Here is a 57,671-nt window from a genome sequence, read left to right as displayed (position 1 = left end):
TTCTCATTAATTAATCCTTCTCTCGTGATCCTTTTACAGAAATTTCAGCCGATAATTGCAATATCACTGGCCGCAATTATTTTAAAAGAGAAAATGAGAAAAGACTTTATTATTTGGGCCGCAATTTGTTTAGCCGGTGGACTTCTCATTTCTTATGAAGATATAGCTAGTGGACTGAGAAGTGTAGACTTTGATAGAAGTCTATTTGATCAAAAATTTCTTCTTGGTTATGCTCTTACTTTTCTTGCTGTATTTAGTTGGGGTTGCTCAACTGTCTTTGGAAAGAAGCTCACAACATGTGGATTTAAAGAGAAAGAAATAATGGCCGGTAGGTTTTTTATGGGCTTCATATGTTTGATTCCAATACTATTAACTGGTGATATTCAAATGGATATGGATGTTAATATCTGGGGTCAGATTATTGCAATGGTAGTCATTTCAGGGCTATTGGGAATGTTTGTTTACTATAAAGGTTTAACACTTGTTTCCGCTAGAGTAGGCGCCCTCGCTGAGATGTTCTTTCCATTTTGCGCAGTTATTGTGAATTGGATCTTTCTAAATCAGGCCCTCACTTTTCAACAGATTATGGGTGGGGTATTATTACTTATCGGTTCAACTGTGATACAATTAAAACACTATTGATATAATTTTGGAGATATAAAATGAGTACAAAGGTTCAACTACCGACAACTCTAAAAGGCAAAACAATTCTTGTTGCAGGTGCAGCTGGATTTGTTCCATCAACTCTTTGCGAGTTTTATTTAAACCTTGATGCTAAAGTCATCGGTCTTGATAACTTCATCACTGGAAGTAAGTCAAATATTGAATTATTAGAGAAATATGAAAACTTCACTTTTCATGAATGTAATATTTATGAGCAGCTACCTGACTTTACAGGTGTTGATATTGACTACGTTTTCTCTCTGGCCTCTCCTGCATCTCCAATTGATTTTGGATTAATTCCAATGGAAATAATGAGAGTAAATAGTGAAGGAACTCTAGCTCTTCTTGAGTTATCTCTAGAAAAGAAAGCTAGATTCTTAGAAGCGTCTACAAGTGAAGTTTATGGTGACCCTGAAATTCACCCTCAAACAGAAGACTATGTAGGTCATGTAAACACTCTTGGTCCAAGAGGGTGTTACGATGAGTCAAAGAGATTTGCTGAAGCAATGACTATGAGCTTTCATAGAAAATTTGGATTAGACACTCGTATTATTCGTATCTTCAATACTTATGGTCCAAGAATGAGACCTAATGATGGAAGAGTTATTCCAAACTTTATTAACCAAGCTATGAGAAATGAAGATATCACTGTTTATGGTGATGGTAGTCAGACAAGATCATTTTGCTTCGTTACTGACTTAGTAGATGCTATTCACACTGTTATGTTCTCAGATGATCCAACTCCATTTAACTGTGGTAACCCAGATGAGTACACTATATTAGATACTGCTAAGTTTATCATTGAAGCTTTAGGTTCAAAGTCTAAGATCGTATTCTTAGATCTTCCTAAAGATGATCCTAAGAGAAGACGCCCAGATTTAACGAAGTTACAAAGTGTGAGTGATTTCTCACCAAAAGTTACTTTTGAAGAAGGGATCAGAAGAACTACTGAGTTCTTTAAATCTATATAGGTGTAACTTGAATATAGCTCTTAGTTGTGACGATTTACTAATCAGAGATCATTATACTGAAATAGTAGAGACCTTAGGCATGGTCTATGAAGACTCTACTATTTATACTCTTGTTCATAAAGAAAAGGCCATGCTTGGTACTATCGAACTAAGAAAGATACGTTCAACTTATCTATCTCATAAAATTAAAGATAGAGAGCACTTAGCTAAGAATTCTTTTTTAATTCCAAATGCCGCTTCCAATCTTTTTATTCCTTGTTCTGTTGATTTAATTATTAATATTTCAAATGGTATGTCTAGCGGTATTAGAAAGTGTGAAAATACTAAACTTATTACTTACTTCTATGATCACTATTATTTAAATAGAAAAGATAAAGTCTTAAGAGAAAAGATATTCAAATCATACATTACAAAGTGGTCTAAAGCAGCACTTTGTATGAGTGATGAAATTTGGGTTCCAAATGAAAGCGTGAAAAAATACGTTGAAACTTTCTATGAAGGACCAGTTAGTATTGTCGCACCTCCTTTTAATATTTCTGATTATCCTCTTACTCCAAAAGAGGGCAAAGAGTTTGATTATTACGCTATTAATGCCAAGGGCGTTGATGAGAATTGTGCAAATGAACTTATTAGTTTTTTAGATCAGTATAATATGAAATATGTTTTCTTTGGAGAGGATGCTCATTTAGATGAGATAAAGCTAGGAGAGGAAGATCCTAGATTTATGGGTGTTAGATGTTCTGGAGAACTTGCTCCTATGTTAGGAAATGCAAGGGCCCTTATTGATATATCAGAAACGGCTTTCCCTGAAGATATTTTAAAAGCACTATCAAGTGGTAGACCTGTTATTGCAAAAGATAGTGAGCTCTTTAAAAGCTATCTAGGAGAGTTTGGTTTAATTTGGACTAACGGTAGTTCATCTGAATTAATTGATGCAATTAAGGATATGAATAATCTTTATCATACATATGATAGAAGAAAGCTCTATAATATTGCTACAAACTTCCATGACATAAAATTTAAGTCTGACGTAAAGAGAAGAGTTGATCATATATTAAGTAATGATCATGTCCATAATGGAGCAGACTGCTGTAACTAATTAAGGATTTTTATGAAGTTAATGTTAATCCTCCTTCTTTTTTCTCTACCTACATTTGCAGATACTATCGAAACAATTAAGAAAAGAGGCCATTTAAACTGTGGTGTTAGTGAAGGTCTAAATGGCTTTTCAACTCCAAATGAAAAAGGGGAATGGAGTGGTTTTGATGTGGATATCTGTAAGGCAGTAGCTGCAGCTCTATTTGGCAATACATCCAAAGTAAAATATTTTCCAATCTCTTTAAAAGATAGATTTAGCTCTCTTAATGAAAAAAGAATTGATCTACTAAGTAGAAATACTTCTAAGAATTTCTCTAGAGATGTCACTCATAATATTGAATTTGCTCCTGTTGTTTATTTTGATACTCAAGGTGTTTTAGTTAGAAAAAACAGTCGGATAAAAAGTATTTTAGATTTAGATAATAAGAAGATTTGCGTCAAAAATAATACGACAACTCAAGAAAATTTAATAGATTACTTTAAGTTACATAAGATGAGACTAAGACAAGTTCGCTTTGATAATAATGATCAATTGTTTTTAGCCTTCTTAAAGAAGAGGTGTGTTGCAGTTACTTCGGATGTTACAACTTTAACTTCTGAAAGAAATCAGTTTTCATCCCCTGAATCTTTCAGATTATTGAAAAAGAGAATTGAGAAAGAACCCCTTGCCCCGGCCCTTTTGGCCGGAGACAAGAGGTGGAAAGACCTTGTTTCTTGGACAATCTATTCATTAATATGGGCCGAGGAGTTAGGTATTAACTCTTCTAATATTTCAGCTATGAGAAAGAGTCCTGATCCTAGAGTAAAGAGATTCTTTGGTGAGTCTTTTAACTTTGAGAAAATTCTAGGCGTATCAAATGATTGGACTGGAGAAGTTATCTCTAAAGTCGGTAACTATGGTGAGATTTTCAGTAGAAACTTAGGTGGTAAGAGTTCTTTGAAACTTGATAGGGGGTTAAATTCTCTCTGGAAAAATGGCGGGCTTCTTTATTCTCCTCCGATGAAATAATCTAATGAATCAAAGTGTATTCAAATTCGATAAAGAGGTTCATTCATTTAATAATGGAGAGATTCTTTATTATCCAAATTTCTTTTCATCTGATTATTTACCACTGTTAAAAGAAGAGTTGCACTGGAGAAGTGATAAGATAAGTATGTTCGGTAAGACCCATCCTATACCAAGGCTTCAGTGCTGGTATGGTGATGAGAATATTTCTTATGAGTATTCCAATATTCAAATAGAGCACAACTCATGGAATGTCTCACTTATTAAGATTAAGAAAATGATCGAAGCCGAGATCAGTGAAAGCTTTAATGGAATGCTTGGAAACTATTACAGAAATGGAGAAGATTACGTCTCTTGGCATAGTGACGATGAAGTGTCGCTAGGTGAAAGGCCAACTATTGCCTGTGCTAGCTTTGGAGTTTCAAGGGTCTTTTCTTTTAGAAATAAAATATCCAAAGAAAAATTCTCTCTAAACTTAGAGGATAGAAGCCTACTCGTTATGCTACCTCCAACTCAGAAAGACTGGGAGCATCAAATTAATAAGAGTAAATCTATAACTGGTGAGAGAATAAGTTTAACTTTTCGTTTTGTTCACCAATAATTCTTGATTAGCCTAGACAACTCTTATACATTATTTATGTCTTCATGGAGAAAGCAATGAGTAAGTATAATATCAAAATTGCCTCAAATTTATCAGGTGTTGGAACTCATACCTTAAGAGCTTGGGAAAAGCGCTACCTTGCTGTTGTCCCTGCTAGAAGTAGTTCTGGTCGTCGTTTATATAGCGATAGTGATATTGAGAAGCTACAGCTCTTAAGTGAACTTTGCTCTCTTGGAAATAGTATTGGCTCAATCGCTAATAAAGACTCACTTGAGTTAAAAGAGATGTTAGAGAGACTTGGAAAAGTTAAGCAGAATATTCGTCCAGTAAAGTATAAGGCGAGTAGTACTGCTGAAGTCACTCAATCTCTAAAATTACTTTTAGAGGCTATTGAAAATTATCAGATTGAAGTTTTATCAAAAGAGATTGGCTCACTTAAAAAGTCACTTAATACTCGTGATTTAGCACTTAAAGTACTCTCTCCACTTTTATCTGAACTAAGGCATAAGGTTGAGCAAGGAAACTTATCTATTGCACAGGAGCATGCTTTACTTTCTATGGTGAAGTTTCATGTGGGAGATATAATATATGAGAGCTACGAGTGTAAGAATAAAAATCCTAGTCTTATCTCTATTGCCTCACCAAGTGGAGAACTAGACGAGTTTGATATTATTTTATTCTCTCTTCTATGTTCACATTACGGTGTTAAATTCTTCTATTTAGGAGCGAATTTACCGCTGACTCCATTAATAGATGCTACTAATTCATTTGAAGCAAATATTTTATTACTCTCAATCAAAAGTAATTCTTCTCAAAGCTATATTGAAGAGCTCTATAGAAAAATTGGAGCAGATAGGGAGCTATGGGTGAGTGGTGTAGATAATATTAAAAACAGCTCCGTTTTAAACGAAACTAAGTTTAGAGCAATTTCGGATCTCTTTCATTTAGATAATTGTCTAAAGGAGCTTGGACAAGGCTAATCTTCCCACTGCCTTGAACTCCAATTGAATAGTTGATGAGGCCTATAAGAAGCCTTGTAGGCCATAGATGGATTAGATTCAATATAGTAACCTAAGTAGTAATAGTCGTAGTTGTTTTCTTTAGCATAATTTATCTCAGTTAATGCGCCAAAGTGACCAAGACTCCTAGCAGAGTGTTCAGGATTGAATGCAAAATAAACACTACTTATGCCACTGGCTCCCTCATCTAATATTCCCCAAGCAATGATGACTCCATTTAGTGAGTAAGATAAAATAAAGCTTGAGCAGGACTTGGTGAAGAAGCCTTCAGTAAATTCATTGCGATCTTCTGAAGTATTCTTTGAGGTATTAAATCTTTTGTTGTGCTGAATATATATTTGATAATATTCTTCTCTAAAGCTTAGGGGCTCTTTTGATATTACGATATCTTCATTTTTCTTTAATATCTTTCTTTGCTTTTTATTAAAGTTAATTTCGTTAACTAATACTCTCAAAGGTAAACACTGTTTACAGTTTGAGCAGTTAGGTCTGAAGTAGTATCTCCCAAACTTTCTCCAGCCATTTTCTAAGATGATATCTAGTTCACTTTTGTCTAACTCTGTAGCAAAAAAATATTCCTGAGTAAACTCTTGCCCCTTTATATAAGGGCAGTTTGTAGGGGGGGAAAGAGTTGGTTGACTTAGCAAGTACATAATTTAATAAACTCTTTTTATCTAACTTAGATAACTAATGAACTTTATATGATTTGCTCATTTTATAGAAAATAATACTAATAACTTATTTTAAGACTACCGTTATATTAAAACGAATATGATCTTAAATAAAGGGCCTATGAACCAAACTTCTTTAATCACTTATTTATTACCAATCGCTTTTCTTACCTCCTGCATTGGACAGTCTGAGTTAGATGATTATGAAGCGGGACAGTGCTTTAAAGAGACAAGAACAAATTACGCAAGCTATGCTAAACAAAATGAAAGAATCTATAGAATAGAAGAAATTGTTGATAGATCCTTTAAGGTTTCTCTTTGGTATGGAAGAAGTTGGTTGTACCAAGGTAAGAAGAAATCGAATTACTTCTCAAATAGATCTAGTCTTGTTTATGAAGAAACAAATTGTCCAGGAACAAGAAAGAATGCTGCTATAACTGATAAGATTAAATCAATAAACGTTAAGTAGATAATTTCTTTAAATACTCTATAAATTGATTAAAAGACTTTTCAAGTGGACGATAGAGTTCATCACCTTCGAATTCTTTAAGCGTCATCACAACGGCTTCAAGGGTGCTTAGGCCACCACTCTTCTGCTTTCTGACTTCAGCATATGGAGAGTCTGACTCTAGCTCTAAGCACATATGAGTAATATCTTTTAAGTAAGTATTCAGTTGTAGAATCTTGTAAGCTTTCTTCCAAGTTCCGTCGATAAAAATAAAATGCTTTTTGTTATCTGTTTCTTGCTTGTTTGCAAAGTCTTTTAGCCTAATCGAATTTTCACTTGGAAATACTAGGATGTTTTCTACATTGGGAAGTATGATATCTACTTGGTTAAACTCTTCCCCGTCAAATAAGCGAATATTACTAAGAGAGAGTAGTAGAAGCTGAGCAGTTCCTTTTAAACTTTTTATTTCACTAGGATGGCGTAAGATCGTTACTGGAGTCTTATTAAGAGTGGTTGTTGTATATTTACAAATACATCCTCTAAGTGCTCTAGTACATACTTCACAATATTCTCTACTCATTTTTTACCTTAATCTCCCAAATCTTAAGCTAGGCGTATTTTTCTTTAATGTCTAGAATCTCATTCTTTCTTACATGATCATATCTTATTGCTAAAATTAGTATATTCAATTAGTTAACTACTTTTGTATAAGTGGTATTAATAGTTCTTACATTGACTTTAAGTATTACTACTGATATTCTAAATATCTTTGATTGAGTTATGTTCTACAGAACGAAAAGAACTCTCAAAGGAATAAGGTTCTAGCAAGGAGTGTTTATGAGCTTAAGAGAAAGAATGAGACTGGAAGAAATAGAAGGTGAATCATTACTAAGAAAACCACAATGGTTTGTTAAAGAAGAAGAAATTGAAGTTGAGTCAACTCAAGCGCCTGAAGAAGTATTAAGCGAAGACATAAAAGTTAAACTATAAATCTCTGAAGGTGTGACTCTATTTTAATTTAGATTTTACACAGTTTGTAAGCTTCTTATCATTCCATTGGTAAGAATCTTCACAAGCACTAAGTATATTCGCAGTATAAGACTCACAGCTCATTGAGCTTTTAAATCTCGGGTCTTTTCTTTTTTCCATACAGAAGAATTTAATATTTTGATCTACTTCAATCTTTTGCTCTTCTGGGTTTGTAGGAATAATTATCTTCTTTGGAGCTACAATTTTTTTAGGTGCAGTCTTCTTTCTCGGTTTGCTAGGAGAGTAGTAGCGTCTAGGTCTAGTGTTAGAAACCTTTCCCTTCTTTGTTCTTTCCCAGTTTTGGAGTCGAAGCTGTCTATATCTCTCTAAGGCATTCTCTCGTTCAATTTCTTCAAAGCTTCTGACTGTCTCTTTTGAGTATTGCTTTGGAGTATCCTTCATTTTTACGGAAGTACAAGCTGTAAGAGCTAAAGCAGAAACTAATATGGCAATATTTTTAAAAGTCATGGATAGTATTTATCAAGTCTGGTTGATCAATAAAAGGATTTCTATTATTTTGAAATTCATATATCTTTTGATTTCTAACTCTTTCTTCTTCATCAACAGGATCTTCTTGATTCCAGTTTCTTAAGTAGTTCTCTTGTAACTCACCAATTGGCATTTTAAATCTTACTGAAAAGTAAAACATTGCTCGCGCTACATTTCCTTTATGATTTGTTGGAGGCTCAAAGGCCGTGATATTCGTTCCAATTGCATTTCCTCTACTAGAGGCCGTACAGTTGTTATTGATTGCTCGACCATTAACCTCTGCAAATATGTTATTACTTCTTGAGCTATTTGCCCTATTGTTTACCGGGTATAGGTGATGAAGGTCTGTTTTTTGAAGAGATTTACTTAGGTTAGGGTTAAACTTACTTTGAGGCCAGGTGTGCTCACAGTTCATCACTGATGCTGAAGGTATTTTACCTGGGCCAATTCCTTGATTCTCTCCATAGTCTTTTTCGCAGTACAGATCTTTTACTGTATAGCTTCCTCTATAATCTCTCTTTAGATGTAAGTTTCCAAAAAGCTCAATGCGGGCTTCCTTATATGAAATTGTCCTTACCTGAGAGTAACAAATCTGATCTTTTTGACATTTTTCAGTAAGGAGATCTTTATTATCTGTTTTGATGTGAATGTAGCTTAATACTTTAAAAAGCTCTTCTTTAACTTCAGAAGAATTTAGCTCTCCGCTCTCAATACTTTCTATTAAAGAAGCAGGGTAGTAATCGTAGTCTTTTAAAAGAGCAAAAGAGTTGATACTAAATAAAAATGTCGAGCAAATAGCTATTCTAATTAAACTCATTATCCATCCTTGGATTAAAGGTTAAATTAAGTCTAACAAAGCTTTCTCTTATGGCCAAGAAATTATCGTATTTTTTTCTTACATTTCTTTCCATTTGCACTAATTCATTCAGCTGTTATCATTTAATGATCCGATATTTATAGAAAAAGGAATAGCTATGGCATTTAATAGTCGAATTACTGGTGTTGGTTCTTACGTTCCACCAAAAATTTATAAGAATAGTGATCTTGAAGAAATGATGGATACTTCTAATGAATGGATAATTCAAAGAACTGGTATAGAGCAAAGACATTGGGTTGATGAGAATACTTGTACTTCGGACCTTGCTCTTGAAGCTTCGAATATTGCTATTGCTGATGCAGGTCTACAGGCTTCAGATATTGATATGATCGTATTTGCAACACTAAGTCCTGATCACGACTTCCCTGGAACTGGATGTTTTCTACAAACGAAGTTAGGAATTCCTAACATTACTGTTTTTGACATTAGACAGCAGTGTACAGGTTTTTTATATGGTCTAAGTTTGGCTGATAAATTTGTGCAGTCTGGTGGACATAAGAACGTACTTGTTGTTGGAGCTGAAGTCCACTCTAAAGGGCTTGATAAAACTCCTGCTGGACGATCTGTGTCTGTTCTATTTGGTGATGGAGCCGGTGCAGTGGTTGTATCTAGAACTGAAGTAAAAGATAAGTCTAAAGATTCTCACATCATGACAACAAACCTCCATGCAGATGGAACATTTGCAAAAGAGTTATGGGTTCCTGCTCCTGGTACTGATGTTGGTGCAGATAGAATTAGTCACGCTCTTTTAGATGAAGGGCTACACTTTCCTGAGATGAATGGAAAAACTGTTTTTGTCCATGCCGTAAAGAGAATGGCCGAAACATTAACTCAATCATGTATTGAAATGGGTGTTAAGATTGAAGATATTGATCTCTTCCTATTTCACCAAGCTAATCTACGAATAAATTCAAAAGTGGCAGAAGTTCTAAACATTCCAGAAGAAAAAATATTTAATACTATTCAAAAATATGGAAATACGACTGCTGCTACGATTCCTCTTGGTATGCATGATGCCATTAAAGAAGGTAAATTGAAGGAAGGAATGTTAGTTGCTAGTGCCGCTTTTGGAAGTGGTTTTACTTGGGCCTCTAGTCTTTGGAGATACTAAGAAATTAGTGAACCTCTTCTTATGAAGAGGTTCTTGATCTTTTATAAGCTTTTTTCTTCTGCGTAATCAAATATATACTGTCTAAATTCTAGAATATTCTTGTGATTTAATAATGTAATGACATTATTAGTTGATGGGATAATGTCATAGATTAAGTTTTCCATTGAAAACTGAATTGTCTGCATCCCTATATAAAGATTTGTAAAAAAATCTATATCACCTTTTTGCCAATACTGAATTAGCTCTGCAACATCTTGATGGTTATCACAACAAGGACAACCTGGGCATAGACCTTTATTTTCAATAAAGCTTAAATGATACTGTGTTTGCTCAGCAATCATTCTCTCTCTATCTTCTGAGTCATCTGCAAATCTGTCAATCAGTGGAATTGCTACATCATTATTTTTCTTTATTGTGATTAATAATTCTTCGTAGAAAGTTGCATAGAGCGAAGTAAAGATACAATCTTCCATAAGGAAATAGAATAACTCTTCTTGTCCATTTGCTGAGGCCTTTAAGTTATCATAGGCCTTAAGTGCTAGAGTGTACGGAAAATCTGGACTACCTTCTAACTCGTGAAAATAAGTAGCAAGAGAAACCGGAGATGATTCAACTTCAGTATTCTTTTTTGAATCTTTAAAAAATCTTTCAATCATTGACATGTGTACTATCCTTGTTACGCATACAATAAACTTATTTTAGTTTATTTTTCGGAAATTATCCAAAAAATAAATAAATATTAAATAACCTATCGGGTATTATTAATCGTTTAATAGATTTTAATAATACTAGGCAATTCTATCTCCTGTTATGGTGCAGGGTTTGAGTAAATTTGATGTACTTGATTTATTTGATCAAGTGCTTCTGTACTTAACTCGTAGTTAATAGAATCAATATTCTCTTTTAATTGTTCCATATTAGTTGCACCAATTATATTAGAAGATAAAAATGATCTTGAGTTTACAAAAGATAGCGCTAAGGTTGCTAGAGATATACCAAGGTCTTTAGCTATTTTTGCATACATCTTTGTAGCTTCAACAGCTTGAACATTTGAATACCTACTATAGTGAGGCCATTTTGTTATCCTTGCACCTTCAGGCATCTGTCCATTTAGATACTTACCTGAGAGAACACCAAAACCTAGTGGTGAGTAGGCGAGTAGACCAACATTTTCTCTATGAGCTACTTCTGCTAAATTTACTTCATATGTTCTATTCAAAAGATTGTAAGGGTTTTGAATACTTTGCATTCTAGCAAAGCCTTGTTGTTCACTTAGCGAAAGGTACTTCATCACTCCCCACGAAGTTTCATTTGAAACACCAATTTCTCTAATCTTTCCGCTTTTCTTTAGTTCTGTAAGGGCTTCAAGAATCTCTTCAAGAGGAACAATGTCTTCTAAAGAGTCATGAGTATATTCTTTTTTACCAAAGAAGTTTGTATTTCTATCAGGCCAATGCAGTTGATACAAGTCAATATAGTCTGTTCTTAAGCGACTTAATGATCCTTCAAGTGCTGCAATAATATGTTCTTTCTTTAATCTAGGACCATTTCTTATATGTTTTACAAACTCACCGGGACCAACAACCTTAGAGGCCATAATAATTTTATCTCTTTGCTTTTGAAATAACTCCCACCTTCCTAGAATTTCTTCAGTCTTGTGAACAGTTCTTGGTTTTGGTGGAATAGGATACATCTCAGCAGTGTCATAAAAATTTACGCCTTGATCGAATGCATAGTTTAGCATTTCAAAAGCTTGAGAATCAGTATTCTGTTCACCATAGGTCATTGTCCCCATGCATATTAGACTAATATCTATTTCAGTACTTCCAAGCTTTTTAAACTTCATAATTTCCTATTGTTTTAAAATCGATTCTATTTCTAAGTCTGTATTTTTTTTAATTGTCATCACTAGATAAGCAATTATTAACCCAACCATTATTACCATTGGCACAGAAATCACTGGAAAGCTCAATGCAGTCATCTTCCCAAGGCTTTCATTAAATTCTACAGTTCCTGGTTCTCCAACTAGTATTTTAATTGCCAGTATATAATTTAAAACTGCAGAAACAAAGAAGGTCCCTCCTAGACAAAGTGAGGCAATCTTTAGATTCTTTTCAAATAGACCTGTATGACCATGATCTGCAAAAGATTTATCAATTAACTCAATATCAATCATCTGACCTAAAAAAGTTTTCACAAGAGGCTTACTCGTATACTGACTTATGATGACAGCAATACCCATAAAAAATGGAATTAGAGTTTCTTTTGCAACCATCCAATCTCTATTTAAATTGAATAAACCTATACCGCCTGTCATGATGACTGAGAACAAGCCTAGAGCTGAAAAGAAGTTCACTTTTTTCTGCTTGAAGTAGTCGTAAGCCCCATAACCAATAGGGAAACTAAGTGCGAGTACTAAACTATATACTTGTCCTAAATGTTCATCAGAGCTAAATTTTGTAAGAATAACTGATGGTATAATTACGTTTAAAGCAATATTTAAAAATGAGTTTTCTTGTTTCTTTTTTGGCGCAGTTTCAGCGTTCATTATATTCCCTTATTAAAGATGACAAAATCTTACAGCCTTTTTTTTGCCTTGTCAGATGATTTTGTGTCTGAAAAAGTATTAATACGGAAATTATTTAACTATCAAGGATGATGTTATGAAAAAATTAATCTTATCGTGCGCTCTTGCACTTTCAGTAAATACTGTTGCTCAAGATTTTAACGGGTACATAGTAAAGTTCAAAAAAGGTTCCAAGTTACTTGAGCAAAAAGCTTTTAAATCAATTGGTGATTTTGAAAAGTTAAATCTCTCTTTTGGAGATTTTGCAAAACTATCAAATGTTGATTTATCTAACAAAGCTATTTCAGAGTTAATGAATAACCCTGAGATTGAATATGTTGAGCCTAACTGGATTATTAAAGTTGACCCAGTAGATACTAATAAAGAAATCTTAGACCCTAAGTTCTCCCAACAGTGGGGACTAGTAAATGATGGTAAAAACTCTGGTGGTTGGTTCTCAAGAGGGAAGGCCGGTGAAGATGTTAATGCTGAAAAAGCATGGGACATTACTAAAGGTAGTAAAGATATAGTTGTTGCAGTAATTGATACTGGTATCGACTTTACTCACCCTGACCTTAAAGATCAGATGTGGACGAACGATGCTGAGTTAAATGGTATCGAAGGTGTTGATGATGATGGAAACGGATTTGTTGATGATATCTACGGATATGACTTTGCAAACAATGACGGTAATCCAACAGATGGTCACTCTCACGGTACTCACTGTGCAGGTGTAATTGGTGCTTCACATAACTCAATTGGTGTTAAAGGTGTAATGGCCAACGTAAAACTAATGGGAATTAAATTTCTAACTGATAGTGGTTCGGGTGAAACAATTGGTGCAATCAAGTCTGTAGAGTATGCTACTAAGATGGGTGCACATATAACTTCTAACTCTTGGGGTGGAGGAGAAAGATCTGAAGCTTTAAAAGAAGCTATTCAAGCTGCTCAAGATGCTGGTACAATGTTTGTAGCTGCTGCAGGAAACTCTAGAGCTGATAACGATGCAAGACCAACTTACCCAGCGAACTACAAGGTTGATGGAATTGTTACTGTTGGTGCAATGGACGGTAAAGGGAATAGATCTAGCTTTTCTAACTACGGAAAAACTAGTGTTCATGTATTTGCTCCAGGTTCAAATATCTTATCTACTGTAAAAAATGGTGGTTATAAGAAAATGTCTGGTACATCAATGGCAACACCATTTGTTTCTGGAGTTCTAGGTCTATTACTTGCTAATGAGCCAGGAATTTCAATTACAGAAGCTAAAGAAAGATTAATGGAGTCTACAGTTCTTAATAGCTCTCTAACTAAGTATTCTGCTGCTGGTAGAGTAGACGCGTTTAGAATGCTAACTAATGAAAGAAACTAGTTTCATTTAAATAACTGCAAATAATGAGGGAGGTCTTTGGCCTCCCTTTTTTATTTTATCTTTCTTAAAGATTGATGGATGATCCAAAGCATAGGATCTTTTTTGGTATAAATACCGTGTCCAAAGACAGTGAGAAATGAATTTGGAACCCTTGAGTTATCACCAAAATCTACTAATATATGCTCTCCGTACTTATGTAGTCTCTTTCTAAATTTTATATTTCTTCTTAGCATTGTTGAATCACGTCCTATACCAAGTATTAAATCAAGTTCTTCGTTAAGCTTTTGATCTTCTTTTACTGGGCTTTTAGAATCACTCCCAGCGACTGCCCACTGTTGTATGTAATCACCATTCTTAGTTGAGATAGAGCTCGTTAGCCCTCCTCCCATGGGAGTACTACCCCTGTGGTTAATAAAGTGTAGTAGAGTAGAGTTAGAAAAAGATTTATTATTCCAAGTGTAGCGAACAGGTGTTCCAAGGGTGACAAAATCAAACTTTCTTTTTTTACAGCTCGCTATGAGTCCTTCAAGTTCTTCATTAGAGATATCATTCTTTAGTAAAATTTCTTTTAACTGTGAAGAGACTATACTTTTACTTAGTAGCTGACTTAAAAGTGTAAATAGTTGACCTGCATGGGAGTGGCCATAGAGGAGTATGCGCTCATCTTGAGAAGTATTCATATGTATAGACTTCATTAAGTTTAAACTGCCGCGTAGTCTTGCTATATGGTGGTTAGACGATGACCATGTGAAGTTTTCAAAACGTGTCTCTTTTGGACAAATTTCTTTCAGTCTCTTGATTAAATTTGGATGAAAGTTTCCTAACTCTCTAGCAAAGAGATTGTTTCCAGTTTTTATTTGTGCTCTCAGTTTATCTATTATATTTCCAGCTAAACTAGGGAAGGCCCTTTCTAGAAATGAAAGTATATCAAAGGGGTCATCTCCAACAAAAGTTCCATGTATAAAGTAAATATGATCTATCTTCAATTTTGTTATATTTCGATTGATTTCTTTAGTATCAATATCTTCTATAGAAAATTTCTTGTAATGGTATGAACATTCTTTTGGTATCACAGAGCTATAGTCTTGCTCTATGCTCTTTGTTTTTTCTCCTATGCTCCATTGAAGGGCCATATAAAGCATGAAGAATATTTGTAAAATGGATACTAATATTAATAAGATCATGGCGCTAATTATAGCTAATATTCATGCATTGTGATAGAAGGGGAATATGTTTAAGAAAATCTTTCAATATATATTACCTAAAAAGCTAAAAGAAGAAGACATTACTCCTTATTTACTCGTTGGTGAAGAAAAGGGGATCGATAAGCTTGTAGAGAAGTTTTACTTTTATATGGACACTCTACCTGAGGCCAAAAAGTGTAGAGCACTCCATGGGAAAAGCTTAGAACCATCTAAAGCAAAACTTAAAATGTTTCTATCCGGTTGGTTTGGTGGCCCTTCTTTATATATCGAGAAATACGGTCATCCTAGAATGAGAGCACGTCATTTGCCATTTGAGATTTCAACTGTTGAAAGAGAGGAGTGGCTACTTTGTATGCGTAAGTCTATGGACGATCTAAAGCTGAATAAAGAGTTTGATGGTTACTTATGGAATAGCTTCACTAGTTTTGCTGAGCATATGAGAAATAAAGATCACTAGATTTCTATTTGAACAAACTCTTCATTCTTCCATTTTTCACATATCAAAATTAAACTACCCGGTTGAACTCCTGAGTCTATCTCAGTGCCCACAAGTGATTCGAAAAGCTCTATGGCCCTATCAAGGTGACCTTCAAATGATGGGATTGAATTAAGCCTATACTTTAGAGCACCAGCACTCATTTTTATTAGGCCCTTACAGAAGTCTGCTTCAGGACCTTTTCTATTGTGAGCATTCCAAATAGCTTCAAGGTAGACATGGGCTTCCCAGTAGTATTCATAATTAATGAGATCAATGGCAAAGAGGTAGTCAGTATTGCTTAGAGAGAGTTTGTCGGATGTTATTTCATCAAGACCAAAGCTGTGGCCGCCTTCTTTATTTGGATGTTTATTTTTTCCCGGAGTAAAAGCGTAGCTAGGAAAGCTACGCTTGGGTGCATATCTATGCATTCTTATTCAACATACCAATCAAAGTCATAGCCAAGCTTTCCTTCTTCAATAAGTATTCTATGAACACTTTTTGACCATTTCTTGTTTGAAGGATTCCATGAGAAGCGTGCTCTTGAAACTTTACTTTTTATCTTATTGAACTCATCTACATCTCTTTGATTTTTCCAGTTTGGAGCTTGTAGGTCTGCAACGACTTTAACTTTTGGAGAACTCGCAAGAGCTGCAATTCTATCAAAGTCATAATGAGCTGCAACTTTTAGCATCGATAGAACGTCAGTAACTGCTCTATGTGGAAATGGATTTATAAAACCATGTGCATGCTCGAGTGCTGAGAGTGAGTTTGCTATGATTCTCTTTGGGAACTCAATATCAGTCTTAGAGTCGATCCATTTCATTTCTGGGAATGGAACTCTAAATCTTTCAAATAGTGCTCTAAGCATAGGGATATCGTAGTTAGGTCCATTATGTGCCATAATGAAATCAGACTTTTTCATTATTAATGAAAGTCTTTCTAATCCCATTTTTATTTCTTCGCCCTTTAGACCATATTTAATTAACATGATGTCGTTAATACCAGTTAACTCTTCAATTTCATCAGAGATTGGTATTCTATCTTCTTCGTGAATTAACTCTGAATAGATTTGAATAGGTTGATTAAATTCAGTATCCCAAAGAACAGCACCAATTTCAGTAACTCTATCTTTCGCTAAATTAACCCCATTCTCAACAAGGTTTTCATTCATTCCTTCTAAATCAATTCCAAGAATTAGCATCTTTGTCCCTTTAATATAATGATAACAATGAGTTGTACTTATATCGGCCGTAACGCATCTTTACAAATGCCTTTTATGTTATAAGTCATAAATTTAACTATTTTTTATTGCTGACTATTATAAGGTTTTGAAATTATGCATTAATTATCCTAGTATAATGACAAAGAATTGACTGTTTACGGACAATTGTCTCACTTAACTAGATTAACTTATATACTGAAAATGAAATTATATTTAGTCCTCATATTTACAGCAATATCAATGGCCTTTGCTACAGGCTATGTATCTCTTCTTTTAAAGGGAACTTATACCTCTACGCCAGAAGACGAAGAGAATATTACTCGTCTTAAATTGAACTTTCAAAAGTCTGTGGCACCAAAATCAATTATAAACTTTAACTCTCTATATTACTCACCAGAGCAGTTTCAGCTCATTGACCCTATTTATACATTACCAGAGCCTGGTTCAGATAAAAGTGTTCAATATTTCTCTAGTCGTGGATGTTTCACTGGACTTAAGTCTCTATTGAGTAGAATGAACTTTGAGAAGGTTTGGGTTTGGGAAGAGTTTCGCTGTGGTAAGATATCAAATATTAATGACAGCTTTTTTAGAGAAGCTCCATATATGCATCCAAGTGGGAAAAGTTACGCTTATCTTGCATACCTCTTAAATAAAAATAACCAAAACAATAGAGAATGGGTTTTACAGAACCTTCCATATTTTCACGTGACAGAGCTTGCTCTGATTACTAAATCAATTGGGGATCTGGGTGGAAAGTTTTCTTTACTCGCAAAGCTAGATACTGACTCTCTTAGGAAAGTCGCTAGAGGTAGAGGAACAATTCTTACCGAAGAGTTCTTACTTGCCAGAATTACTTATCCATCATTTTTTTCAATATTAGAATATCGTTTTTATTCTAGAGAAGATCTAGAGGGATTTTTAAAAGATTCTCCGTATTTTCTCCATAATCATAAATTTGGTAGAAGTTGTTTTTATCAAGATGGTCAGCTGTGCTGGGAGTATCGAGTAGGACATATATTAACAATTGCCAATAAAGGAACAATAATATTCTTATTTGGACTTGTTTTAATATGTGTAATTGTAGTTCGTCTCTTAATCATTCGACTCCAAAATCAAAAGCATGAAGATGAAAAAAGAAGACTTGCCCTACGAATTTTAGGTCATGAGTTTAGAACTCCTATCACTAGTATGCTGCTCTTGATGGAGAAACTGAATAAGAAGTATGAGACAATGGATGATGATGTTCAGGAAACTTTTTTAAGGATGTCTAGTGAGGTCTATAGACTACAAAGGCTTACAGAAACATCAAGGCATTATCTAAAGGCAAATAAAGGTAAGAAGCTCATTCATCTCAACTGCGAAGAGATCACTTCAATGAATGACTTTGTTTATGAATTGGCATTACCATTTGTTGATGAGCACGGTGACGACTTAATTTTAAATCTACCTATAGAAGATAAGAGCGTAAGGTTAGATTCTTACTGGACACAGATAGTGCTAAAAAACCTAATTGGAAATGCATTCTTTCATGGAAAGCCTCCTGTTGAAGTTAGAGTTGAGTACTTAAAGGAAGCGGTAGAGGTTTGTATCATAGACCATGGAGAGTGCGAGTTTCAATCTTTCACAGAAATGTCTGAAGAGTTTGCAAAAGGAAATAAGAGTTCTGGAACAGGACTTGGTTTAAATATTGTAAAACAAGTTGTTAAAGAGATGGGGGGAGAAATTAGCTTCACTCCAAATCCTACAACTTTCCGTATAGTCTTAAAAAATAGACGCCCTCAGAAGGAGAAGGTCAGTCATGAGTAAATTGTTACTAGTAGAAGATGATGATAGTTTAGGATCTTCACTTAAGAGTTATTTAACAGGAGAGGGTCATGAGGTTGTGTGGGCACAGTCTTTGGCACAAGCAAGGGAATTAAAAAGTGATGAAGAGCTCATTATTCTAGACTGGATGTTACCTGATGGTCAGGGAGTCGATTTCTTAAAAGAAGTTAGAGAAAGTGACCTCAATAAACCAGTGATTATGCTTACAGCAAGAACAGACTTAATCGATAAGGTTATTGGTCTAGAGGCCGGTGCTAATGACTATATGACTAAGCCTTTTGAGCCAAGAGAGCTCATTGCACGTATTAGAGTACAGATTCGTGATCATGGTAAAAAAGACACTGAAACAAGTAGTGGTGTACTTACTCGTGGAGATTTAGTCATAAATCAAAATGAAAGAGAAATACGTTGGCACGGTGAAGTTACAGAGTTTACTAAGATGGAGTTTGATTTCCTTACTCTTCTTGCAGAAAGTCCAAACAGAGCATTCTCAAGAGAAGAGATTTTAAATAAAGTATGGGGGTATGAGAATTATCCTTCTACTAGAACTGTAGATACTCACGTACTTCAGATCAGACAAAAACTAAGTGATGAGCTGATAGAAACTGTACGTGGAATTGGTTATCGTTTCAGATTCAATGAGAATTAACTAAGAGTTAACATTGGTATGACACTTTATAAATCTCCTGTGGTTAAATTATTATCACAGGGGATAACTATGAAAAAACAATTATTACTTTTGACGCCACTTTTAATCTTCGCTTCTTGTACTACTCAAGAACGTTTCGAAGAGAAACTTACAAAGACCCTGATTGATAGACCAGAAATTCTAACAAAGGTTATTGAAAGTAATCCTGATCAATTTGTTATTGCATTTCAAAATGCAGTGAGAAGAGGTCAGCAAAAAATCGTTGAGCAACGAAAACTTGATCAAGAAATACTTCTAAAGAAGGCCTTTGATAATCCATTTAAACCAGTCATTAGAAAAGATGAGCTCATTCGTGGAACTAAGGGAGCTCCTATCACTGTAGTTGAGTATAGTGACTTTGAATGTCCATATTGCTCAAAAGGCTTTAAGACGGTTAAGTCATTGTTAAAGAAATACGATGGAAAGGTTCAGTTTGTTTTTAAGCATCTACCATTAAGCTTTCATGAGAATGCAGTGATTGCAGCAAAGTACTATGAAGCTGTTAGGCTTCAAGATGAGAAGTTAGCAATAGAGTTTCATGACTATATTTTCAATAATCAAAGTGATTTAAAGAGCGGGGAAAAGTTCTTGAAAGAGCTGAGTAAGAAACTTGGCGTAAATATGAAGAGGTTGAGTAGTGACTTAGATTCTGAAGCTATAAAGCTTAGAATTGCTGAGGACCTATCTGAAGCCTCTCGATTTGGTATGGAGGGAACTCCTGGATTTCTAGTAAACGGAATCCCAATTCGAGGGGCGTACCCTTTAGAGCACTTTGATATGATTATTTCTAAGTTAGTTGAGAGGGGAAGCTTAAAACTATAACGCCTGAATAAGAGATTACTCAGGCGTATCTTTTGACTAGAGGTCGTCGACTAGGTCAACTAACTCTGGGTAATCTACAAATGGATTTCTATTATGTTGAACAGAGAAGATCTTATTGTTTCTCTCTCTTTCTTCATCAGATACTGGATCTAATTTATGCCATCCTCTTAATACTGCCTCTTGTTCAGCATCAATATTCATAGATTGAGGTTTCTTGTAGTTGAAGTACCTTGCAGACATGTAGAACATTGCTCTAGCGATATCACCTTTAACAGCATCAGGGGCTTCAATGTAGTTGTTATTATTTTTAGTAAATACGACTGCATCTGATGTGTCACAGTACTCTGAGAAGTTCTTAACTACACTTGCATCAGGAGTTAAGTTACCAAAAGGATAGTTCCATCTTTCTTGATTTGTTTTTGCAAACGAAGGTGAAAGATTGTGTATGTCTGCTAGTTTCAGATTGTAGAAGTTAGATTCTTTAACTTCTTCAAACTTACTTCTAGGCCAAATATGTTCAGCATTAATTGTATTGTAGTCAGGCTTTTTCATTACACCAATTGAATACTGAGGGTTTTTCAAGTCTTTGCTTGTAAATACCTTCTGACAATAAAGTGTATCAAGGGCGTATTCTCCCTCATCTGTAACTTGAAGATGAATCTTACCGTAGAGGTAAGTTCTAGCTAAACTATAATCTCTGTATGTGTCGAAGTCATGTGAGTAACATGAGTTAGATTCTTTAGCACCCTTTGGGCATCTTTTTGAAGAATCTCTTTTTCCTGGAACTCTTGTATGTTCCCATTTTAAAACCTTATTAAGCTCTGATTTTAGATTTTTTAAATCCTTATCAGAAATTTTACTTGGATTAGATAGGTTAGATAAGTACTTCGCGTGAAAAGCGTCATTGTAATAGTCAGAAGGATCATCATGAGGAGTTATTTCAACAATTGAGCTAAGGTTTTGAGTTCCTGTTTGTTGAAAGTTTCCACTGCTATCACTCCCTACTGGAGTATCAAAAGTGTGCTTATCACCACATGAAGTGAGAAGTGATATTGCTACTAAGAGCATCATTGAGTATTTCATCTTTTCCCCTATAAATATTTGTTGGAAAAATAAAACACTTATAGGGAAGAGTCTAGTGAGCATGTAAGTGTTACCTAACAAGTTTTTGTTAGGACAGTGTTAGGCGATAGGGACTAGATTGGCCTTAACTACACGATATTTAAAGAAAAATACACAGCTTAAGCCTACAGACATAATCGTTAGCCCTATGGCCAGACCGGCCCAGAGCCCAGCTGCTTCCATCTCTTTTGATGTCGCAAGCCAGTAACCAATTGGTATTCCAACACACCAGTTGAAGATGAGTGAAAGTATCATTGGGTATTTTGTTTCCTCAAGTCCTCTTAATACTCCCCAAAGAGTGACCTGAATTCCATCTGGAATTTGAAAAAGCCCAACGTAGAGTAAAAGACCTGCACTATAACTGATTAGTTCTGGGTCATCTGTTGCAAATCTAACGAGAATATTTGGAATAGTGAGATACATCACACAGGTTCCAATCATTATTAAAGCAACCATAATTATTGATGAAAGTGAGTAGAGTAGTACCCCTTGCTGGCTACCTGCTCCATATTCTTTTCCAACCTTTACGGAAGCAGCGCTGGAGATCGCGAGAGGAATCATAAATGTACAACTTGCTAGGTTCAAAACTATATTGTGTGAAGCTGAAGCAATAATAGACATCTTCCCAATTAGTACAGTCACCGCCGAGAACATAAGTATCTCACTCAAAGTTCCTAGCCCAATAGGTATACCAAATTTATAAATTCTTTTGAATAATACCTTATTGAAACTCCAGTCGATCTCGAACTTAGACTTAGTATAGAAGAATAATGTAAGGAACATTAATGTTCTAGATATCGTTGTTGCAATGGCCGCACCTTTTATTCCAAGTTCAGGTAGGCCAAATTCTCCAAATATCAAAATATAATTCATCGCTATATTTATGACATTGAATATAAGAATTAAGATGTTTGAAAAAACATTTCTATCCCATGCTTGTAAGTATTCTTTAGATACTTGAAACAATATGGCCGGAATAATACTAGGACCTGCTATTAATATATAGTCTAGAATTAGCGGTGCTATATTTGGGTTGAAGTTAAATGTAGGAAGTAGAAGAATTAAACCTCCTATACCAATTAATAAGAGAAGACTTAAGGACAGCATTAAATAATGAGCATTAGCAAATAGTGAGTTATCCTTTTGCTTTTTACCTCTGAATTGGCTCGATAATGGGCCTACTGCGAATGTCACACCTAGTCCAAACATCATTAAAGGAGCAAGTAGTCCATTTGCCACACCGAGTGCTGCAACAACATCATTTGAGTATCTACCAGCGACGACAATGTCACCAATTCCAAAAAGCATCTGGCCTATTTGGCCTGCAATCAAGGGGATAGAGAATATGAAGATCTCTTTAATAGTAGATAAGTATGTTTTTTTCATAGTTTGTCGTTTATCAGTAGTGTTGTTAATATGCAATCAATAGAGGATAATTATATAGTTATTGAATTAATTGTCATAATTGAACATAAATATAGAGTAAAAAAGTGCATAATCAAATAAGAAATAGACTTGTTAATTTTGTTGTTCTCCATAAACATATATGCTTGCTTTTAGCAGCACTGATCTTCCTTTCTGGGTTACCTTTTCTAGTAAATACAAAAATGGATTTTTCTGCAAAAGTTTGGTTTGCCAGTAATGACCCAAACATTAAAACTCTAGAAGTTTTCGAAAAAACATTCGGAAATGATGAGTCGGCAACTCTTATTATTGAGTCAGATACAGATGTGTTTAACCCTAAATTCATGACTATGCTAGAAGACCTTACTCAAAAGATGTGGAAAGTTCCTGAGGTTATGAGGGTGCAATCTCTCACAAACTTCTATTGGACTAGATCTTTTGAAGATGAAATTCTTACAGAAGAATTTCTCTATCCTGAAAAACTCTCAGATGAGAGATATCTTCTACAAAAAAGAGAAGAGGCCTTAGCACATAAAGTAATTCCTGGTTACTATGTGAGTGATGACGGTAAGAGTGCCTCTATTTATGCCTTCATTTCGCACAATCCAGATAAAGCACCTGATTATGCTGTTATTACTGAGGGTCTAAAAAAGATCACTGAAGAATATAGAGATGAAGAGGGGATTACTTTTCATTATATGGGGCAACCCCCTTTATCTGATCGTTTTCAAAAAGTTTCTTTTGATGATCTTTTCACTATGTCGCCATTACTTCTCTTATTAGTAATGCTCTATCTTGTCTACTGCTTTAGAAGTGTCATTGGTGTTGTTATACCAACAGTGATCATCGCTCTATCTTTGATATCTACAACTTGCTTAATTGGACTTTTTGGCTTTACTGTAAATAGTTTAACATTTGTGCTTCCATCAATATTAATTGCTATCTCTGTTGCAGACTCTGTGCACCTTATGGCCTCCTTTTATGATGAGTTTGCTAAGACAGGTGATAGGTTTCATGCATGTACACATACATTAAGAAAGAATTTGTGGCCTATTTTTCTCACTACTTTTTCTACAATGATTGGATTTTTCTCGCTTACATCTAGTGATATTAAACCTGTCGCAGACCTAGGGGTCCTTGCAGGGATAGGGACCTTCTTTGCTTTTCTCTATACTTATTTAACAGCAGTGCCTTTGCTAATTATATTCAACAAGAACAAGACTCCTACAAGTTTAAAAGGGAAGGTTCTCTCAGAGGATTCTGTTAGAAGTTATTTAGATTTTGTTAAGTCATATAGACTTTATATTATTGCTGGCTTCCTTGTTGTATCTAGTTTGTTTACTTATCTTGCTATAAAAAATGAAATTAACTCTGATCCCTATACTTACTTTTCTAAAGATGACCCTATTTCAAAAGGTAACCGATTTGTTTTAAAGTCATATGGTGGAGTAGGAGGACCAGAGTTGATTGTAGACTCAGGAGTTCCAGGAGGAGTTACGTCTCCAGAGTTTCTCTATAAGGTGGAGTCTTTCCAAGATTGGTTAGAGGAAAAAGAGTATGTAAATAAATCCCTTAGTGTAATAAACATTCTCAAGGAAATGAATCAATCCTTAAATGAAGGCAAGAAGGAGTTCTTTAAAATTCCTGAACGTAAAGATCAAATTGCTCAAGAGTTATTCATGTATACAATGTCTCTTCCAGTTGGAATGGATTTAAATAATAGAATGGACCTTTCTCAGCAAAAGTTGAGGCTATCCATTTTGTGGTCTCTGCAGACGTCGAAAGATTCTCTTCTTGGAGTTGAGGATTATGAGAAAAAGGCCCAGGAAATGGGACTAGATATAAAGACAACTGGAAAGCCAATTCTATTTCATAGAATGAATAGTTATGTTGTCTATACTTTCTTTACGTCTATTGCTATGGCCTTGACTTTAATAACTATAATAATGATTTTGATATTCAAAAATATTAAGTTAGGTCTTCTTAGCCTTATACCTAATGTGTTACCAATCATCTTTGGCGCTGGGGCCTTAACGTTACTCGATAAGCCTATAGACATTGGTTGTGCAATTGTTGCTAGTGTTACTTTAGGGATTGCTGTTGATGATACAATTCACTTTTTAAGCCATTATAATTTATTAAGAAGAAGTGGACTCAATATTTATGATTCGATGGTTAAAGTATTTACTTCAACTGGGCTTGCCTTAATAGTTACTACTATTATTCTAGTGTCATGTTTTGGGTTGTTTATGTTTGCGAACTTAACTCCAAACATAAATTTTGGTATTCTTTGTGCTCTAGTTCTATCGATAGCTCTTATTACAGACTTACTTCTTTTACCTGCAATAATATTTTGCTTCAAAGACCAAGACTAGGGTTATTGAGAATTCTACTTAAGTGGAACTTTTCTATAATAGGGATGTTATGAAAGTGAAGCCCAATACCGCTAGGGTAGTTGCCCTTTGCTTGTGTTTTTCTTACAACAGAGGCATTGCAGTGAAATTCAATATCATCTTTATCTCCGATTAATATTTTTACATCTCTACCAAGTTCAAGTTCGCTTTGAAGTTTATTCTCTAGACCATCTATTGTTGAAATAAATGTACCTGTTTTAGATAGATCAAAAGTATGTGCTAGGACGCAACGACTATCATCTAGAACTATCCAGATCGGAAGTGTTTTTTGATGCCTCTTTGGAATTAACCACCATCTCTTGTCCTGATTATTTGCTGTATATCTTATGTTCTTATTTAATAAAAAGGAAAATGCAAGAATACTCGATAGGCAAGATGCGATGAGGGGGATGTACCAATCTATATTTACAGCATACTTGAAAACAAAGTAGTTATTAATATGAATTGATAAAAGTAAGAATATAACAGATACAGGTAGTAGCTTATGTCCATTGATGGCAAACATCATTGTCATAAAGCAAGAGATCATTACGAGCCAGTTGAAGACTGTAATCTGCTGCAAGAGTATATTATAGTTAATAGCTGTAACCTCTGTCTGAGCTAAGATTTGGAGTGGAATAGAGATAATTATTCCTATCATTACAAGACATGTGAAAATGAGAAGTGTTGGACGTTTTGTCATATTAATCTCTCTCTATGGCATACTGCCTACAGTAACTTTTAACTTTATAGACATACTTTCTTGCTTCTTTCAGCTCTCTTGCTTCCAGCCAGTACATTCCTCTTTTAAGTAAATTTCTTTTAACTCTACTAGGACCAGAATTATAACTTGCAAGAATTATTGAAGTGAGCTCTTCATCATTATTCTTAATTTGCTCTGGGAATGCTTCTATATTTTGAGGCTTTTTCCAATAGTTAGAAATATACTCCAGGTAGTCAAAACCACCCTTTATTGATTGTATTGGGTCTAGTTTCCAGTCGTTATCTTTATTAATTTTTCCTGTTTCAATATAGGTCTTTAAGACTGAAGCTGGTAAGCGACCCCACTTGGGATATGCATAATACTCTTTATTTTCTAATAGTTGTTTCTCCGCTACTGGGGTAATTTGAGTTAGACCAACTGCTTTTGCCCAACTCACAGCCTTAGGGTTAAAGCTTGACTCTTGTTCTATGAGACCTGCCATCAGAGCTGAATTTAGTTCAGTTTCTTCAGCTATTTTTTTTAGTGCATTCTTTACAGATCTTCTTGCCTTGATCTTTGCAGCAGATAGCAACGGGTTGTCCTGTATATCACAGTCTGGGAAAGGATAAGTTTTTCCAATAGGAGCTGCTTCAGGTGAAGATTTGTAGATCACACTAAAGTTGTGAGACTCTACTGGAGGAAGTGTTAAGTTTGCTATTGTATAAATGATCTTAGTACTTGTTCTGTCTACATTTGAAATGGCCTCAACTTGGTCTGTGATATCAACATTATTGTAAAAAAAGTAAATTTTCTCTTCTGAAGAGGTTTCATTTCTTTTAATCTCTATAGAGAAGTTTCGACTCTCATGGAGAACCTGATACTTTGGTGAAAAGATTATATTTTTACTATCTAGGTCTTGCCCAGCTTTATGTTGTTTAGATTTTTTAAATAAGTCATTACTTATTTTTGATACTGAATAGTTTGATCCAAATGGATGATAAGGACCAGCGCAACTTGTAATAATGAATAATGTACCAAAATAAGCAAATTTCAAAATATGCCCTTTTTTATAGATATATAAGTTGAAAGCGATAGTATTGATCAACTATACCAAGGATTCTCACAAGAATTTTTAAATAATATCTCTATCGTATTTCTAGTATATTAGGGACTAAATTTGACCTTTAAACTTGGCATCTACCTTAAGCTTTTCTTAGATTTTGCCTAGAAATTGGGCCAAAAGTTACACTAAAGTGCATTTCTTCTATAGAATATAGTTATAGGAGAATTAGTGAAAACATCTACATATTTAAATGACAAAATTTTGCATGCTTTTGATACTTGTAACTCTATCTTTCTTGGGAAAGAGGAGCAGCTCAAAATTGCTTTTATTAGTATGTTATCAAAGGGACATTTACTGATAGAGGATGTTCCTGGGGTTGGGAAGACCACTTTAGTTTATCTACTTTCTCATATTTTTGGCTTAAATCTGTCTAGGATACAGTTTACAAATGATCTTCTTGCGTCGGATATACTTGGGACATCTGTTTTTGATAAAGAAACATCTAGCTTTGTATTTAATAGAGGTCCAATCTTTAGCCGAATGGTTCTTGGTGATGAGCTCAATAGAGCATCTCCTAAAACACAAAGTGCACTACTTCAGGCCATGGAGGAGAGGTATATTACGGTTGACGGAGGAGAGTATGAGTTAGATGAGCCATTCATTGTTGTGGCCACTCAGAATCCTCTCGATCAAATTGGAACAAACCCATTACCAGAGTCTCAATTAGATAGATTTTTTATGAGCTTAACTATTGGTCTGCCTACTAGAGAGTATGAAAAGAAGATCTTGATGGGCGAAAACATTCGTGAACAAATTAATGGGCTACATTCATTTGTAAGTTTAGATGAGTATTTATCTATATATAAAATGATTCAAAAGACTCATATTGAAGACTCTCTTATAGATTATGTATTAGACTTCTTAGAATACGTTAGAGAAAACCTCGATAATGGTGTGAAGTTATCTTTAAGAGCAGGTAGGGATCTACTGCTGGCGTCTAAAGCCTCTGCATTCTTTGAAAAAAGAGATTATGTAACACCTCACGATGTACAGTCTATCGCCCCTTATGTTCTTTCTCATAGACTTAACTTAAGAGAAGGGCTCACTGCTTCTCAGGATATTATTAGAGAAGCGCTTGAGAATGTGGCCATTAGATAAATGAAGTTATCTTCAAATAAGACATATATTCTACCTTCTCGATTTGGTCTAGGGCTTATTTTTATAACATTCCTAGTTTTTATAATTGCTATTACGTTTGGTCATCCATTCTCTTATTTTATTACTTTCTTTTTAACTTCTATTATTGTGGTTTGTGCATTTTCAACAAATTCTACAATCTCAAAGTTGAAGACTTTTCATTTTCACGATGAATTCATTGAGTGTGGTAATGAGGAATTAGTCTCAGTAAATATTTCAAATAGGGAATACTCAAGTTCGATGTCTCTTTATACGACTTCTGAATTGAGTGTAAATGAGAAGGCGACCATTATTAGTAATGAGAACAACAAGTTAAGGTTTTCTCTAAAATCTGATCACTGTGGAATATTAAAGATGTCTCGTATAAAGATTCACACGACATTTCCTTTAGGGATATTTAGGGCCTGGAAGTATATTGACTCAAATAAACAGGTCATTGTATATCCAAAGAGAGTAGTCGCTGGAGACATCTATAGAGAATCTCTCTATAGTAAAGGATCTGAAAGTGAAAATATTTATAATATTGAAACAAAAGATGAATTCTTAGATCATAGGAAGTTCAGAGATACAGATTCTTGGAAGCATATTGACTGGAAAGCATTTGCTAGAGGAAGGGGTCTTTTGACGAAGAACTTCTCTGGACAAGACTCGAATGCAGTAGTTCTATCAGTTAATCATAAAGATAATATAAACTATCTTGGTAAAGTCACAGATCAACTATTTAAATCTTATGACTCGTCTATAGAGACAATACTCTTAGTCGATGGTGAAGTTACTTCTAAAGGAAATAATAAAGTCCATCTGTATGAGTGCCTTCGTATCCTTGCTAGACTTGGAGAAAAGTGTGAGTAAGCTATTTACAAAAATTTCTCTTGTTTTCTATATCTTACTGACTATATTCTTTATTCCTTACTTTTCTATATATTCACTGACTTTATTTAGCTCAATTATAATTACTATACTCTTGTTCAAATTGACTAATAGTCGCTTGTTAACTTTTTTGAGAGTTCCATTTCTCATTGGTTCAATCTTCATAATTTATAGTGAATATGGCTCATGGAGAGGTTTTGAGCCTGCAAGTATATTATTTTCAACTCTTGTCTTACTTAAGATGTTTGAATTGAAAACTAAGAGAGATATATATTCTCTAATACTTATTCAGTTTCTACATGTCACATCTCTGAGTCTATTAGTAGAGGATTTTTATTATTTATTTATCATCTTTATTAGTTTGCTTGTTTGTTTCTGCAACCTCTACCTAGTACAGCAAGTTAATGTCGAGAAATTAGTTTTTAGAAAGAGTATAAAGAACATTCTTCGATTTTCTTTATTTGGAGCCCCATTAGTAGTTATTCTCTTTCTTTCATTTCCGAGAATTAACTTTGGAGGATTTTTATTTTCTACAAGTAAAGCAACAACAGGGTTTAGTGAAGAACTAAGTCCGGGAGATATCTCTGAAATAATAAAGGATCCTAGTGCTGTTTTTCATGTGAAGTTTACTAAGAGAATTAAAAGACTTGATATGTACTGGAGAGGGCAGATTTTGGCTAAAAATAAACTTTTTAGTTGGGAAAAATCTAAGTTGCCGGAAAAGAGAAACACTGAAAAAATCTTCAAGAAATTTGACTACTTTGTTACTTATGACACCCTTACGAGTGGTCCATTATTTACCTTAGAGAAAACTAGGAAAGTGGCACTTAGTTCTATGGGCTCTTTAATAAATCTTAAAGGAAACCTGTATCGTTCAAATACATTTAGAAATCAAAAATCTAGGTATAAAGGATGGCTTGGACCTGATTTGCCAGCGAAGCTTTTAGATAACTATAAAGACGTTTATTTACAAACAGATTTACCCGCTGATTCTGAAGTCATTAAGTATAGAGATTCGCACCTCTCTTTAGTGAATAAACCTACTCTTGTTGCAAAACATTTAAAAAGCTTCTTCAGGAGTAGTTTTACTTATTCTACTTCTCCAGGGGTTTATAAGAGTAAAAATCCTCTTGATGAGTTCTTATTTAGAAGAAAGGTCGGCTTTTGTGGTCATTATGCATCTGCTAGTGCGACCTTATTTCGCTTATTTGGTATTCCTTCAAGAGTCGTTCTTGGATATCAGGGAGGAATTTTCAATGAAGTTGGAACTTTCTATGTTGTTACAGAGAAGGATGCACACGCGTGGGTAGAGTATCTTGATGAGAATGGAATCTGGACACGCTTTGACGCTGTCAGTGTCGTATCTCCTGCTAGAATAATGTATGGGGCAGATACATTCTTTGAATTTGAAAAGCTTGGCAGTAGAGATACAGATATTGAAGATTTTGTTTCAAGTCGATCAGGAATATTAAGTGACTGGAAGCAGTATATTCAAAATATCTACTATAAGACAGGAACGCTCTTTTTTAACTATGATTTAGAGACACAGAGAAACTTATTTAAGAAATTTGTTAGCTTTAAGCACACTTCTTCACTATTCTTCTATTTTCCATATCTAATTCTTTGTTTGTTGCTAGTTTTAGTTCTATTTCTTAGGGAGAAAATTAAAAGTTTCTTACTTTTTATCTGTGTAAATAAGTATCGTTCACTCAAATGGTCAAACTATACTGTTCTCACTGAGCCACAACTTATTGAACTAATTGAGGATAGCTCATCAAACTTGGTTGAACTTATATTGGTTTATCAACGTCTAAGGTATAGTCGCAATGAGTCAGCTTTTAAAGAGTTGTCATTCTTTTTCAAGGCCTTTAAAATTTTAATCTATGGCTAAAAAAATTATTATTCTACTATTCTTTATTTCTACTTCGGTCCTAGCAGATACTAAAATTCTCTTTATTGGAGATTCCCTAACTGAAGGTTATGGAATTTCTAAAGAGAAATCATACCCGTATCTTTTAAAAGATTTACTATTATCCAAGCATGATACTAAAGTTGAAATAATCAATGGAAGTGTTTCCGGTTCAACTACAGCTAGTGGTCTCTCTAGATTAAAGTGGTTTCTTCGATCTAAGCCTGAAGTTTTGATTTTGGCCCTTGGTGCTAATGATGGACTTCGAGGAATTGAGCTAGGCTCATCTAAGAAGAACTTAGCCTCTATAATCTCTCTTGCAAAAGAAAAGAAGATGAAGGTTATCCTCGCAGGAATGCAGATGCCTCCTAATTATGGGGCAGACTATACTAAAAAGTTCAGAGATATGTTTTTAGAATTGAAAAAAGAATACAAAATAACACTTATACCATTTCTTCTTGAGGGTGTAGCAGCTAAGAAAGAGCTCAATTTATCTGATGGAATTCACCCTAATGAGTTAGGTCATAAAAAAATGGCCGAAAACTTGTTACCTTACTTTAGGTCACTGAAATGATTTTAGAATGCAATAATTTACATAAGAGCTTTAGCCAAGGTGGCAATGTTATAAACGTCCTTAAAGGCGCCTCACTGTCTTTAGAAGAAAAGGACACTCTCGCTATTGTTGGTAAGTCTGGTAGCGGTAAATCAACTCTTCTATCAATTCTTAGTGGAATAGAGAGTGTGGATAGTGGGAAAATAAGCTTTTTAGATAAGGATATAACTCATTACTCTCAACAAGAGATGACTGAGTTAAGAGCTAAGTCTATCGGTGTAGTTTTTCAACAGTTTCATTTGATTGAGCATTTGAGCGCTCTTGAGAATGTAATGCTTCCTTTAGAAATTATTAATGAACCTGATGCAAAAGAAAAGGCCATGTCATTATTAGTTAGTGTTGGTTTAGGAGAGCGTGCAAATCATTTTCCTAATCAATTGAGTGGAGGTGAGAAGCAAAGAGTGGCCATTGCTAGGGCCATGTCTAATCGACCAAAACTTATCCTTGCAGATGAGCCAAGTGGTAGCTTAGATGAAGATACTGGAACTACTATTATGAATCTACTATTTGATTTAGTTGAGAAAGAAAATATGGGACTAATTCTTGTGACTCATGAACTACAACTAGCTGCGAGATGTAAGAAATCTTTACTCTTAAGTCATGGTCACTTAGAAGCTGGTACTAATTAATGATACTTAAGCTAATATTTCGTGAGTTAAAAAGTTCTCCTAAGTTTGTCTTAATTTTTATTCTAAACTTATCAATTGGTCTTATAGGTCTAGTATCTATTCAGTCTTTTAAAACGTCCTTTTCCGAAGAGCTAGATAGTCGATCTAAGTCTATTTTAGGAGCTGACCTTGCTATTTCATCTAGACAAGAAATTGATTTAAAAAATGTCACTTCTGTGGTGAGCATAAGTGATCACGCAAAAAGTATTCGCTTATTCTCAATGGCGGGAGCAAATAATAATTCCAGATTAGCCAGTATAAGAGTTATTGAGAGTAAGTTTCCATTCTATGGACAAATTCTATTAAAGGATCAGCGTCCTCTTAAGTTCTCTAGTGATAAGGAAGCTTATATTTACCCTGAACTCCAAAGACAACTGGATATATCTGTCGGAGATAATATAAAGATCGGAGATGCAGAATTTCTTGTCGCAGGTCTTGTCATTGATGATGGACAGCAAAGTTTTCAAATGGGAGGGATTGCTCCTAGAGTCTACATATCTCCAGAAGGTTTAAAGCTCGCAAATTTAATTAAAGAAGGAAGTACTTACACCAATACATATTCATTTAAAATTAAAGAGAAAGTCACAAAAGAACAACTAAAGCAATTGAGCCTTTCTATTAATGACAGTAGCGCTAGAGTAATAACCCCAGAAAAATCATCCCAACAAGTTAGTCGTATCCTGAATTATTTAAATGACTTTCTAGGTCTTGTTAGTTTGAGTGGGTTATTTTTAGCAACAATGGCGATGATGTACCTCTTTAGAAGTTTTCTTTATAAAAGAAGAAAAGAGATCGCAATATTTCAATTTTTAGGACTTAAAAAGTCGACTGTTTTTTGTATACTCATTGGACAGCTCTTTACTTTAAGTATTATCAGTTCGCTTATTGCTGTTTCATTTGGTCCAATTATCTTACCGTTTATTATTGATCTATTTAATAATCAACTAGGATATAACCTTCAACTCACTTATACATATTCATCATTACTTCTCCCTATAATAATAGGAGTATTAAGTCCTATGTTTATAGGTGTTGCTCTTATTTACCCTTATCTACATATAGATTATAAGTTTTTATTTTCTCATGAAGATGAGGGAGAGTCTAAAGCTTCGTCTTGGCTTATATATTTACCATGGATTGTTTTTTTCTACATTATATCTATTAATATTAGTCACTCTGTTATAATAGGTTCAATCTTCTCATCTTTTCTCTTCATATCACTTGGACTTTTATTTCTTGGTGGTAGCTTTCTTTTAAAGAGACTGAGAAGACTCTCAACAGAGGGAAGCCTCACTTCTAAGCTCGCATGGGGTTTTTTAACTAGGTATAGAGTTTCGACTCTTTTTATATTCTCAAGTTTAATGATATCTACAACAATGATCACGTTGATACCGACTCTTAGAAACGTTCTTTTAAGTGAACTCGAAAGACCGTTAAAAGGTGAGGGTCCATCACTCTTTTTGTTTGATATACAACCAGAGCAAGTTGAAGACTTAAATGTATTTATTAAAGAACAAGACAACAGTGAAGTCTTAGTTATGGCCCCTATGATTAGATCAAGACTTTCTAAGATTAAGGGAGAAGTTGTTCAATCTTCTGTTAAAGAATCAACAACGAGAGAGGAAGAAAGAGCAATTCGAATGAGAAATCGAGGCGTTAATCTTAGTTACCGCGATGGATTAGATATTTCAGAATCATTAACTGATGGTCGTTTAACTAAAGGTGTATTCGACCCTGATAAAAATGAAGCAGCAGAGATTACTTTAGAGCACAGGTATGCTTCTAGGCTAGGTGTTGACGTCGGGGATACACTTGAATTTGAAATCTTTGGTATTCCTCTACCTGCTAAAATCGTAGGTCTAAGAGATATTAAGTGGACTAGTTTTAGACCAAATTTCTTCATTCAATTTCAAAAGGGTGTTCTTGAAGATGCCCCAAAGACTTTTGTGTCAGCTGTGAGTGCAGATAGAACTAAGATAGATACAATACAGCAAAAGCTCTTTAAGAAATTTCCAAATATTTCTGTTATTGATATTACTCGAACTATTGGCAGAATCACAAATATTATGGAGAGCATGGTTCTAATTCTTACATCGATGACTTTTCTTGTTTTCCTTGTAGGTGTACTGGTTCTTTACTCACTAATTGGACATCAGCTTATAATAAGACTTAGAGATTTAAACCTTCTAAAGATATTAGGACTTAAAGATTCTCAAATTATTAAGATAGTATTAACTGAAACGACTTTAATTAGCGCTTTTTCATCTTTTATTGGAAGTATACTAAGCTTAGGTCTAGGTGTTATTCTCTCAAAGGTGGCATTTAAGTCGAGCTTTGTATTTAGCTTACCTCTAATTATTTTACCTATAGTAGTCGTTACATCTATAAGTATTCTAATTACTTATTTTACGACGAAGTCGATGCTAAGAAGAAATGCAGCAGATGTTTTTGGTGATATAAACTAGAAACCGTAAAAGAAGCCACCTGATTCTTCGGCCAAGGTTTTAAGAAAGACTGAGGCCGCAGTTGTCGATCTTAACGAAAAGGCAGGTCCCACTCCAATAGTGTTAATTTGAATCTTCTTATAGTTGTCTTTTCTGACGGCCGAAAGAATTTCTTCTATGCTATCGTACCCTCTTGAATTAGCTTTCGTTGGCGCCCCGTCTGAGAGTAGAACAATATCTGTTATATCTGGATAGGCAGTTATGGCGTACTTTAGAGCACTTCTAGTTGGAGTAGCTCCTTTTGGTTTTAGCTTATTAAGAAACCTGTAGACATCACCTTTTTGTCTTTCTCCGAGTGCTTGAGTATAGCTCCAAAGTGAGCTGTACTTAGCACTGTATCTTCCTGGAAAGTGAATGACGTCTATTTCATAATTTTTAGGCATAGAGGTTATGAGCATCTTGAGTCCGGCCTTTACTTGCCCCATTTTATCCATTGTTTGCATTGAGCCAGACACATCTATTAAGAATACAATCTTTTTACCCTTAAATTTAAATCCAACATCCACATCAAGGATGCCTTGCTTAACTTCTTCTACCTTAGGAACTTCATCTATTTTTGGTGTTTCAACTTTTTCAATGACAGGAGGTGCTTCAGCTTTTATTTTAGCAAGCTTAATCTCTAGCGATTCAATTTCTGCTTGTAATGCATGATTTTTTGCCTTCAGCTCTTTTTCTTGAGAGGGAGGTTTTATGTGTTCAGTTTCTTGTTTTGCTTTTGGTACCGCCACAAATAAAATGATGACGGCTCCAAGTGCACCGGATAGTAAATCTAAGAATGAAATATTGAAGGCATTCACTTCTCTTCTTGATGACATTATTCTATCTCAATTCTGTTGATTAAATTCTCTATTACGTGCTCTTTTATTTTGGCGTGAAGTAAGTCATTCTCTTTTAGAAGATTATGATAGAACCACATTATGATTATACTAAGTAGTAGGCTTACTAAAGTTGTGTCGAAGGCCACACCCAGTGTTGCTGTTATTAACTCCATATCACCGCTATTTGCAATCATTAAGGCCTGGGATATACCCAGTACAGTTCCTACAAACCCTATCGATGGGATAACCCACGTTAGATATCTAATGTTTGATTGATCTGACTCTGATAGTTCTTTATTTATATCTGTCTGAATACTTATTATTTCAATCATCTCCGGAATTGATTTCGTGGCCCTAAACTTCAGGCATGCTTTTGTTATCATCCTAAATAGAAGAAGTTCTTTCTTCTTATCTAGTGATGTAACTTTCAGGTGAAGATCGCTAATTTCCGAAGGAATAATTAAGTGCTTTTCTCCAGTAGGTAGTAGCTTTGTTTTAAATGCTTTATTTTCATTTTTTATTTTACTTAGAAGTAATCTAATCTCAAAGAAGGCCCAAAAGAAGGCAATATAGGTTAAACATTGAATGTAACCACCTCCAAGGAAATTACCCCCCAGTAGAATAAAGATCCTATGGAATAGACCAGTGCTTGTAAAGTGAAAGCCAATAGACATTAGTAATGTGAATACTATAGATATTGTTGCAGCTTTTGTTAGATCAACAAGTTTTTCGTTTACTTTCATAAGGTCCTCAGAATTTGATACTTAATTATTTTAATCTAGAATTAGAGTTTGAAAAAGGGGGAAATTAAGAGAAGAGAAAGACTAAATCACTTGAGTCAATGTCTTTAAGAGTCGTTGCATTTGAGAAGAAGAGGTTATCGATCAGTTGCTTCTTTCTTTTTTGCATCTCTACGATTTTTTCTTCTACTGTATTCTCACTGAGTAGTTTAATGGCATAAACTTCACTTTTTTGACCAATTCTGTGGATTCTATCTATCGCCTGGCCTTCAACGGCAGGGTTCCACCATGGGTCTAGCAGGAAACAGTATCTAGCTTCAGTTAGGTTTAGGCCATATCCTCCAGCTTTTAGTGAGATTAGAAAAGCAGTTTTATTTTCTTGTTCTTTAAACTCATCTATTACTTCTTCTCTATTATTTGTCTGACCATCTAAGTAAGAAAATTCGATGCCTTCTTTTATCAGTCTTTCTTGTACAATTTTTAAAAATTGGGTGAATTGACTAAAGACAAGAGCTTTTTCTCCTGACTTTGAAATAACCTTAAGTTTTTCAATCAAAATTTCTAACTTCGAGCTTTCACTATCCTTATACAGTGGATTGATTAGTCCTGGGTGGCAAGCCGCTTGTCTGAGTCTGAGGAGAGCTTCTAGTATATGCACCTTACTCTTCTTTATTCCAACTTTTTGAACTTTATCCATTAACTTAGTTCTATAGTGCTCTTTTAACTCATTATAGATTTTAGTTTGATCGTTTGATAGTGAAACTGGAAGAATTGACTCATTTTTATCTGGTAGGTCTTTTAAAACATCTTTCTTTAGTCTTCGAAGAATTAGAGGCCTTAAACCTTTTAATATATTTTCAACAACACTTTCATTTCCATCGGTTAAGTTTTCTTTTGATATTTTTTGCTGATTGAAAACTTTTGGCGATAAGAACCTAAATAAAGTGAATAGTTCACTTAAACTATTCTCAATAGGAGTCCCTGTTACGATGAAGCGACTTTTCGAATTAAGTAGTAGAACACTTTTTGAAGTGAGTGAGGATTCATTTTTTATATGCTGGGCCTCATCTAAAATAATCGTGTCGAATCTTGTTTCTCTAAGTATTTCATAGTCATTACGAGTAATTCCATAAGTACAAAACATGATATCAAAATCTTGTTCAAGTAGTTTTATTCTTGATTCTCTTTGTCCTTCATAGACAACTGTAGTCATTTTTGGACAAAATTTTGCTACTTCTTTTTTCCAGTTATGTATCAAAGACTTAGGAACAATAATTAGATGTTTTGTTCTTCCTTGAGTTCTCAGTATTTCTAGGTGACACAATATTTGAACTGTCTTTCCTAGACCCATTTCGTCAGCTAGACACCCTCCCAATGAGAGAGAGTCTATAAAGTTGAGCCATTCCACCCCTTGCTTTTGGTAGTCTCTTAGTTCTCCATTAAATGACTTAGGAATTTCTTTCTCAGGAGCTGACTTGGCACTTTTTAGATTTGTTAAAAGAGTACTGTAACTTGGTGTATCTGTTTCAAGTAGTTTTTCTTCAAAGAGAAGATCCATGTAGAGCACATGATCCTTTGCTAGCATGACTTTTTCATCAGCCATATAACTCATATGTTCTAATCTTAAATGCCTCTGTAGCCAATCAAGTGGAGCTAGGCCTAGCTCTCCATTCTTCAATGGAATGAGTGCCTGTGAGTCTTTTGCCATCGCAAGTATCTGAGGAGTATGAAAGCTTTCTTCATCAAATTCCAGATTTGATTTTACTTCAAACCAGTCATCTTCTGTTTTAAGTGTTATACCCATACTTCTAGGGACTGATACTCTTTTATTCTTAGCAAAGATTTCTATTTTATTCTCAATGAGCTTAGATATTCTATTGTTAAAATCATCAGCTGTGATTTCAATTTTTCTACTAAAGTCTTTATTTTTTAGATTTAAGTTTAGTGTTGTGGCAATTAAACTAAGGAGCTCTTCTTCTTTAGTAGTGTTCTTTACCCTCAATATACGCTGGTCAATTTGATCAAGAGGAAGAGGGCTAAGTGGAGAGTGCCAATTCTCTTCAAATGTTGAAATTATTTGGGCCCAGATCACTGTACCAATAGGTCCCGATGAGATATCTAAATTCATTCTAATAATAGGGTCAATCTCTTCTCTATCAATCTTTATACTTTTTGGGATTTCTACGTTTGCAAGATTAGGGTGCTTTGTAATAAAGCTTTTCAACTCCTTCTTTGGCAGCTGCTCTTTGTTGAATTTTGTCTTACCACTTAAGTACTCATTAAAAAGTGGCTTTAATCCTCTATAATTTACCTTTAAAACTTGATTCTTAAATAGAGCAAGGTCAAGTCCTTCAATCATTTTTACTTCTTCAATATTTAGTATTTCTCCATTGAAGTTGAAATAGGGGATAAATTCCCAATCAGTAGAGTCCTCTAGTTTACTATGAGCTATTAATAACTCTTTAGAGTTAAACTTGAGCTTATTATTAGATATATCTATTAGTGTGCAATCTATTATTAGTGGAAGTAAATAGTCTAAACTCTCGTAAGGAATTTCAAAAAATGAATTTTTTCCTCGAATATTTTTTCTTTGCCAATACGTTTTAGATTGAACGGTAGTCATTCTTCGAAAAATCTCTACTAGTCCTTTATCAGAACTTGAGAGTCCTTCAATAAGCTTATCGGTAACTTGAACTACTTTGTTGTCAATCGTGAAGTCTATTCTAAGTAATCCATTTTGCATGGGATAGGTTTCAAATAATTTGAAACCTAGTTTCTTTTCTTTCTCTTCTTCTAAACTATATTGAGTTTCAAGTTCAATTTTTTGCTTTTCAAAGGCATGGTTAAGTTTATCTAAAACATCTATTCTATTTTGCTCAAATGGATTGATATCTGTGAATGAACTAATAAAGTCTATCTTATCTAGGGACTGTCCCATCTGAGGAAACTGTTCATGATCTGTTGCCTTTATCACTGCCCAAAGGTGAGGGCAGGACTCGGTTATTTGGAACTCATTACAGTCGCAACTTGCTTTTATTGCTTGATATGATTTTAACTGTACCCATTCTAATGATATATTATGTATCTTATCGGAGAGCGTATATGCTTTAATTTCGTTAGCTTGTGAATGAAAAATGCGTATTAACTTACTAGAAAGGAGAGAATCTCCAATTTTTCTTTGATTATTGTTAAAGTAATAGGCACATTTATTAGAAAAACTCACAGGATTTGATACCATATTAACTAGAAACTGTCTCAACTTTTACGACGAGGAACTTATGTCTAATGATGAAAATAAGGGAGAATTATCTCTTAGAACTATGGCAATGCCCGCAGATACTAACCCAAATGGAGATATCTTTGGTGGTTGGTTAATGTCTCAAATGGATATTGCAGGAAGTATATTTGCCATGCGTCAGTGCGGTGGTCGAGTTGTTACTGTTGCAGTTGATTCAATGGTATTTCATTCTCCAGTACATGTTGGCGATATTGTGTGCTGTTATTCCGAATTAACTAAAAAAGGGAGAACGTCTCTCAGTATTAAAATTGAAGTTTTTGTAATTAAAAGATTTAAGAGCGAGAGAGTAAAGGTAACTGAAGGCCAATTTACATACGTAAGAATTGATAAAGATGGAAAGCCAACACCTCTAGATAGCTCGAGGGATAATTAAATGATTGTTGCGGAAAGTATTTCTAAGAAGTATGGAAAATATCTTGCCCTAGATAATGTTAGTTTAAGTGTTAAGAAAGGAGAGGTCTTTGCTCTTCTTGGTCCAAACGGAGCAGGGAAAACGACTTTTGTTAAATCGCTATTGGGTCTAGTTCACCTTTCTGAAGGTAAATTACTTTTGAGAGGTAAGGAAGTCTCTGATGCTGAAAGTAGGGTTGGTGTAGGCTACCTTCCTGAGAAGTTTTCTTTTCATAATTATTACACTGTTTATGGCTGTGTTGAGTTCTTTGGTAAAATGAATGGGTTAAAAGGTTCTGAACTAAGGGATAAAACTCTAGAGGCACTTGATAAGGTTGGTGTTGCAGAAATATCTACAAAAAAACTCGATTCTATATCTAAAGGACAGTTACAAAGAACAGGTATTGCAACATTACTTGTTTCAGACAATCAGCTCATTATTTTAGATGAGCCATTTTCTGGTCTAGATCCTCTAGCTATTAAAGAGCTAAAAGATATTATTGCTAAGCTTGCTAGTGATAGTGAGAGAACAGTATTCATTAATTCACATATTTTATCTGAGATGGAAAAGATATGTGATTCAATGGCGATTTTAGATAAAGGTAAAGTTTTAGTCAGTGGCAAAATGGGTGAGCTTCTCTCAGGTGCTAGCTTAGAAGATTACTTTTATAAATTAGTGAAGGATGTCTAATGAACTTAGGTATAATTAAAATATTAACTGAAAATACTATAGCTAAAGAATATAGAAATAAGGCACTACTCTTTATTTTTATTTTCACTCTGGGTGTAATTACGCTTTCTACAATGTTGTTAGACTTTATAAATAAAAACTTTAACATTACAGAGGGAGCTCAAATTGGTGATAAGGGCTTTTTTATAATGTTCTTGGCCATATCAGCAATTTCTACTGTTACTTCAATAATACTAGGTTTAAATTGTATAAAATCTGACTTTGAGTCATCCTCAATATCTCAAATCTTAGCTTTTCCTATCAAGAGGATAGAGTTCTTAATTGCTAGAGTCTTTGGAGCTTGGATTATTGCTCTCATCTTCTTTTTGTTCTCGATTGGCTATACTATTTTGATGTTTTCGCTTACAAGTTCTGGAACATTTATAAATGGATCTCTTTTTCTGGCGACTATTTCGATGGGTGCAAATATGTTAACTCTTATAACACTTTCTGCATTTATATCGTTATATATTCCAAAGCTATTCTCATTTATAATTCTTATGGTTTTTAGAACTTACACTGCAGCAACGGGCTCTTATCTTATGAGCTTAGGTCCAGATAAACTATTTGCGGATCTTTCGGTATTTAAAGTCATTAATTTATTTTTCTATTTCTTCTTTCCTCGAATGCAAGAGATGGATAGCTACTCAAAACGATTCCTTGAAGGAGTAGACTTTGATATAAGTAGTTTGGCCTTCTTTGGTCACTACTTTGTAGCATTCGTCATTCTCTTTTCACTTTTTGGACTACTCTTTTCAAGAAAAGAAATTTAATTCACTTCTTCAGAGCAAATTCTACATGATTACTATCTGTAGAGTTTGTTCTTGCTGTGAAGGTGATAGTTTTTATATGTTGGTCATCTAGTTCCCAGTGAACCTTTGTTTTTCCCTTAATTTTAGCAACATCTAATTTAAAAAATGTTCCATTGCTTCTTTCTAAGTAGATATCTTCCATAGAGACATTCTTAGATATATTCAATGTAATTTGATTTATTGAGTTCACACGTATAGAGAAACTCTTTGTTATTTTCACATTTATTTGCTCAAGAGAGACCTGTAGCTTCAGGTCCTTAGAGATAGATCCTTTGGTTGAAAAACAAAAGATTAGAGATAATATAATCAGAATTCTTTTTGACACTAGTTTTACTCGTTTTAAATAGTCGTGAGTAATACTTAGCAAAATGTATGCCGTTTAATTTTGTGTATAATCAGGTAAAAGCTGCGCTGCGCATGGGGGATATATTGAAACCAAGGACTTTATGGCACTAGTTTTCTATTTCTTTGATTAATTCTCTCTTGTCACTTGTCGACGGAGTAATAGTAAAATCTATTCGAGAAATCTCTCTATTGTCAGAACTCATAACCTTAGCTCTCCACAGTCCTGGAGTGTAGTTTTGCTTATAGGTATAGGCCCTATAGCCCCAAGAGTTTCCTCCCTTGATTGTAAGAGAGATTCTATCACTTACTTTCCATCTCTTATCCCATTTCTCCCATTGAATATAGAGTTTATCTTTAAGTCCTCTAGGGGCGAATATTCGAGCAAAGACGTAGACTTTATCTCCTGGCAAAAAATTAAAATTTGTACTCTGAAGTCCAAAGTAATCATAGAAGGATTTCTCTCGGTAAAGATGATAATCATCTCCTTGCTTTTCAATATTTTGGTAAACTCCAATCTTTTTAACACTGAGTGGAACTGGTGGAAGTAGATTTGAGAAGTAACCCACTATTAAAAATATACTTAGTGCAAATGCAATTAACTTAGATTCATTCTTAGCAGGGTGGTTTAGTCTATTTAATACTATAGGAAGAACTACTGTTGCTACCGCAAGGGTCAAAAGAAATACTGAAACATTCATTACTCCAACTAAGACAGGTATATAAATAATAAAGTAAGCAGAGATACAAAACTGAACGAGGCTTAATTTTATCAACATTCCTCTTTCTTGAAATTTTGGAGATTCATTTGCTAAAAGAAGTAAAAGGATTAATAGTATAAATATTCCCGATGTAGACAGGGAACTACTTTTGAAAAAGAATATTGCGAAACCACTTAGCAGCCCACCCGCAAGAAAGTGAAATATATCTTTTTGATATATAGAGAGCTTCTGGGTGAATTCTCTTTTGTATTCTTTATCAATACTTAAGAATGCCAAAATAAGCATGCTTAGATATATAGAATGACCCACAAAATTACCAAATTCATCCACTTGGCCTAGAGTGAAAATATCGAAAAGAAAGCCAGAAATAAAGAATACTGCGATTAGTATATTTGGATGTTTTTGATGTAGGTCTTTGCTTTTTCTAATAAAGTTCATATTTAGCATTCTATTACAATAATTTAGATAAAATGAATATTTATCGACACAGAAGTATACTATAATACTAATATGTTAAAATTATTACTAATTGAATCAAATGAAAGAGTTCTAAGGCTTCTCGGAGAGAGTCTAGGTTTGGATTTTGATGCCAAAATATTAAGCTGCTTCAGACCATTTGACTCAAAAGAGTTAATTGATAGGGAAAGACCAGATCTTATAATCATTAGAAATAGTTATGAGATTGACGGTGAAGTTATAAATATAGCAAATATTATAATGAATCACCTTTACGATATTCGCTCAAAAGTACCTGTCATAATCCTTGGAGATTTTGAATTTCCTTCTGGTGGCTATGAGTTATTACCTGATCGCTTTAGAATTGAAGAGCTTAAAAGATTGATTATAAAATCATTGAAGATTACTCCAGAGCAATTAAGACTCATGAAGTTACCTGATTATGTTCCAATGGCAATTCAGAATTTTCATTTAATGGATACTGCTTCATCTGACATCTACATTAAATTAGATTCTAAAGATGAAGAAAGGTACATCAAAAGAATAAATCGTGGAGATGTAATTGATCATAAGGTTATTCAAAAATATGAAGATAACCTGATTGAGAATTTCTATATAAAGAAAGAAGATCATTCACACCTTTTAGATGAATTACTTCATCAGTCTTTAGAGAAAATTGTGAAGGTTGCTAAGAGTGGCAAGAGTATTCATGAAATAAACTCTGAAACATATAGTATAAGTCAAAATTTAGTCGATGCCGTAGGGGTTACAGAACAAACTGTTAGACTTTCAAATATTGCGATAGCAGTGATGTCTAAATCAATTGAAGCTCATAAAGAGCTGTCTTCTTTATTGAGGGATATACTAGAGAATAAAGGTAGCTACGCTTATAAGCGAAACTACTTGATTTCTGCTTTATGCCGTGAGATTTCTCCTTTTATGAACTGGGGAAGTGGGGATCAATTAAATAATCAATTAGAGAAAATGACATACCTAAGCTTCTTTCATGATATTTACCTCCGAAAAGAAGCTCACTTAAAAATATTTCAAAACTCAGATACCAGAAACCTCGATATTTCTGCAGGAGACCTTGTTTTAAATCATGCTAATATGGCAGCAAACCTAATTCAGTCTTATCCGAAAACTCCCTCTGGGCTAGATATTTTAATTAAGCAACATCATGGAGTTTCTACAGGAGTTGGTTTTGTAGAGAACTACTCATCGAATATTTCTCCTATGGCGATAGTCTTTATTGTAGTTGAGAAGTATGCCTACTATGTATTAGAGGAAAAAATAGAGGATTTAAAAGATATTGCAGTTAGAAAACTTATTATTAATCGATTATATAATGAATTTCACTTACCAAGCTATAAGAAAGTCGTAGATACTCTGAGTCGACTCATAATTACCTAATTAAACTTATAAGTAAGACCTGAGACAATTGTTAGATACGAGTCTCTAGCTACGGTGGGAGAGTTCTTAACTTTGCTTCCTAAAAAGGTGTGTTTGACTGAGTTGAATAGACTCCAATTCTTATTTATAATCCAAATTGGACTTAAGGCCACACTTGTTGCTCCACCGCTACTTGGTGAGTAGTAATTTCTCGTTGATGTGACTTCATGTGATCTTACGCCATAGTAGTAATTACTAAACTCTCTGTCTAAAAAGTTATGAGAAAGAGTGTAACTAAGCATTACTGGTCCTAGAAAATATCTACCACTATAGGAGATGCTAAATATCTCACCAGAAGACCTTCCCTGAATATCCTTAGAGTAGGAGAGTTTGAACATCATGATGTTCAGTCCGGCTTCTCCAAACCAAGAGTCTTTCCGCCAGTCCATTCCTGGGCCGTAGTATCTTTCACCAGACCTTTTCAAGGATATGTAAGGAGCAATAAATTTATAGCGAGGGAGTTTTAACTTTATGTTTGGACCTGCTATCTCTAGTGGACCTATTTTTATCCTTGCCATAGGAATTGCACGAAGTTCAGTATTCTCATCCGATTTGTCGTACTGATTGTCATTTCGAATATTTTGTTTCCATATGGCACCTCCCCCTAAAGAAAAGGAGTAAGTAGACCTTTGTTGCGCAGAGGAAATACATGGTAATAAGAATATAAGTAATGCAAAAATTTTCATCTATCAATTATTGATTTAAATATTGAGAACTTCAAGTGCTATCGTTTTCATTTGTAATTTAATTAGGTAGTATGGAGAAAATACTTAAGGAGATTAACTTGTTTAGTGGTACAAAAATGCTTGGACATAGAGGCGCCAAAGGTGAGAAGCCAGAGAATACAATTGGAGGTATTACTTACGCCCTAAATCTTGGATTAAAGGCCATTGAGATTGATATTCATTTAAGTTCTGATAATAGATTGGTTGTTATTCATGATGACACTTTGGATCGGACAACTAATGGTACTGGTAAAGTGAAAGAGGCCACAAGTACTGATATCAGGGCCCTGGATGCTGGAGATGGAGAAAAAGTTCCTTACCTAGAAGAGGTTCTTGATTTATTAAATCAATATTCCTTCACTCTATTTATAGAGGTCAAAGCAGTCGGCTGTGAAAAGTTACTTACAGAGATGATTAACGAAAGAGAAATTCATCACAAAATAGTAGTAAAATCATTCAATCATAGAATTGTTAAAAAAGTAAAAGAAATAGCACCGAAGATTAGGACTGCTTGTTTAATCTATGGTTTACCTGTTAATGCAGTAAATATAATTGAAGCTTCTAGAGCAGATGGTATCTCAATATCTGTCTCTACTGTTGACCAGGCCCTAGTAGAGCTTTGTCATCATCATAATTATAGTGTTACGGTTTGGAATGTTAACAAAGTCGAAGATTTAGATACTTTTGTACAGATGGGCGTTGATTATATCGGAACTGATTTTCCGTCAATTGTTACTCTTGAGTAATTACTGAGAAATGATTACTCTCTTCATTATCTAATAGTAGATTTAGCTCATCATCTCTTTTATCTACAGTTAATATGATGAATGCATAGAGTTCTAAAAAAATATCATGTAAGTGTCCTATTATTTTCATTTTTTTCTCCTGTTAAGATCACTATACATATCTTTTATTTGCACTTAATTAGGTTCATATTCTTATCGTGTTATTTTTATCATCCGTAACAACAGGAATGGTTACGACAAATGTTGTATGCTTTTCTCTTGTGTCTAGAGTGAGTTCTCCACCGAGGTTTACGAGATTATTTTTACTTATACTTAGGCCAAGACCAGTTCGGTTTGTTTTATCTGTAAAGTAAGGATCAAATATTATGGTTTCTTTTTCTCTTGGAATGCCTTCTCCACTATCACTTATTTTAAAGATAAGAAGACCAGTCTCTTCCTCAATATTAATAACAATCCATTTTCTACCAACTGTTAATACGGCATCGTAAGCATTGTTAATAAGATTTAAAAGGATATGACCTAGTTGAACCGGAATTTTATAGTTATCTATATCTTTAACTTCATTTTTAACTTTGAATTCTATATTTGAGTAGTTGAGCTTGGTCTCACAAAGAGTCATAATATTTTCAAATATATAATCTAAAGACTCGCTTGGTATTTCATTCTCATTTTGTTGTGCTCTTGAGAGATTCTTCATAGATTTAACAACTTTGGATATTCTCTCCGACATTGTAAGAATTTTATCGATAGAGTTTTGTATCTCTATATTTTCGTTAGATTCTTTTTTTATCTTCTTAGCCTTCACTTTCAAGACAGTAAGTGGGTTATTGATTTCGTGAGCGATCCCTGAAGCGAGTTCACTTAGTTCAATATTTCTTGAGGAACTCAAAATACTCATTTTTTGATCTTCAATTTTATTCATCATTTCTTCGCGCTTTCTGCCATGACCAATGCAGAAAATAGTACTTGTTACTATTACTGAAATATAGATGAGTACCTTTGATATTGGAGATAGTTGCTCTGCTGGCATATTTATAAAATTAAGTAATGGAAACTGTTCTGTGATAATTATAAAAATTAATGAAATAATACAAATGGTATAAGTTCTTTTCTTACTTAATAGAAAGGACGAAACAACAGGTAAGATAGTAAACCAAGCGATTACTGGTGAGTCTATTCCTCCAGTAAAGCTTGCTCTTGTGTAGATTGGTAAAAATGAAAAAAGAGCAGTGAAGTATATGGCATTATCATACTCTTTTGATCGCTTTATATAAGTGAGTAGGGAAATTAAAGCAATAAGATATAAAAGGATGGTATAATTAGAGACATCATTAGAGTTCATCAAAAAGAAATCTGTTATGAATCTTATAAATAGAATTGTTGCGGCAAGACTAATCCCTAGAACTGTAGCCTTTTTCTTCCATGTCTTTTCTCTAATACTGTCTACTGATACATTATTCATAAGGCTTATATCGGTAGTTAGTAAATATTGTTTATAGAATAATTTGGATTTATATCATAGTTTTATACGAGGTTATTATGTCAGAAATTAAAAGAGTATGTATTATTGACGGTTCTAGAATTCCTTTTTGTCGTTCAGGCTCAAAGTATATGGGACTTTCTAACAAAGAATTAATGAGTACTGCGATGAAAGCACTTGTTTCAAAACTTTCATTGCAAGGTAAAACTGTTGGTGAAGTATCTTTAGGCGCGGTATCTAAACATGCAGCAGATTTCGCTCTAGCAAGAGAGTGTGCAATAGAAAGTGGTCTTTCATTTGATACTCCAGCTTTTGACATTCAGATGGCGTGTGGAACCTCTCTAGAGGCCGCGGTACTCCTTGGTAATAAAATTGCTCTTGGACAAATTGATTGCGCAATAGCTGGTGGTGTAGACACTAATAGTGATGTTCCAATTGAATTTTCTAAGAAGTTTTCAGATAGACTTCTAAGATTAAATGGAGCAAAAACATTTGGTCAAAAGTTATCAGTTCTTAAAGGATTTTCACCAGGAGAGCTTTTACCTAAGCTTCCCGCTGTGAAGGAAGCTCGTACGGGTAAATCTATGGGGGAGAGTTGTGAGGAAATGGCTAAGAGATGGAAGGTTTCTAGATTCGAACAGGATCAACTTGCTCTAGAGTCACATCAAAAAGCAGAAGCTGCTTACCAGGAGGGATTCTTCGACGACCTTATCACTCCTTGTGCTGGAGTAAAAAAAGATAATATTGTTCGTGGTGATACCTCTTTAGAGAAGTTGAACAAATTAAGAACAGTTTTCGATAAAAGTTCTAATGGAACTCTTACGGCCGGAAATAGTTCTCCTTTATCCGATGGCGCTTCTTGTGTATTTCTTTGTAGTGAAGAGTATGCAAAAGAAAATAACTTAAATGTCATGGCGTACCTATCTTACTCTCAATCAGCAGCTGTTAACTATATAGATGATGAAGGTCTTCTTATGGCCCCTGCGTACGCAGTTCCAAAAATGTTGAAAAATGCAAATATGTCATTACAAGATTTTGATTTCTATGAAATTCATGAAGCCTTTTCAGCACAGGTTCTATGTACCTTAAAGGCCTGGGAAGATGAAAGTTTTTGCAAAGAAAAACTTGGACTTGAGTCGGCCTTAGGAACAATTGATAGAGATAAGTTAAATGTTAAAGGTGGAAGTGTTGCTCTAGGGCATCCATTTGCTGCTACTGGAACAAGAATTCTTACTTCTTTAGCAAAAATGCTTAATCAAAATGGATCAGGTAAGGGACTTATTTCAATCTGTACAGCAGGGGGAATGGGTGTGACAGCAATTCTTGAGAAATAAATATGCTTGATTCTTATTCTGATAAATTTAGGGTAATAGAGAGAGAGGAGTTTTCGACCCCTCTCTCAGAGCTTAACCTTGCAGAGATTAAACTTTTTCCTAGAAGTACATTAATTTACGAGGCCGTTGAAATAGCAGCGTCTAGCAAGATAAGTACTTTTGCTATTGGTGAAGAGAGAATCGAAGGTATCGCTACAGAAGATGAGTTTTTAAAGTACATTGGTAGCAATTATGAAGAAAAAAAGAACGGAACACTTGCTGATATAGCAGATTTTTCTCCACGCGTATTAGATATCAACCAAACCATACTAGAAGCGATTTTAACTATGGGCTCTAAGAAGCTTAGGCATATGCTTGTACAGGATGGTGAGAAGGTTAGAGTTCTTTTACTTAAAGACCTTCTTCGATTTGCCTCGAGTAGGTTTGAAAAAGATTTAGACGGGTATGATGTTAAGGTTAATTGGTCTGAAAATGGAGTCTACTTACAAGAGCGGACTAACTTTGATGAATCAAGTGAAGATGAGCTAGATTTAACAACTCACATCTTTGAAACTCCTATTCGAAAAGTAATGTTTAATGAGGCCATCTTCTGTGATGTATCACTAAGCTTGGGTGAAGCCGTTAGACTAATGAAAAAAGAGCTTACCTCAAGTATTATTCTGATGGAGTATGAAACTGAGATGAGAGGTATATTAACCGCTAGAGACTTATTAAATAAGTGCTACGGTCAAGTTAACCTTGAAAATACCCCCGTATCTGAGATTATGACCGCAGCTCCTCATAAGCTTTTAGAGCAAGAAGTCCTAGCTGTGGCAATAAAGAACATGAATAAATTTAAATATAGAAATGTGTTAGTATGTAATCAGGTAGGTTACCCAATCTCAATTGTCTCTATTTTAGAAATATTGAGTTTTATTTGTTCAAAATTAAAAACAGATTAGCTTGTATTAGTTAATAACAATTTGGACTTTATGGATATTGATCAGATATTTTTTCATTTAACATATGCTTTCCTCTTACTAAGTGCGGTTACAAAGCTGCCTCAAATTACAAGAATTCTTCAGGTCTTCACTGTGTTAGCACTAGGATCTTTTTTAACTCTAAGCTCTAAAGACGGGATTACATGGCAAGTCTGGTCAAGTTGTGTTGTTCTATGTCACCTATTTTTTTGGAGAAGCTATAGCTTAATAAATAATGAATATGAAGATGTTGAAACAGAAGTATGGAACGAGTACTTTGAAGATGTATCTGATGAAGACTTTCAATTATTAATAGATTCATCTGAGTGGAGAAGCTTTCACTTTAACAGTACTATAGTTGCGGATAAAGACTACTTTGTTTTAAAATATAATGATGAACAGTGCACTTGGAAGAAGTTGATGCAGGGCAGTTCTTTAATAAACTCTAAAGATGATTTGAAGCTATTTGTAGATGTTGAGTCTCTCCGAGAGGCAAATCCACTATTAGAGACCACAATCTTACATATTCTTACAAAATCCTCTCCGACAAGTATGGCCTCTTAAGTTTTTTCCATCATACTCTAGTCCTTCAATATTCAGACATGTTAGTATTTATGCATGAATGATTCTGATCAATTTGAAAATTTAAGTTTCTCATTTTTTAATGCAGATAAGTACAAAGACAGTGCGCTGGAAGTTCTTAAAAGTGTATTTGGGCATAGGGAGTTTCGTCTTCATCAGGAGAAAATCATTAATGAGATCTTAGAGGGCAGAGACGTCCTCGCTCTTATGCCTACAGGCGGTGGGAAATCTCTTTGTTATCAAATTCCAGCCCTTGTTAGAGATGGTGTAGGGATTGTAATTTCTCCTCTTATTTCTCTTATGGAGGATCAAGTTTCAACTCTTAATGAGATGGGTGTTAGGGCCGCATACTTAAATAGTTCTCTTTCAAGAGATGAGGGAAGAGAAATTGAAGAAGACCTCATAAATGAAGAGATAGACCTACTGTATCTTGCCCCTGAGCGCTTACTTCAACCTTATACGTTAAGACTGCTCTCTTCGCTTAAAGTTTCTGTTATCGCCATTGATGAGGCCCATTGTGTTTCAAAATGGGGACCAGACTTTAGGCCAGAGTATATGAATCTATCTATTTTAAAAACTAGCTTCGAGGGAGTTCCTCGTATTGCTTTGACTGCAACAGCAGATATAAACTCACGTAAAACTATCGCAAAAGAGCTAGGACTTGAAAATGCGAGAGTATTTCTAAGTAGTTTTGATCGAGAAAATATTTCATACGAAATAGAACTTAAAAATGATGACCCACAAATACAGCTATTAAATTTTTTAGAAAGATTTGATGTTGAAGATTCTGGAATTGTATATTGCCTTTCTAGGCGTAAGGTAGAAGAGACTGCGGCCTTTTTATCTGAGAATGGTTTTGTTGCCTATGGCTATCATGCAGGAATGAGCTCTTCTAAAAGGAAGAAAGTTCAAAATGAGTTTCTTTCTAAGGAGGGAGTCATAATTGTTGCAACTATTGCATTTGGAATGGGGATTGATAAACCTGATGTTAGATTTGTTGCTCACTTAGATCTACCTAAGAGTATTGAGTCTTATTATCAAGAAACAGGTCGGGCGGGAAGGGACGGACTTAGTGCCTGTGCTTGGATGGTTTATTGTAGAAGAGACTCCGCTGTATTAAAGCATCTAATTAGGAAAGGTACGAGAAGTATTGTTCAAAGAAGGGTGGAGGAACACCATGTTGAACTGATGCTTGGGTTATGTGAAACAACTAGGTGTAGGCGAGAGGTTGTTCTTAATTATTTAGATGAGGATTATCCTGAGTACTGTGGAAATTGTGATATTTGCCAAGGCTCTCTTGAAGGAAAAGAGTTACTCGATATTACAGATGAAATGGTTATATATCTAAGCTCTATCTATAGAGTTGATCAAAAAATGAGTATTGAGTTAGTTCTGTCTTTTCTAATGGGTGATGAGGATTTCAAGTATCAAGAGTATATGAACTTGCCAAACTTTGGACAAGGCTCCGGGGTTTCGCTTGCCAAGTGGAAAGAAATTCATAGAAATGCACTCGCTTCTGGGCTAGTAGATGTAAAGTTTGATAAAGGCTCAGCTCTTGTTTTAACAAAACGAAGTCTTAAAGTTCTTGAAGGTGAAGATAAAGTCTTTATGAGGACAGACCTTACAAGATCAACACCTCCAAAGATAAAAAAGGTCTCAAAACCAAGAAAGAAGAGAGCTTCTAGAAAGGCGAGGACTCCCAGAGTGAAAAGCTTTTCTCCTGCCACTGACTTCACAATGGATACTCAAGAAAGAGTTTTATTTGAAAAGCTAAGAGAGCTTAGGAGGTCTATTGCGAAGACTAAGAAAGTTCCTGCTTATAAGATATTTCACGATACGACGTTACTTGAAATAGTGAAGAATAGACCAACAAATGCTAAAGAGTTTTCAGAGCTTCATGGTGTTGGTAGGGCCAAGTTAAAGAAGTATAGTAAAAAGTTTATGGACCTACTTTAAATTGATCAGGAGTTTTATGTTAGAAAAAATTCTTTTACTCTTGATTACAATAGCTTTAAGTTCTTGCTCTATCTTTAATGCAGGTACTGTTCATTTAAAGTACAGTGATATAGATGCTGGAATTGAAGGGAATAAGTATGAATTAAAAGAGAAGCTAGGAAACGTATCTGCTTCAATTAGACAAGTAGAGCATCCCAAGGGACTTAGAACATGGGATTACCTAGTAAAACTCTCTCCAAGTCTTCATTTCGATAGATTCAACTTTGAGCCCATCTCTTCAGTTAATACGAATTTAAAATATAGAAGATTATCAGCTCTAGGAAATTTAAAGGTTGGCTTCTTCACTCCAATTGGTCAGTTTGTTTTTACTGCTGGCTTTGGAGGTGGAATTTATAGCTTAGATGATGGTCATGGCCTTGATACAATCAAAACTAGAGAGATAAGAAAGTTTGACCTTGCATATAATGTTTTCTTAAGTGATCGAGTATTCTTAATGATGGGACCAAGGTATTACAAAACAGCCTTTGAACAATATACCTTCATTTTTAGAATCGGATACTTTTGGGGTGATGTGCCCTAAGGATTCAATATAATTTTTACGAGTCTAGGCACTTCTATTGTTGAAGGTCCGGTGAGTTGAGAATCAAATAGTCTTGATTGTTTCGTTGGAACAATATTTTGCTCAATAGTTACTGCTCCGTGGTGCTTAACCTCTGAAACAAATGCAGCTGCAGGATAAACTTCTCCTGATGTTCCAATTGAAATAAATAAATCACAAGACTTTAGCTCTTCTTCTATGTCGTCTAACCTGTAAGGTACTTCTCCAAACCAAACGATGTGAGGCCTTAGATTTCCGGCCTCTCTACAGCATGAACAAATAGTACTTTGATTAAGCTTTCCTGAGATACTAAATACTTTAAGTGACTTTTTACAGTGCATTTTTAATAGTTCACCGTGCATATGTATAATATTGGTTGAACCTGCACGTTCGTGAAGATCATCTACATTTTGAGTGATTATTGTTACTTTTCCTTGAAATTTCTTCTCTAGTCTGGCCAATGCTAAGTGGGCTTCGTTTGGATGGACTTCCTCAGACTGGAGCTGATCTCTTCTAGCATTGTAGAAATCAAACACTAAGTCTGGATTTTTCTTAAAGCCATTTAAAGATGCTACTTCCATAATATCATGACTTTCCCAGAGTCCATCTTGATCTCTGAAGGTTTTTATTCCTGATTCGGCAGAAATACCTGCTCCAGTTAAGATGACAATGTGTTGAATATTATTTGGTATAATCATTTAAAAATATTAACAAATAATAATTAACATATCGAGTAATAATGAGTGTTGTAGAAGAAAACATAGAGTTAAAAAAGAAAAAGAAGTTCTACCTTTATAAGAGAAGCCTATTATTCAGTAGTATATTTTCAATCTTCATTTTTATGGCCACAGTGACATCTCTCTCGTTTCTGAGAGTAGTTATGATGAAGGACATGGATATTATATTATTTATAAGTATTGTTACTTTAGTAAGCTTTATATTGAAGTTCTCTCTAAGGAGTTTTCAGTACAGACTTAATAAAATTGGTGTGTATTTAATAGAAGCTCTAATTGTCGCTTTTATTATTCATTTTATTTTAAGAATCGAATTCCTCCTAGGTTTATAGAAGCAATACTTGTTGGGCCAACCTCTTTAGTATTCACATTTTTCAATGACTTATTGATAGAGCAAGAGGTCGTAAGCAGTATCGTTAATATTAATATCTTCATGATATATCTCCAGACAGCATCATGCTGTATTGTGTTGTAAGATGCTAATTTGATGCCAAAAAATATCTAATTATTTCAAATTGTTACGTTGAGCACATTGTCACTAGTTCATAACGCACCTTTGTAGAGAACTATTAGAGAAAGTATTTGACGATACCTTATAAGTGTTTAAAATCATGACCTTAGATTTTCTGTACTACAACTTAATGAATCTCTTATATAGGTAATATGCAAAATAAAAAGAACAGCCCTCGAGCAACTAGAATAAATAAGAATCTCGTTAGAAATAAAATTAAGGATGACTCTCAATTAGACCTTCTTACTTTCATTTCAAACGAGTCTATTGCTGTTTCTAGAGGTTCTAATGTTAGAAGTATAAGAACAACTAAGGCCCCAAAAATCTTAAGTAGAGGAAAGAAGTATTCTCTTCCTATCAATGTAGATAGAGGTAAACTTTTTTCAAACTTCATTTGTGGAGAGTCTAACTCTAGAGCATGCTCTGTGTTGAAGTCTATGTTAAGCCAGTCTAATTTAGACTTTCAGGCCATCTATATTTGTTCCATGAGTGGGCTAGGTAAGAGTCACTTACTCTATGCAGCAGCGAATTCATTATTTGAAAAGTCTACGAAGAAAATTTGCTACTTTCATGGAAAAGAGTTTGTTTATAACTTCGATGCAGAAATCGAGAACCTTGCTGAAATTAGCACTGTCTTTATAGATGATTTAGATGAGCTAACATATGATACAGGTCTTCAAGATAAATTTGCACGTAATTTTGATTTGTTAAAAAGGAGTGGCGTACAAATTGTAATGGCCGGGTCCCTTTTGCCAAAACATATGAAGATGGCAATACCTAAGTTTTCGACAAGAGTAGGTAGTGCTCTAGTTGAAAAAATTAATAAAATTGATAGAGATTTAGCCGCTAAGATTTTAGAGAACCTCTCTGAAGTTCATAATTATAGACTAAGTGCTGATGTAAGTGACTTGTTAGTAGATTGCTTTCATTATCATGTATATGGGCTTGAAAGCGCTTTATTAAAGCTTAAGAGCTACAGTGAAACATTTAGTAGTAATGTTGATATTAAAATAGCACTGAAAGAACTTAAAATTCTAGGTCCTGTGTTAGATAAGAATATAAATTCAAAAAAAATAATTTGCAGAGTATGCGAGTTTTATAAGATTGATATTGAAGACCTTTTTTCAAAGAATCGTAAAAAAGATGTAGCGTTTGCGCGCCATGTTTGTATGTATATCTTAAAAGATCGCAATGGCCTATCACTTTCAAGGATTGCTAGATTATTCAATCGAGATCATACATCTGTACTTTATGGTGTAAATAAGATTATTACTGAGATTCAAACAAATAATAATATCAGAAAAGATATTCACGAGCTTGTATAACTAAATAGACCTTCATCCTTGAAGGTCTGTTGAATGATTAAATCTTTGATTTCTCAGAAAGGAAGTTAAGTGGTTGCTTAACATCAACAACACCACCACCCTTAGGTTTAGGAAATTGAATTAGTTTTAAAACACCAGTCATACAATTTGTACCTTTGCTAGAAAACTTAGAACCTTTCGTCTTAATTTTAACTCTTTGTGCTTTACCTACAGAGTTAATTCTAAAGTGTAAGTCCATAACACCTTTAGCATGCTCATTTCTGTATTCAAGTTCTTGTTGATAACAGTGTTTGAATTGTGGTAAATATTCTCTTAAGATCTTTCTTAAAAGCTCTGGGTCCATAGAACCAAGAACTACCGCTTTTTGATCAGTATAAGTTGTATCAATTCCTGATTTACTTGCTAACCCTTTTGACCCTGATGATGAATCAAAACTACCCTTGAAGTCCTGACCTAGTCCAGATGCCGCATTGTTGTTTGCAGCTTTTATATCTGAAGTTGTTGCACTTTTTGCAGAACTTCCAACTGCTGCTGCTGCATTAGAGTTTGTATTTTTAACTACCTTTGCTGATTTAGAACCAGTATTTCCAAAAAATGATGCCATTGACTTGTTCATTTTGAACTTAAAAGATTTGAGCTTTCTTTTACTCTTGATGTTTTTAGATTTAGCTGCGGCCTTCATTTGTTTTTTTACAGGTTTAGATGCTTTCTTCGTTTTACTCGGCTTTTGTGTATCTTGTTTCTTAGCAAATTGAGGTTTTTTATCATTTTGTTTTTCTTTTTTTACACCAGTATCCACTTCAGTCTTACTAACTTCACTAGATGTTTTAGAATTATTCTTTTGCTCGGCTTTTACTGCTGGTCTATAGATAACTGCAACTTTCTTTTCTTCTTCTTGTTGAGGTAGGTCAATGAATAATAATAGTAGCATCAAGCTCATAACAACAGAAAAGACTTTCGCTGTTTGTTTTTTGAACTCTCTATCGCGTCCAAAGAAAGGTGTATTTCTTAAATGTGGAGGCGCTTCTGATACTTTTATTAGAACTTGTGTTGTCCCATGAGTGTAAGAGATCACTTCATTTTCTTTTAAGTTATGATCATTTTCTATTTCTTCTGAAGTCAGTAGAGATGTACATTTGTGGTTATCAATGCTTTTTACAACAATCTTTGAATCATCAATACTTATTAATGGAATATTCTCATCACTATTAAAGCTTGGTAATAGGAAAGTATCTTTTTTTCTATCATGTGCAGAAACTCTTAAATCTCCATTTTTTAACGGAAAGTAATCAACAGATAGGGCGGTTCCCATTGATAATACTGTAACTTGGATTGCCTTTGAATCATTTTTTCTTGCTATTGGTATAAATTCTTTTGTTTCATCAACTTCAATAAAAGAGTTAGTATCAAGTGTATGAACTAAGTTTAGATCTTCTACTGGAGTGTATTCTGTTTCATCAAACTTAATATCACAGTACTCACCGTCTATGATTACAAGGCCAGGAACTGGAGGTAAAACCGGGGTAGGTTGTTGTCCCTCCAGATCCTGGATTGTATGAACATCCATATCCTCATCTTCAATGATCGACTCATTCCGTTGAAGTTCATTAATTATTTCATCTAAATTAAATATTTCTTTAGCAAATTGAACACTATCACCTGGATAGATAGTTCCACTTTCAATTGACTCGGAGTTTATGTAAGTTCCATTGTTACTTTCTAAATCTATTACCTTAGCGCCGCCTTCATGATTTAAGATCAATATAGCGTGGTATGCTGAAATACTTGAGTGGTCAATTATGATGTCACACTTCTCACTTGATCCAACAAGTAACTTTTTCTTCGTAAGCGTGAACTCAAGGTTATGTCCAATTAACCTTAGTTGACTATAGTCTTTAGATTTTGACTGCAACACGATTTACCCCATTTTTATTAGACTTTCTTTGCTTCCTTTCTGTCGTTTTCTTCCTTGATTCTTTTTAGTTCAATATCTATTTTCTTTGTTATGACTTTTGTAGCAGAATTTATTTCTTCTATAATTGTTGGTTTTTGTGCTCCAATAATTGCTTTTGCTTCTACATATTTTTTTAATTCATAATAAAGTAGCGCAACATACAGAGATATATCTTCTCTTCTTAGGTCCATGGAGTCGAACCTCTTTGACCACGAGTAGGCCTTATCAAAGTTTCCTTGTGCAATTTCGATTGTCATTATCGAAAAAATTAGATCTATATCATTTGAATTTTTGTTTACTAAAGGATTGATAAGATCTTTCGCTTTTTCTAAATGATTGAATTTAATATATACCTGAGCAAGATTATACTTTGGTATATTTGACTTAGGAGATAACTTAAT

General features: G+C 34.4%; 58 protein-coding genes (1 of these 58 running past the window's edge). 32 read left to right on the top strand and 26 right to left on the bottom strand.

All coding sequences use genetic code 11. The annotated features are described in order from the left end of the window. The 6 genes in view from ABX784_RS00810 to ABX784_RS00785 are tightly spaced (at most 56 nt apart) and all read left to right on the top strand, a layout consistent with a single transcriptional unit that may run on beyond the window. Positions 1-642: the 3' portion of a DMT family transporter gene (locus ABX784_RS00810; RefSeq protein ID WP_372651448.1), read on the top strand. It extends 258 nt beyond the left edge of the window; 642 of the gene's 900 nt are visible here — the last part of the coding sequence; its start codon lies beyond the left edge, outside the window; its stop codon occupies positions 640-642. Positions 643-662: 20 nt separating this feature from the next. After that, complete coding sequence (locus ABX784_RS00805; protein WP_372651446.1) at positions 663-1,634, top strand: NAD-dependent epimerase/dehydratase family protein; 972 nt, start codon at positions 663-665, stop codon at positions 1,632-1,634. Continuing rightward, complete coding sequence (locus ABX784_RS00800; RefSeq protein WP_372651444.1) at positions 1,564-2,733, top strand: hypothetical protein; 1,170 nt, start codon at positions 1,564-1,566, stop codon at positions 2,731-2,733. The genes ABX784_RS00805 and ABX784_RS00800 overlap by 71 nt, the downstream gene beginning before the upstream one ends. A gap of 12 nt (positions 2,734-2,745) precedes the next feature. Beyond that, positions 2,746-3,741 (top strand): amino acid ABC transporter substrate-binding protein, encoded by a 996-nt coding sequence (locus tag ABX784_RS00795; protein ID WP_372651440.1) that lies wholly within the window; start codon positions 2,746-2,748, stop codon positions 3,739-3,741. Positions 3,742-3,745: 4 nt separating this feature from the next. Further along, positions 3,746-4,339, top strand: coding sequence for an alpha-ketoglutarate-dependent dioxygenase AlkB (locus ABX784_RS00790; RefSeq protein WP_372651438.1), 594 nt, complete (start codon positions 3,746-3,748; stop codon positions 4,337-4,339). 56 nt (positions 4,340-4,395) lie between these two features. Then, on the top strand, positions 4,396-5,319 hold the full coding sequence (locus ABX784_RS00785; RefSeq protein WP_372651436.1) for a MerR family transcriptional regulator: 924 nt from the start codon (positions 4,396-4,398) through the stop codon (positions 5,317-5,319). Here the strand turns inward: ABX784_RS00785 and ABX784_RS00780 are convergent. Then, on the bottom strand, positions 5,316-6,011 hold the full coding sequence (locus ABX784_RS00780; RefSeq protein WP_372651434.1) for an arginyltransferase: 696 nt from the start codon (positions 6,009-6,011) through the stop codon (positions 5,316-5,318). The genes ABX784_RS00785 and ABX784_RS00780 overlap by 4 nt on opposite strands. Positions 6,012-6,150: 139 nt before the next feature. Here ABX784_RS00780 and ABX784_RS00775 point away from each other — a divergent pair, with 139 nt between their 5' ends. Further along, positions 6,151-6,498, top strand: a complete 348-nt coding sequence (locus ABX784_RS00775) for a hypothetical protein (RefSeq protein WP_372651431.1) — start codon at positions 6,151-6,153, stop codon at positions 6,496-6,498. Here the strand turns inward: ABX784_RS00775 and ABX784_RS00770 are convergent. After that, positions 6,491-7,057 (bottom strand): tRNA-uridine aminocarboxypropyltransferase, encoded by a 567-nt coding sequence (locus ABX784_RS00770; RefSeq protein ID WP_372651429.1) that lies wholly within the window; start codon positions 7,055-7,057, stop codon positions 6,491-6,493. The genes ABX784_RS00775 and ABX784_RS00770 overlap by 8 nt on opposite strands. A 257-nt stretch (positions 7,058-7,314) precedes the next feature. Between ABX784_RS00770 and ABX784_RS00765 the strand changes: the two genes are divergently transcribed. Beyond that, positions 7,315-7,467 carry a hypothetical protein gene (locus ABX784_RS00765; RefSeq protein ID WP_372651427.1) on the top strand — a complete coding sequence of 51 codons (153 nt, stop codon included), beginning with the start codon at positions 7,315-7,317 and terminating at the stop codon, positions 7,465-7,467. Between the two features lie 18 nt (positions 7,468-7,485). On the opposite strand, the gene ABX784_RS00760 is transcribed toward ABX784_RS00765, so the two are convergent. Together ABX784_RS00760 and ABX784_RS00755 are read right to left on the bottom strand one after the other, a co-directional pair. Beyond that, positions 7,486-7,974 carry a hypothetical protein gene (locus tag ABX784_RS00760; protein ID WP_372651425.1) on the bottom strand — a complete coding sequence of 163 codons (489 nt, stop codon included), beginning with the start codon at positions 7,972-7,974 and terminating at the stop codon, positions 7,486-7,488. Beyond that, positions 7,964-8,812 (bottom strand): endonuclease I family protein, encoded by an 849-nt coding sequence (locus ABX784_RS00755; protein ID WP_372651423.1) that lies wholly within the window; start codon positions 8,810-8,812, stop codon positions 7,964-7,966. Before ABX784_RS00755 ends, ABX784_RS00760 begins: the two co-directional genes overlap by 11 nt. 157 nt (positions 8,813-8,969) lie before the next feature. Here ABX784_RS00755 and ABX784_RS00750 point away from each other — a divergent pair, with 157 nt between their 5' ends. Then, the gene (locus ABX784_RS00750) at positions 8,970-9,983 is read left to right on the top strand and encodes a 3-oxoacyl-ACP synthase III family protein (RefSeq protein ID WP_372651421.1); all 1,014 of its coding nucleotides are present in this window, start codon (positions 8,970-8,972) and stop codon (positions 9,981-9,983) included. A gap of 41 nt (positions 9,984-10,024) precedes the next feature. On the opposite strand, the gene ABX784_RS00745 is transcribed toward ABX784_RS00750, so the two are convergent. From ABX784_RS00745 to ABX784_RS00735, 3 genes are all read right to left on the bottom strand, one after another. Further along, positions 10,025-10,645, bottom strand: a complete 621-nt coding sequence (locus tag ABX784_RS00745) for a hypothetical protein (protein ID WP_372651419.1) — start codon at positions 10,643-10,645, stop codon at positions 10,025-10,027. A gap of 146 nt (positions 10,646-10,791) precedes the next feature. Beyond that, positions 10,792-11,829: an aldo/keto reductase gene (locus tag ABX784_RS00740; RefSeq protein ID WP_372651417.1), complete on the bottom strand. Its 1,038-nt coding sequence runs from the start codon at positions 11,827-11,829 to the stop codon at positions 10,792-10,794. A gap of 6 nt (positions 11,830-11,835) precedes the next feature. Next, positions 11,836-12,531: a VC0807 family protein gene (locus tag ABX784_RS00735; protein WP_372651415.1), complete on the bottom strand. Its 696-nt coding sequence runs from the start codon at positions 12,529-12,531 to the stop codon at positions 11,836-11,838. Positions 12,532-12,646: 115 nt separating this feature from the next. Between ABX784_RS00735 and ABX784_RS00730 the strand changes: the two genes are divergently transcribed. Then, positions 12,647-13,921 carry a S8 family serine peptidase gene (locus tag ABX784_RS00730; RefSeq protein WP_372651413.1) on the top strand — a complete coding sequence of 425 codons (1,275 nt, stop codon included), beginning with the start codon at positions 12,647-12,649 and terminating at the stop codon, positions 13,919-13,921. A gap of 50 nt (positions 13,922-13,971) precedes the next feature. Here ABX784_RS00730 and ABX784_RS00725 read toward each other — a convergent pair whose 3' ends face one another. Then, on the bottom strand, positions 13,972-15,105 hold the full coding sequence (locus tag ABX784_RS00725) for a hypothetical protein (RefSeq protein WP_372651411.1): 1,134 nt from the start codon (positions 15,103-15,105) through the stop codon (positions 13,972-13,974). Between the two features lie 46 nt (positions 15,106-15,151). On the opposite strand from ABX784_RS00725, the gene ABX784_RS00720 reads away from it, so the two are divergent. Further along, positions 15,152-15,583, top strand: a complete 432-nt coding sequence (locus tag ABX784_RS00720; protein ID WP_372651409.1) for a group II truncated hemoglobin — start codon at positions 15,152-15,154, stop codon at positions 15,581-15,583. On the opposite strand, the gene ABX784_RS00715 is transcribed toward ABX784_RS00720, so the two are convergent. Beyond that, positions 15,580-16,032, bottom strand: coding sequence for a DUF309 domain-containing protein (locus ABX784_RS00715; RefSeq protein ID WP_372651408.1), 453 nt, complete (start codon positions 16,030-16,032; stop codon positions 15,580-15,582). The genes ABX784_RS00720 and ABX784_RS00715 overlap by 4 nt on opposite strands. A 2-nt stretch (positions 16,033-16,034) precedes the next feature. After that, on the bottom strand, positions 16,035-16,805 hold the full coding sequence (locus ABX784_RS00710; protein ID WP_372651406.1) for a 3'-5' exonuclease: 771 nt from the start codon (positions 16,803-16,805) through the stop codon (positions 16,035-16,037). A 222-nt stretch (positions 16,806-17,027) separates the two neighbouring features. Between ABX784_RS00710 and ABX784_RS00705 the strand changes: the two genes are divergently transcribed. From ABX784_RS00705 to ABX784_RS00695, 3 genes are all read left to right on the top strand, one after another. Next, positions 17,028-18,632, top strand: coding sequence for a sensor histidine kinase (locus ABX784_RS00705; protein ID WP_372651404.1), 1,605 nt, complete (start codon positions 17,028-17,030; stop codon positions 18,630-18,632). Next, entirely contained in the window at positions 18,625-19,299 is a 675-nt protein-coding gene (locus ABX784_RS00700; RefSeq protein WP_372651402.1) for a response regulator transcription factor, read from the top strand. The genes ABX784_RS00705 and ABX784_RS00700 overlap by 8 nt, the downstream gene beginning before the upstream one ends. Before the next feature lie 69 nt (positions 19,300-19,368). Beyond that, complete coding sequence (locus ABX784_RS00695) at positions 19,369-20,160, top strand: DsbA family protein (protein ID WP_372651399.1); 792 nt, start codon at positions 19,369-19,371, stop codon at positions 20,158-20,160. Positions 20,161-20,196: 36 nt separating this feature from the next. Here the strand turns inward: ABX784_RS00695 and ABX784_RS00690 are convergent, their stop codons facing one another. Both ABX784_RS00690 and ABX784_RS00685 read right to left on the bottom strand, forming a co-directional pair. Next, on the bottom strand, positions 20,197-21,243 hold the full coding sequence (locus tag ABX784_RS00690; RefSeq protein WP_372651397.1) for an endonuclease I family protein: 1,047 nt from the start codon (positions 21,241-21,243) through the stop codon (positions 20,197-20,199). Between the two features lie 99 nt (positions 21,244-21,342). Then, positions 21,343-22,668, bottom strand: coding sequence for an MATE family efflux transporter (locus ABX784_RS00685; RefSeq protein ID WP_372651395.1), 1,326 nt, complete (start codon positions 22,666-22,668; stop codon positions 21,343-21,345). A gap of 104 nt (positions 22,669-22,772) precedes the next feature. Here ABX784_RS00685 and ABX784_RS00680 point away from each other — a divergent pair, with 104 nt between their 5' ends. Next, the gene (locus ABX784_RS00680; RefSeq protein WP_372651393.1) at positions 22,773-25,061 is read left to right on the top strand and encodes an RND family transporter; all 2,289 of its coding nucleotides are present in this window, start codon (positions 22,773-22,775) and stop codon (positions 25,059-25,061) included. Here ABX784_RS00680 and ABX784_RS00675 read toward each other — a convergent pair. Together ABX784_RS00675 and ABX784_RS00670 are read right to left on the bottom strand one after the other, a co-directional pair. After that, positions 25,045-25,782, bottom strand: a complete 738-nt coding sequence (locus ABX784_RS00675; RefSeq protein ID WP_372651391.1) for a PilZ domain-containing protein — start codon at positions 25,780-25,782, stop codon at positions 25,045-25,047. The two genes, ABX784_RS00680 and ABX784_RS00675, sit on opposite strands and share 17 nt — an antisense overlap. Before the next feature lies 1 nt (position 25,783). Then, positions 25,784-26,836: a lytic transglycosylase domain-containing protein gene (locus tag ABX784_RS00670; RefSeq protein WP_372651389.1), complete on the bottom strand. Its 1,053-nt coding sequence runs from the start codon at positions 26,834-26,836 to the stop codon at positions 25,784-25,786. Between the two features lie 237 nt (positions 26,837-27,073). Between ABX784_RS00670 and ABX784_RS00665 the strand changes: the two genes are divergently transcribed. The 6 genes from ABX784_RS00665 to ABX784_RS00640 are packed head-to-tail and all read left to right on the top strand — an operon-like array spanning position 27,074 to position 34,567. Continuing rightward, on the top strand, positions 27,074-28,003 hold the full coding sequence (locus ABX784_RS00665; RefSeq protein ID WP_372651385.1) for an AAA family ATPase: 930 nt from the start codon (positions 27,074-27,076) through the stop codon (positions 28,001-28,003). Further along, the gene (locus ABX784_RS00660; protein ID WP_372651383.1) at positions 28,004-28,894 is read left to right on the top strand and encodes a DUF58 domain-containing protein; all 891 of its coding nucleotides are present in this window, start codon (positions 28,004-28,006) and stop codon (positions 28,892-28,894) included. After that, positions 28,887-30,803 carry a transglutaminaseTgpA domain-containing protein gene (locus ABX784_RS00655; protein ID WP_372651381.1) on the top strand — a complete coding sequence of 639 codons (1,917 nt, stop codon included), beginning with the start codon at positions 28,887-28,889 and terminating at the stop codon, positions 30,801-30,803. The genes ABX784_RS00660 and ABX784_RS00655 overlap by 8 nt, the downstream gene beginning before the upstream one ends. After that, complete coding sequence (locus tag ABX784_RS00650; RefSeq protein ID WP_372651379.1) at positions 30,796-31,395, top strand: arylesterase; 600 nt, start codon at positions 30,796-30,798, stop codon at positions 31,393-31,395. Before ABX784_RS00655 ends, ABX784_RS00650 begins: the two co-directional genes overlap by 8 nt. Continuing rightward, complete coding sequence (locus tag ABX784_RS00645; RefSeq protein WP_372651377.1) at positions 31,392-32,063, top strand: ABC transporter ATP-binding protein; 672 nt, start codon at positions 31,392-31,394, stop codon at positions 32,061-32,063. The genes ABX784_RS00650 and ABX784_RS00645 overlap by 4 nt, the downstream gene beginning before the upstream one ends. Beyond that, the gene (locus tag ABX784_RS00640) at positions 32,063-34,567 is read left to right on the top strand and encodes an ABC transporter permease (RefSeq protein ID WP_372651375.1); all 2,505 of its coding nucleotides are present in this window, start codon (positions 32,063-32,065) and stop codon (positions 34,565-34,567) included. Before ABX784_RS00645 ends, ABX784_RS00640 begins: the two co-directional genes overlap by 1 nt. On the opposite strand, the gene ABX784_RS00635 is transcribed toward ABX784_RS00640, so the two are convergent. From ABX784_RS00635 to ABX784_RS00625, 3 genes are all read right to left on the bottom strand, one after another. Beyond that, positions 34,564-35,421 (bottom strand): VWA domain-containing protein, encoded by an 858-nt coding sequence (locus ABX784_RS00635; protein ID WP_372651374.1) that lies wholly within the window; start codon positions 35,419-35,421, stop codon positions 34,564-34,566. The genes ABX784_RS00640 and ABX784_RS00635 overlap by 4 nt on opposite strands. Beyond that, positions 35,421-36,167 (bottom strand): MotA/TolQ/ExbB proton channel family protein, encoded by a 747-nt coding sequence (locus ABX784_RS00630; protein WP_372651372.1) that lies wholly within the window; start codon positions 36,165-36,167, stop codon positions 35,421-35,423. The genes ABX784_RS00635 and ABX784_RS00630 overlap by 1 nt, the downstream gene beginning before the upstream one ends. Positions 36,168-36,231: 64 nt before the next feature. Next, positions 36,232-39,402: a DEAD/DEAH box helicase gene (locus tag ABX784_RS00625; RefSeq protein WP_372651370.1), complete on the bottom strand. Its 3,171-nt coding sequence runs from the start codon at positions 39,400-39,402 to the stop codon at positions 36,232-36,234. Positions 39,403-39,442: 40 nt separating this feature from the next. Here ABX784_RS00625 and ABX784_RS00620 point away from each other — a divergent pair, with 40 nt between their 5' ends. Genes ABX784_RS00620 through ABX784_RS00610 form a run of 3 tightly spaced genes read left to right on the top strand, consistent with a single transcriptional unit; the run spans position 39,443 to position 41,355 of the window. Next, positions 39,443-39,835, top strand: a complete 393-nt coding sequence (locus ABX784_RS00620; protein ID WP_372651368.1) for an acyl-CoA thioesterase — start codon at positions 39,443-39,445, stop codon at positions 39,833-39,835. Continuing rightward, complete coding sequence (locus ABX784_RS00615; RefSeq protein ID WP_372651366.1) at positions 39,836-40,543, top strand: ABC transporter ATP-binding protein; 708 nt, start codon at positions 39,836-39,838, stop codon at positions 40,541-40,543. Beyond that, the gene (locus ABX784_RS00610; protein WP_372651364.1) at positions 40,543-41,355 is read left to right on the top strand and encodes a hypothetical protein; all 813 of its coding nucleotides are present in this window, start codon (positions 40,543-40,545) and stop codon (positions 41,353-41,355) included. The genes ABX784_RS00615 and ABX784_RS00610 overlap by 1 nt, the downstream gene beginning before the upstream one ends. Before the next feature lies 1 nt (position 41,356). Here ABX784_RS00610 and ABX784_RS00605 read toward each other — a convergent pair whose 3' ends face one another. Continuing rightward, a complete protein-coding gene (locus tag ABX784_RS00605; RefSeq protein WP_372651362.1) occupies positions 41,357-41,719 on the bottom strand; it encodes a hypothetical protein in 363 nt (120 codons plus the stop codon). Between the two features lie 127 nt (positions 41,720-41,846). Next, positions 41,847-42,896: a DUF2914 domain-containing protein gene (locus tag ABX784_RS00600; protein ID WP_372651360.1), complete on the bottom strand. Its 1,050-nt coding sequence runs from the start codon at positions 42,894-42,896 to the stop codon at positions 41,847-41,849. Between the two features lie 72 nt (positions 42,897-42,968). On the opposite strand from ABX784_RS00600, the gene ABX784_RS00595 reads away from it, so the two are divergent. Next, positions 42,969-44,327: a hypothetical protein gene (locus ABX784_RS00595; RefSeq protein WP_372651358.1), complete on the top strand. Its 1,359-nt coding sequence runs from the start codon at positions 42,969-42,971 to the stop codon at positions 44,325-44,327. On the opposite strand, the gene ABX784_RS00590 is transcribed toward ABX784_RS00595, so the two are convergent. Next, entirely contained in the window at positions 44,324-45,052 is a 729-nt protein-coding gene (locus ABX784_RS00590; protein WP_372651356.1) for a MipA/OmpV family protein, read from the bottom strand. The genes ABX784_RS00595 and ABX784_RS00590 overlap by 4 nt on opposite strands. Positions 45,053-45,150: 98 nt before the next feature. Here ABX784_RS00590 and ABX784_RS00585 point away from each other — a divergent pair, with 98 nt between their 5' ends. Continuing rightward, a complete protein-coding gene (locus ABX784_RS00585) occupies positions 45,151-45,837 on the top strand; it encodes a glycerophosphodiester phosphodiesterase (protein ID WP_372651354.1) in 687 nt (228 codons plus the stop codon). Here ABX784_RS00585 and ABX784_RS00580 read toward each other — a convergent pair. Together ABX784_RS00580 and ABX784_RS00575 are read right to left on the bottom strand one after the other, a co-directional pair. After that, entirely contained in the window at positions 45,824-45,967 is a 144-nt protein-coding gene (locus ABX784_RS00580; protein ID WP_372651352.1) for a hypothetical protein, read from the bottom strand. The two genes, ABX784_RS00585 and ABX784_RS00580, sit on opposite strands and share 14 nt — an antisense overlap. A gap of 54 nt (positions 45,968-46,021) precedes the next feature. After that, entirely contained in the window at positions 46,022-47,299 is a 1,278-nt protein-coding gene (locus tag ABX784_RS00575; RefSeq protein WP_372651350.1) for a sensor histidine kinase, read from the bottom strand. Between the two features lie 77 nt (positions 47,300-47,376). Between ABX784_RS00575 and ABX784_RS00570 the strand changes: the two genes are divergently transcribed. Genes ABX784_RS00570 through ABX784_RS00550 form a run of 5 tightly spaced genes read left to right on the top strand, consistent with a single transcriptional unit; the run spans position 47,377 to position 52,728 of the window. Further along, a complete protein-coding gene (locus ABX784_RS00570) occupies positions 47,377-48,651 on the top strand; it encodes an acetyl-CoA C-acetyltransferase (RefSeq protein WP_372651348.1) in 1,275 nt (424 codons plus the stop codon). A 2-nt stretch (positions 48,652-48,653) separates the two neighbouring features. After that, the gene (locus tag ABX784_RS00565) at positions 48,654-49,592 is read left to right on the top strand and encodes a CBS domain-containing protein (protein ID WP_372651346.1); all 939 of its coding nucleotides are present in this window, start codon (positions 48,654-48,656) and stop codon (positions 49,590-49,592) included. A 30-nt stretch (positions 49,593-49,622) separates the two neighbouring features. Continuing rightward, positions 49,623-50,174: a hypothetical protein gene (locus ABX784_RS00560; RefSeq protein ID WP_372651344.1), complete on the top strand. Its 552-nt coding sequence runs from the start codon at positions 49,623-49,625 to the stop codon at positions 50,172-50,174. Positions 50,175-50,228: 54 nt separating this feature from the next. Further along, positions 50,229-52,148, top strand: coding sequence for a DNA helicase RecQ (gene recQ, locus ABX784_RS00555; protein ID WP_372651342.1), 1,920 nt, complete (start codon positions 50,229-50,231; stop codon positions 52,146-52,148). A 16-nt stretch (positions 52,149-52,164) separates the two neighbouring features. Continuing rightward, positions 52,165-52,728, top strand: coding sequence for a hypothetical protein (locus ABX784_RS00550; RefSeq protein WP_372651339.1), 564 nt, complete (start codon positions 52,165-52,167; stop codon positions 52,726-52,728). On the opposite strand, the gene ABX784_RS00545 is transcribed toward ABX784_RS00550, so the two are convergent. Continuing rightward, the gene (locus ABX784_RS00545) at positions 52,725-53,444 is read right to left on the bottom strand and encodes an NAD-dependent deacylase (RefSeq protein ID WP_372651332.1); all 720 of its coding nucleotides are present in this window, start codon (positions 53,442-53,444) and stop codon (positions 52,725-52,727) included. The genes ABX784_RS00550 and ABX784_RS00545 overlap by 4 nt on opposite strands. Before the next feature lie 333 nt (positions 53,445-53,777). After that, complete coding sequence (locus tag ABX784_RS00540) at positions 53,778-53,915, bottom strand: hypothetical protein (protein WP_372651330.1); 138 nt, start codon at positions 53,913-53,915, stop codon at positions 53,778-53,780. A gap of 228 nt (positions 53,916-54,143) precedes the next feature. Here ABX784_RS00540 and ABX784_RS00535 point away from each other — a divergent pair, with 228 nt between their 5' ends. Further along, positions 54,144-55,316: a helix-turn-helix domain-containing protein gene (locus ABX784_RS00535; protein ID WP_372651328.1), complete on the top strand. Its 1,173-nt coding sequence runs from the start codon at positions 54,144-54,146 to the stop codon at positions 55,314-55,316. Positions 55,317-55,353: 37 nt separating this feature from the next. On the opposite strand, the gene ABX784_RS00530 is transcribed toward ABX784_RS00535, so the two are convergent. After that, on the bottom strand, positions 55,354-57,231 hold the full coding sequence (locus ABX784_RS00530; protein WP_372651326.1) for an AgmX/PglI C-terminal domain-containing protein: 1,878 nt from the start codon (positions 57,229-57,231) through the stop codon (positions 55,354-55,356). A 17-nt stretch (positions 57,232-57,248) separates the two neighbouring features. Continuing rightward, the coding region (locus tag ABX784_RS00525) for a tetratricopeptide repeat protein (RefSeq protein ID WP_372651324.1) at positions 57,249-57,671 on the bottom strand (423 nt) is incomplete at its 5' end.

Origin of the sequence: Halobacteriovorax sp. (genome assembly GCF_041587335.1) — a bacterium.
GTDB lineage: Bacteria > Bdellovibrionota > Bacteriovoracia > Bacteriovoracales > Bacteriovoracaceae > Halobacteriovorax.
Note: the sequence above shows the minus strand (reverse complement) of the source record. Positions and strands in the feature narration are given on the sequence as shown.

Bases quoted from the DNA above. Each gene is read 5' to 3' on its own strand.
- ABX784_RS00710 (WP_372651406.1), bottom strand. From the start codon at position 16,805: ATGCTAATTCTTGGAATTGATTTAGAAGGAATGAATGAAAACCTTGTT.
- ABX784_RS00620 (WP_372651368.1), top strand. From the start codon at position 39,443: ATGTCTAATGATGAAAATAAGGGAGAATTATCTCTTAGAACTATGGCA.
- ABX784_RS00565 (WP_372651346.1), top strand. From the start codon at position 48,654: ATGCTTGATTCTTATTCTGATAAATTTAGGGTAATAGAGAGAGAGGAG.
- ABX784_RS00765 (WP_372651427.1), top strand. From the start codon at position 7,315: ATGAGCTTAAGAGAAAGAATGAGACTGGAAGAAATAGAAGGTGAATCA.
- ABX784_RS00645 (WP_372651377.1), top strand. From the start codon at position 31,392: ATGATTTTAGAATGCAATAATTTACATAAGAGCTTTAGCCAAGGTGGC.
- ABX784_RS00580 (WP_372651352.1), bottom strand. From the start codon at position 45,967: ATGAAAATAATAGGACACTTACATGATATTTTTTTAGAACTCTATGCA.
- ABX784_RS00535 (WP_372651328.1), top strand. From the start codon at position 54,144: ATGCAAAATAAAAAGAACAGCCCTCGAGCAACTAGAATAAATAAGAAT.
- ABX784_RS00745 (WP_372651419.1), bottom strand. From the start codon at position 10,645: ATGTCAATGATTGAAAGATTTTTTAAAGATTCAAAAAAGAATACTGAA.
- ABX784_RS00785 (WP_372651436.1), top strand. From the start codon at position 4,396: ATGAGTAAGTATAATATCAAAATTGCCTCAAATTTATCAGGTGTTGGA.
- ABX784_RS00695 (WP_372651399.1), top strand. From the start codon at position 19,369: ATGAAAAAACAATTATTACTTTTGACGCCACTTTTAATCTTCGCTTCT.
- ABX784_RS00720 (WP_372651409.1), top strand. From the start codon at position 15,152: ATGTTTAAGAAAATCTTTCAATATATATTACCTAAAAAGCTAAAAGAA.
- ABX784_RS00595 (WP_372651358.1), top strand. From the start codon at position 42,969: ATGTTAAAATTATTACTAATTGAATCAAATGAAAGAGTTCTAAGGCTT.
- recQ (WP_372651342.1), top strand. From the start codon at position 50,229: ATGAATGATTCTGATCAATTTGAAAATTTAAGTTTCTCATTTTTTAAT.
- ABX784_RS00550 (WP_372651339.1), top strand. From the start codon at position 52,165: ATGTTAGAAAAAATTCTTTTACTCTTGATTACAATAGCTTTAAGTTCT.
- ABX784_RS00640 (WP_372651375.1), top strand. From the start codon at position 32,063: ATGATACTTAAGCTAATATTTCGTGAGTTAAAAAGTTCTCCTAAGTTT.
- ABX784_RS00690 (WP_372651397.1), bottom strand. From the start codon at position 21,243: ATGAAATACTCAATGATGCTCTTAGTAGCAATATCACTTCTCACTTCA.
- ABX784_RS00775 (WP_372651431.1), top strand. From the start codon at position 6,151: ATGAACCAAACTTCTTTAATCACTTATTTATTACCAATCGCTTTTCTT.
- ABX784_RS00615 (WP_372651366.1), top strand. From the start codon at position 39,836: ATGATTGTTGCGGAAAGTATTTCTAAGAAGTATGGAAAATATCTTGCC.
- ABX784_RS00735 (WP_372651415.1), bottom strand. From the start codon at position 12,531: ATGAACGCTGAAACTGCGCCAAAAAAGAAACAAGAAAACTCATTTTTA.
- ABX784_RS00780 (WP_372651434.1), bottom strand. From the start codon at position 6,011: ATGTACTTGCTAAGTCAACCAACTCTTTCCCCCCCTACAAACTGCCCT.
- ABX784_RS00635 (WP_372651374.1), bottom strand. From the start codon at position 35,421: ATGTCATCAAGAAGAGAAGTGAATGCCTTCAATATTTCATTCTTAGAT.
- ABX784_RS00760 (WP_372651425.1), bottom strand. From the start codon at position 7,974: ATGACTTTTAAAAATATTGCCATATTAGTTTCTGCTTTAGCTCTTACA.
- ABX784_RS00805 (WP_372651446.1), top strand. From the start codon at position 663: ATGAGTACAAAGGTTCAACTACCGACAACTCTAAAAGGCAAAACAATT.
- ABX784_RS00610 (WP_372651364.1), top strand. From the start codon at position 40,543: ATGAACTTAGGTATAATTAAAATATTAACTGAAAATACTATAGCTAAA.
- ABX784_RS00705 (WP_372651404.1), top strand. From the start codon at position 17,028: ATGAAATTATATTTAGTCCTCATATTTACAGCAATATCAATGGCCTTT.
- ABX784_RS00625 (WP_372651370.1), bottom strand. From the start codon at position 39,402: ATGGTATCAAATCCTGTGAGTTTTTCTAATAAATGTGCCTATTACTTT.
- ABX784_RS00575 (WP_372651350.1), bottom strand. From the start codon at position 47,299: ATGAATAATGTATCAGTAGACAGTATTAGAGAAAAGACATGGAAGAAA.
- ABX784_RS00755 (WP_372651423.1), bottom strand. From the start codon at position 8,812: ATGAGTTTAATTAGAATAGCTATTTGCTCGACATTTTTATTTAGTATC.
- ABX784_RS00770 (WP_372651429.1), bottom strand. From the start codon at position 7,057: ATGAGTAGAGAATATTGTGAAGTATGTACTAGAGCACTTAGAGGATGT.
- ABX784_RS00650 (WP_372651379.1), top strand. From the start codon at position 30,796: ATGGCTAAAAAAATTATTATTCTACTATTCTTTATTTCTACTTCGGTC.
- ABX784_RS00685 (WP_372651395.1), bottom strand. From the start codon at position 22,668: ATGAAAAAAACATACTTATCTACTATTAAAGAGATCTTCATATTCTCT.
- ABX784_RS00675 (WP_372651391.1), bottom strand. From the start codon at position 25,782: ATGACAAAACGTCCAACACTTCTCATTTTCACATGTCTTGTAATGATA.
- ABX784_RS00750 (WP_372651421.1), top strand. From the start codon at position 8,970: ATGGCATTTAATAGTCGAATTACTGGTGTTGGTTCTTACGTTCCACCA.
- ABX784_RS00790 (WP_372651438.1), top strand. From the start codon at position 3,746: ATGAATCAAAGTGTATTCAAATTCGATAAAGAGGTTCATTCATTTAAT.
- ABX784_RS00740 (WP_372651417.1), bottom strand. From the start codon at position 11,829: ATGAAGTTTAAAAAGCTTGGAAGTACTGAAATAGATATTAGTCTAATA.
- ABX784_RS00715 (WP_372651408.1), bottom strand. From the start codon at position 16,032: ATGCATAGATATGCACCCAAGCGTAGCTTTCCTAGCTACGCTTTTACT.
- ABX784_RS00700 (WP_372651402.1), top strand. From the start codon at position 18,625: ATGAGTAAATTGTTACTAGTAGAAGATGATGATAGTTTAGGATCTTCA.
- ABX784_RS00545 (WP_372651332.1), bottom strand. From the start codon at position 53,444: ATGATTATACCAAATAATATTCAACACATTGTCATCTTAACTGGAGCA.
- ABX784_RS00590 (WP_372651356.1), bottom strand. From the start codon at position 45,052: ATGAAAATTTTTGCATTACTTATATTCTTATTACCATGTATTTCCTCT.
- ABX784_RS00730 (WP_372651413.1), top strand. From the start codon at position 12,647: ATGAAAAAATTAATCTTATCGTGCGCTCTTGCACTTTCAGTAAATACT.
- ABX784_RS00540 (WP_372651330.1), bottom strand. From the start codon at position 53,915: ATGAAGATATTAATATTAACGATACTGCTTACGACCTCTTGCTCTATC.
- ABX784_RS00660 (WP_372651383.1), top strand. From the start codon at position 28,004: ATGAAGTTATCTTCAAATAAGACATATATTCTACCTTCTCGATTTGGT.
- ABX784_RS00560 (WP_372651344.1), top strand. From the start codon at position 49,623: ATGGATATTGATCAGATATTTTTTCATTTAACATATGCTTTCCTCTTA.
- ABX784_RS00630 (WP_372651372.1), bottom strand. From the start codon at position 36,167: ATGAAAGTAAACGAAAAACTTGTTGATCTAACAAAAGCTGCAACAATA.
- ABX784_RS00725 (WP_372651411.1), bottom strand. From the start codon at position 15,105: ATGATCTTATTAATATTAGTATCCATTTTACAAATATTCTTCATGCTT.
- ABX784_RS00795 (WP_372651440.1), top strand. From the start codon at position 2,746: ATGAAGTTAATGTTAATCCTCCTTCTTTTTTCTCTACCTACATTTGCA.
- ABX784_RS00570 (WP_372651348.1), top strand. From the start codon at position 47,377: ATGTCAGAAATTAAAAGAGTATGTATTATTGACGGTTCTAGAATTCCT.
- ABX784_RS00600 (WP_372651360.1), bottom strand. From the start codon at position 42,896: ATGAACTTTATTAGAAAAAGCAAAGACCTACATCAAAAACATCCAAAT.